57 protein-coding genes and 2 pseudogenes (1 of these 59 running past the window's edge) are annotated in these 57671 nt (G+C 37.5%); 39 read left to right on the forward strand and 20 right to left on the reverse strand.

The features are described from left to right. Nucleotides 1-100: 100 nt before the first annotated feature. From J2Z23_RS18170 to J2Z23_RS18245, 18 genes and pseudogenes are all read left to right on the forward strand, one after another. On the forward strand, nucleotides 101-1087 hold the full coding sequence (locus J2Z23_RS18170; protein ID WP_209974764.1) for a ring-cleaving dioxygenase: 987 nt from the start codon (nucleotides 101-103) through the stop codon (nucleotides 1085-1087). Between the two features lie 23 nt (nucleotides 1088-1110). After that, complete coding sequence (locus tag J2Z23_RS18175) at nucleotides 1111-1713, forward strand: alpha/beta hydrolase (protein WP_420798644.1); 603 nt, start codon at nucleotides 1111-1113, stop codon at nucleotides 1711-1713. Nucleotides 1714-2057: 344 nt separating this feature from the next. Continuing rightward, nucleotides 2058-2669, forward strand: coding sequence for an NAD(P)H:quinone oxidoreductase (gene wrbA, locus J2Z23_RS18180; protein WP_057984941.1), 612 nt, complete (start codon nucleotides 2058-2060; stop codon nucleotides 2667-2669). 263 nt (nucleotides 2670-2932) lie between these two features. Continuing rightward, nucleotides 2933-3262, forward strand: coding sequence for an ArsR/SmtB family transcription factor (locus J2Z23_RS18185; protein WP_420798645.1), 330 nt, complete (start codon nucleotides 2933-2935; stop codon nucleotides 3260-3262). Between the two features lie 16 nt (nucleotides 3263-3278). Beyond that, nucleotides 3279-4577, forward strand: a complete 1299-nt coding sequence (locus J2Z23_RS18190; RefSeq protein WP_057984837.1) for an arsenical efflux pump membrane protein ArsB — start codon at nucleotides 3279-3281, stop codon at nucleotides 4575-4577. Nucleotides 4578-4749: 172 nt separating this feature from the next. Next, nucleotides 4750-5003 (forward strand): annotated as a pseudogene (locus J2Z23_RS18195) (helix-turn-helix domain-containing protein); the annotation flags it as partial. Between the two features lie 841 nt (nucleotides 5004-5844). Beyond that, nucleotides 5845-7239, forward strand: coding sequence for an alpha/beta hydrolase (locus tag J2Z23_RS18200; protein WP_209974768.1), 1395 nt, complete (start codon nucleotides 5845-5847; stop codon nucleotides 7237-7239). A 300-nt stretch (nucleotides 7240-7539) separates the two neighbouring features. Next, nucleotides 7540-7995 carry a GNAT family N-acetyltransferase gene (locus J2Z23_RS18205; RefSeq protein ID WP_209974770.1) on the forward strand — a complete coding sequence of 152 codons (456 nt, stop codon included), beginning with the start codon at nucleotides 7540-7542 and terminating at the stop codon, nucleotides 7993-7995. A 138-nt stretch (nucleotides 7996-8133) separates the two neighbouring features. Then, nucleotides 8134-8943, forward strand: a complete 810-nt coding sequence (locus tag J2Z23_RS18210; RefSeq protein ID WP_209974772.1) for a GNAT family N-acetyltransferase — start codon at nucleotides 8134-8136, stop codon at nucleotides 8941-8943. A gap of 35 nt (nucleotides 8944-8978) precedes the next feature. Beyond that, nucleotides 8979-9209, forward strand: a complete 231-nt coding sequence (locus J2Z23_RS22440; RefSeq protein WP_238482849.1) for an NUDIX hydrolase — start codon at nucleotides 8979-8981, stop codon at nucleotides 9207-9209. A 28-nt stretch (nucleotides 9210-9237) separates the two neighbouring features. Beyond that, on the forward strand, nucleotides 9238-9396 hold the full coding sequence (locus tag J2Z23_RS22445) for a hypothetical protein (RefSeq protein ID WP_238482850.1): 159 nt from the start codon (nucleotides 9238-9240) through the stop codon (nucleotides 9394-9396). A gap of 12 nt (nucleotides 9397-9408) precedes the next feature. Continuing rightward, complete coding sequence (locus tag J2Z23_RS18220; RefSeq protein WP_064468505.1) at nucleotides 9409-9915, forward strand: GNAT family N-acetyltransferase; 507 nt, start codon at nucleotides 9409-9411, stop codon at nucleotides 9913-9915. 41 nt (nucleotides 9916-9956) lie between these two features. Continuing rightward, nucleotides 9957-10100 (forward strand): hypothetical protein, encoded by a 144-nt coding sequence (locus J2Z23_RS22835; RefSeq protein WP_238456183.1) that lies wholly within the window; start codon nucleotides 9957-9959, stop codon nucleotides 10098-10100. A gap of 54 nt (nucleotides 10101-10154) precedes the next feature. Next, complete coding sequence (locus J2Z23_RS18225) at nucleotides 10155-10820, forward strand: serine hydrolase domain-containing protein (protein ID WP_420798646.1); 666 nt, start codon at nucleotides 10155-10157, stop codon at nucleotides 10818-10820. A gap of 177 nt (nucleotides 10821-10997) precedes the next feature. Beyond that, nucleotides 10998-11576: a GNAT family N-acetyltransferase gene (locus tag J2Z23_RS18230; protein WP_064468504.1), complete on the forward strand. Its 579-nt coding sequence runs from the start codon at nucleotides 10998-11000 to the stop codon at nucleotides 11574-11576. 356 nt (nucleotides 11577-11932) lie between these two features. Next, complete coding sequence (locus tag J2Z23_RS18235) at nucleotides 11933-12388, forward strand: hypothetical protein (protein ID WP_209974774.1); 456 nt, start codon at nucleotides 11933-11935, stop codon at nucleotides 12386-12388. A 2-nt stretch (nucleotides 12389-12390) separates the two neighbouring features. Beyond that, complete coding sequence (locus J2Z23_RS18240; RefSeq protein ID WP_209974776.1) at nucleotides 12391-12789, forward strand: GNAT family N-acetyltransferase; 399 nt, start codon at nucleotides 12391-12393, stop codon at nucleotides 12787-12789. A gap of 37 nt (nucleotides 12790-12826) precedes the next feature. After that, nucleotides 12827-13603, forward strand: a complete 777-nt coding sequence (locus J2Z23_RS18245) for a class I SAM-dependent methyltransferase (protein ID WP_064468502.1) — start codon at nucleotides 12827-12829, stop codon at nucleotides 13601-13603. A gap of 169 nt (nucleotides 13604-13772) precedes the next feature. Here J2Z23_RS18245 and J2Z23_RS18250 read toward each other — a convergent pair whose 3' ends face one another. Continuing rightward, nucleotides 13773-15206 (reverse strand): L,D-transpeptidase, encoded by a 1434-nt coding sequence (locus J2Z23_RS18250; protein WP_057984829.1) that lies wholly within the window; start codon nucleotides 15204-15206, stop codon nucleotides 13773-13775. A 360-nt stretch (nucleotides 15207-15566) separates the two neighbouring features. On the opposite strand from J2Z23_RS18250, the gene rhaD reads away from it, so the two are divergent. The 4 genes and pseudogenes from rhaD to J2Z23_RS18270 all read left to right on the forward strand — a co-directional run bounded on the left by rhaD (nucleotide 15567) and on the right by J2Z23_RS18270 (nucleotide 18678). Continuing rightward, nucleotides 15567-16388 carry a rhamnulose-1-phosphate aldolase gene (rhaD, locus tag J2Z23_RS18255; protein WP_128738620.1) on the forward strand — a complete coding sequence of 274 codons (822 nt, stop codon included), beginning with the start codon at nucleotides 15567-15569 and terminating at the stop codon, nucleotides 16386-16388. Between the two features lie 238 nt (nucleotides 16389-16626). Continuing rightward, nucleotides 16627-16998, forward strand: a complete 372-nt coding sequence (locus J2Z23_RS18260; RefSeq protein ID WP_238456182.1) for a GNAT family N-acetyltransferase — start codon at nucleotides 16627-16629, stop codon at nucleotides 16996-16998. Between the two features lie 204 nt (nucleotides 16999-17202). Next, the gene (locus J2Z23_RS18265; RefSeq protein WP_209974778.1) at nucleotides 17203-17805 is read left to right on the forward strand and encodes a S26 family signal peptidase; all 603 of its coding nucleotides are present in this window, start codon (nucleotides 17203-17205) and stop codon (nucleotides 17803-17805) included. Between the two features lie 167 nt (nucleotides 17806-17972). Beyond that, nucleotides 17973-18678, forward strand: a pseudogene (locus tag J2Z23_RS18270) (cytochrome c biogenesis CcdA family protein). A 147-nt stretch (nucleotides 18679-18825) separates the two neighbouring features. Here J2Z23_RS18270 and J2Z23_RS18275 read toward each other — a convergent pair. Beyond that, entirely contained in the window at nucleotides 18826-19701 is an 876-nt protein-coding gene (locus J2Z23_RS18275; protein WP_064468500.1) for an anti sigma factor C-terminal domain-containing protein, read from the reverse strand. After that, nucleotides 19691-20197 carry an RNA polymerase sigma factor gene (locus tag J2Z23_RS18280; protein ID WP_238482851.1) on the reverse strand — a complete coding sequence of 169 codons (507 nt, stop codon included), beginning with the start codon at nucleotides 20195-20197 and terminating at the stop codon, nucleotides 19691-19693. The genes J2Z23_RS18275 and J2Z23_RS18280 overlap by 11 nt, the downstream gene beginning before the upstream one ends. 372 nt (nucleotides 20198-20569) lie before the next feature. Here J2Z23_RS18280 and J2Z23_RS18285 point away from each other — a divergent pair, with 372 nt between their 5' ends. The 6 genes from J2Z23_RS18285 to trpS all read left to right on the forward strand — a co-directional run bounded on the left by J2Z23_RS18285 (nucleotide 20570) and on the right by trpS (nucleotide 29844). Beyond that, on the forward strand, nucleotides 20570-21178 hold the full coding sequence (locus tag J2Z23_RS18285) for a transglutaminase-like domain-containing protein (protein ID WP_209974780.1): 609 nt from the start codon (nucleotides 20570-20572) through the stop codon (nucleotides 21176-21178). Nucleotides 21179-21490: 312 nt separating this feature from the next. After that, nucleotides 21491-22630, forward strand: coding sequence for a 5-methyltetrahydropteroyltriglutamate--homocysteine S-methyltransferase (locus J2Z23_RS18290; RefSeq protein WP_238482852.1), 1140 nt, complete (start codon nucleotides 21491-21493; stop codon nucleotides 22628-22630). 149 nt (nucleotides 22631-22779) lie between these two features. Further along, nucleotides 22780-23190 (forward strand): GNAT family N-acetyltransferase, encoded by a 411-nt coding sequence (locus tag J2Z23_RS18295; RefSeq protein WP_057984820.1) that lies wholly within the window; start codon nucleotides 22780-22782, stop codon nucleotides 23188-23190. Between the two features lie 504 nt (nucleotides 23191-23694). Continuing rightward, a complete protein-coding gene (gene ileS / locus J2Z23_RS18300) occupies nucleotides 23695-26796 on the forward strand; it encodes an isoleucine--tRNA ligase (protein ID WP_420795725.1) in 3102 nt (1033 codons plus the stop codon). Nucleotides 26797-27338: 542 nt separating this feature from the next. Further along, nucleotides 27339-28471 (forward strand): IS3 family transposase gene (locus tag J2Z23_RS18305; protein ID WP_209974784.1). Its coding sequence is split into 2 segments (ribosomal slippage): nucleotides 27339-27588 and nucleotides 27588-28471, totalling 1134 coding nucleotides; the frame shifts between segments, so codons are not numbered across the junction. 362 nt (nucleotides 28472-28833) lie between these two features. Next, nucleotides 28834-29844: a tryptophan--tRNA ligase gene (gene trpS, locus J2Z23_RS18310; RefSeq protein ID WP_209974786.1), complete on the forward strand. Its 1011-nt coding sequence runs from the start codon at nucleotides 28834-28836 to the stop codon at nucleotides 29842-29844. Nucleotides 29845-30555: 711 nt separating this feature from the next. Here the strand turns inward: trpS and J2Z23_RS18315 are convergent. The 11 genes from J2Z23_RS18315 to J2Z23_RS18365 form a co-directional block, all read right to left on the reverse strand. Beyond that, nucleotides 30556-31191: a response regulator gene (locus J2Z23_RS18315; protein ID WP_064468496.1), complete on the reverse strand. Its 636-nt coding sequence runs from the start codon at nucleotides 31189-31191 to the stop codon at nucleotides 30556-30558. 249 nt (nucleotides 31192-31440) lie between these two features. Next, nucleotides 31441-32487: a sensor histidine kinase gene (locus tag J2Z23_RS18320; protein WP_082881394.1), complete on the reverse strand. Its 1047-nt coding sequence runs from the start codon at nucleotides 32485-32487 to the stop codon at nucleotides 31441-31443. Beyond that, entirely contained in the window at nucleotides 32484-33206 is a 723-nt protein-coding gene (gene liaF / locus J2Z23_RS18325) for a cell wall-active antibiotics response protein LiaF (protein ID WP_057982835.1), read from the reverse strand. The genes J2Z23_RS18320 and liaF overlap by 4 nt, the downstream gene beginning before the upstream one ends. A gap of 294 nt (nucleotides 33207-33500) precedes the next feature. Beyond that, on the reverse strand, nucleotides 33501-34139 hold the full coding sequence (locus J2Z23_RS18330) for a PspA/IM30 family protein (protein ID WP_057982836.1): 639 nt from the start codon (nucleotides 34137-34139) through the stop codon (nucleotides 33501-33503). A 4-nt stretch (nucleotides 34140-34143) separates the two neighbouring features. After that, nucleotides 34144-34512, reverse strand: coding sequence for a lmo0954 family membrane protein (locus tag J2Z23_RS18335; RefSeq protein WP_057982838.1), 369 nt, complete (start codon nucleotides 34510-34512; stop codon nucleotides 34144-34146). Nucleotides 34513-34861: 349 nt separating this feature from the next. Then, nucleotides 34862-35548, reverse strand: coding sequence for a response regulator transcription factor (locus J2Z23_RS18340; protein ID WP_057982840.1), 687 nt, complete (start codon nucleotides 35546-35548; stop codon nucleotides 34862-34864). Beyond that, complete coding sequence (locus tag J2Z23_RS18345; protein ID WP_209974788.1) at nucleotides 35526-36632, reverse strand: sensor histidine kinase; 1107 nt, start codon at nucleotides 36630-36632, stop codon at nucleotides 35526-35528. The genes J2Z23_RS18340 and J2Z23_RS18345 overlap by 23 nt, the downstream gene beginning before the upstream one ends. A 98-nt stretch (nucleotides 36633-36730) precedes the next feature. Continuing rightward, a complete protein-coding gene (locus tag J2Z23_RS18350; RefSeq protein WP_057994221.1) occupies nucleotides 36731-36928 on the reverse strand; it encodes a DUF5957 family protein in 198 nt (65 codons plus the stop codon). Nucleotides 36929-36948: 20 nt separating this feature from the next. Continuing rightward, the gene (locus J2Z23_RS18355) at nucleotides 36949-37347 is read right to left on the reverse strand and encodes a DUF6220 domain-containing protein (RefSeq protein ID WP_238482853.1); all 399 of its coding nucleotides are present in this window, start codon (nucleotides 37345-37347) and stop codon (nucleotides 36949-36951) included. A 621-nt stretch (nucleotides 37348-37968) separates the two neighbouring features. Further along, nucleotides 37969-38736, reverse strand: coding sequence for an ABC transporter permease (locus J2Z23_RS18360; protein ID WP_057982846.1), 768 nt, complete (start codon nucleotides 38734-38736; stop codon nucleotides 37969-37971). Next, a complete protein-coding gene (locus tag J2Z23_RS18365; RefSeq protein ID WP_064468495.1) occupies nucleotides 38733-39464 on the reverse strand; it encodes an ABC transporter ATP-binding protein in 732 nt (243 codons plus the stop codon). The genes J2Z23_RS18360 and J2Z23_RS18365 overlap by 4 nt, the downstream gene beginning before the upstream one ends. A gap of 173 nt (nucleotides 39465-39637) precedes the next feature. Between J2Z23_RS18365 and ant(6) the strand changes: the two genes are divergently transcribed. The 3 genes from ant(6) (at nucleotide 39638) to J2Z23_RS18380 (ending at nucleotide 43114) form a co-directional block, all read left to right on the forward strand. Then, nucleotides 39638-40501 (forward strand): aminoglycoside 6-adenylyltransferase, encoded by an 864-nt coding sequence (gene ant(6), locus J2Z23_RS18370; RefSeq protein ID WP_064468494.1) that lies wholly within the window; start codon nucleotides 39638-39640, stop codon nucleotides 40499-40501. Between the two features lie 146 nt (nucleotides 40502-40647). After that, nucleotides 40648-41088 carry a MarR family winged helix-turn-helix transcriptional regulator gene (locus tag J2Z23_RS18375; protein WP_057982852.1) on the forward strand — a complete coding sequence of 147 codons (441 nt, stop codon included), beginning with the start codon at nucleotides 40648-40650 and terminating at the stop codon, nucleotides 41086-41088. A gap of 571 nt (nucleotides 41089-41659) precedes the next feature. Further along, the gene (locus J2Z23_RS18380) at nucleotides 41660-43114 is read left to right on the forward strand and encodes a DHA2 family efflux MFS transporter permease subunit (RefSeq protein WP_064468493.1); all 1455 of its coding nucleotides are present in this window, start codon (nucleotides 41660-41662) and stop codon (nucleotides 43112-43114) included. Between the two features lie 488 nt (nucleotides 43115-43602). Here J2Z23_RS18380 and J2Z23_RS18385 read toward each other — a convergent pair whose 3' ends face one another. Beyond that, a complete protein-coding gene (locus tag J2Z23_RS18385; RefSeq protein WP_057982860.1) occupies nucleotides 43603-44055 on the reverse strand; it encodes a CBS domain-containing protein in 453 nt (150 codons plus the stop codon). 258 nt (nucleotides 44056-44313) lie between these two features. On the opposite strand from J2Z23_RS18385, the gene J2Z23_RS18390 reads away from it, so the two are divergent. The 8 genes from J2Z23_RS18390 to nikR all read left to right on the forward strand — a co-directional run bounded on the left by J2Z23_RS18390 (nucleotide 44314) and on the right by nikR (nucleotide 51375). Further along, a complete protein-coding gene (locus J2Z23_RS18390; protein WP_057982862.1) occupies nucleotides 44314-45063 on the forward strand; it encodes an SDR family NAD(P)-dependent oxidoreductase in 750 nt (249 codons plus the stop codon). A 254-nt stretch (nucleotides 45064-45317) separates the two neighbouring features. After that, nucleotides 45318-45833: a GNAT family N-acetyltransferase gene (locus J2Z23_RS18395; RefSeq protein ID WP_057982864.1), complete on the forward strand. Its 516-nt coding sequence runs from the start codon at nucleotides 45318-45320 to the stop codon at nucleotides 45831-45833. Between the two features lie 87 nt (nucleotides 45834-45920). After that, nucleotides 45921-47558 carry a nickel ABC transporter substrate-binding protein gene (nikA, locus tag J2Z23_RS18400; RefSeq protein ID WP_209974791.1) on the forward strand — a complete coding sequence of 546 codons (1638 nt, stop codon included), beginning with the start codon at nucleotides 45921-45923 and terminating at the stop codon, nucleotides 47556-47558. Nucleotides 47559-47577: 19 nt separating this feature from the next. Then, the gene (gene opp1B, locus J2Z23_RS18405) at nucleotides 47578-48507 is read left to right on the forward strand and encodes a nickel/cobalt ABC transporter permease (protein WP_209974794.1); all 930 of its coding nucleotides are present in this window, start codon (nucleotides 47578-47580) and stop codon (nucleotides 48505-48507) included. 2 nt (nucleotides 48508-48509) lie between these two features. After that, the gene (opp1C, locus tag J2Z23_RS18410; protein WP_064468491.1) at nucleotides 48510-49346 is read left to right on the forward strand and encodes a nickel/cobalt ABC transporter permease; all 837 of its coding nucleotides are present in this window, start codon (nucleotides 48510-48512) and stop codon (nucleotides 49344-49346) included. 4 nt (nucleotides 49347-49350) lie between these two features. Beyond that, nucleotides 49351-50160, forward strand: a complete 810-nt coding sequence (locus tag J2Z23_RS18415; RefSeq protein WP_209974795.1) for an ABC transporter ATP-binding protein — start codon at nucleotides 49351-49353, stop codon at nucleotides 50158-50160. 32 nt (nucleotides 50161-50192) lie between these two features. Continuing rightward, on the forward strand, nucleotides 50193-50900 hold the full coding sequence (locus J2Z23_RS18420) for an ABC transporter ATP-binding protein (RefSeq protein WP_238456180.1): 708 nt from the start codon (nucleotides 50193-50195) through the stop codon (nucleotides 50898-50900). A 55-nt stretch (nucleotides 50901-50955) separates the two neighbouring features. Beyond that, entirely contained in the window at nucleotides 50956-51375 is a 420-nt protein-coding gene (gene nikR / locus J2Z23_RS18425) for a nickel-responsive transcriptional regulator NikR (RefSeq protein ID WP_057982877.1), read from the forward strand. Between the two features lie 764 nt (nucleotides 51376-52139). On the opposite strand, the gene J2Z23_RS18430 is transcribed toward nikR, so the two are convergent. The 5 genes from J2Z23_RS18430 to J2Z23_RS18450 form a co-directional block, all read right to left on the reverse strand. Continuing rightward, nucleotides 52140-54143: a beta-galactosidase gene (locus tag J2Z23_RS18430; protein ID WP_064468489.1), complete on the reverse strand. Its 2004-nt coding sequence runs from the start codon at nucleotides 54141-54143 to the stop codon at nucleotides 52140-52142. An 86-nt stretch (nucleotides 54144-54229) separates the two neighbouring features. Continuing rightward, nucleotides 54230-55054: a carbohydrate ABC transporter permease gene (locus J2Z23_RS18435; protein WP_209974798.1), complete on the reverse strand. Its 825-nt coding sequence runs from the start codon at nucleotides 55052-55054 to the stop codon at nucleotides 54230-54232. Between the two features lie 2 nt (nucleotides 55055-55056). Then, nucleotides 55057-55992: a carbohydrate ABC transporter permease gene (locus tag J2Z23_RS18440; RefSeq protein WP_082881392.1), complete on the reverse strand. Its 936-nt coding sequence runs from the start codon at nucleotides 55990-55992 to the stop codon at nucleotides 55057-55059. A gap of 219 nt (nucleotides 55993-56211) precedes the next feature. Beyond that, nucleotides 56212-57489: an ABC transporter substrate-binding protein gene (locus J2Z23_RS18445; protein ID WP_057982883.1), complete on the reverse strand. Its 1278-nt coding sequence runs from the start codon at nucleotides 57487-57489 to the stop codon at nucleotides 56212-56214. 129 nt (nucleotides 57490-57618) lie between these two features. After that, on the reverse strand, nucleotides 57619-57671 hold the end of the coding sequence (locus J2Z23_RS18450) for a response regulator (RefSeq protein ID WP_064468488.1). 1024 nt of this gene lie beyond the right edge of the window; 53 of the gene's 1077 nt are visible here — the last part of the coding sequence; the start codon falls outside the window, past its right edge — the gene reads right to left on this strand; it ends in the stop codon at nucleotides 57619-57621.

Genomic DNA, 57671 nt, shown 5'->3' on the forward strand with positions numbered 1-57671 from the left:
AAGGTGTGACAGCTATTGGGCGTAAATTAAACATCTATGAAATTTTGAGAATGAGAGAGTATTCGAGAGAAAACTTAAGTTTATTGAAGGAGGAAGAAACATGAATAGCTTAAAAGGAATTCACCATGTCACCGCAATTACGAGCAGTGCAGAAAAAATATATGAATTTTTCACAACCGTTCTAGGTGTTCGATTAGTGAAAAAAACTGTGAACCAAGATGATATTCAAACATATCATTTGTTTTTCGCCGATGATGTAGGAGGACCAGGGACAGATATGACATTCTTTGATTTCCCAGGTATTCCGAAAGGTGTTCACGGAACGAATGAAATTGCCAAAACGTCTTTTCGTGTTCCGAGTGACAAAGCATTGGAGTATTGGGTGAAACGCTTTGATCGACTTGGAATTAAACATAAGGGAATTACTGAGCAATTCGGAAAAAAGACGCTTTCCTTTGTCGACTTCGATGAGCAAGCTTATCAACTTATCTCAGATGAACAGAATCATGGTGTTCCTGCGGGGATTCCTTGGCAAAAAGGACCAATTCCATTGGAATATGCAATAACAGGATTAGGACCAATTTTTGTCCGTGTTGGTTATATTGATTATTTCAAAGAAATGCTGGAAAAGGTTCTGTTATTTAAAGAAGTTGCGCAAGAAGGATCTTACTACTTGTTTGAGGTAGGTGAAGGTGGAAATGGTGCACAAGTGATCGTCGAATATAATGCAATTTTACCGCAAGCACGTCAAGGCTTTGGCACGGTTCACCATGTTGCATTTCGTGTGGAGGATCGCGCGGAATTAGAGGAATGGCAGAAACGCTTGCAAGCATTTAATTTTCCAAACTCTGGATATGTGGAAAGATATTATTTTGGATCCTTATATACAAATGTAGCACCACAAATTTTATTCGAGTTAGCGACTGACGGTCCTGGTTTTATGGGTGATGAACCATATGAAACACTAGGAGAAAAACTCTCTTTACCACCATTCTTTGAAGAAAAACGAGAAGAAATTGAAGGTCTCGTGCGTCCGATTGATACGGTAAGAAGTACGAAGGAATTTGTAAAGGAATATGAGGACTAATGAATCCGAAAGGGGATATAAATTTGAAACATTTATTTCGAAAAGGAAATGATCCAACCAAACCTACTTTGCTTTTATTACATGGAACTGGGGGAACAGAACAAGATTTACTACCTCTAGCCGAAATCATCGACCCTAACGCCAATGTATTAAGTGTAAGAGGGAATGTGCTAGAAAACGGTATGCCACGATTCTTCAAAAGATTAGCAGAAGGAGTATTTGATGAGGAAGATCTTATATTCAGAACCAAGGAATTGAACGAATTTCTTGATGAAGCTGCTGAGAAATATAATTTTGATCGTAAGCAAGTCATCGCTGTAGGTTATTCCAATGGGGCCAATATTGCGGCGAGCTTGTTATTCCACTATCAGCAGGCATTAAAAGGAGCAATCTTGCATCATCCAATGGTGCCAAGGAGAGGAATTGAACTTCCAGATTTAAATGGTACTCCAGTATTTATCGGGGCGGGGACAAATGATCCGATTTGCCCATCAAAAGAATCGCAGGAACTGCAAGCTTTATTGGAACAGGCAGGGGCCAATGTTCACTTGCATTGGGAAAATAGAGGTCATCAACTGACATCAACAGAGGTTGATGCCGCTCGGGAATGGTATTTAACTATATAACGAATTACTTTGTGGATAGAACATTTTTTTAGACTGGGATTTCACTAACGGTGGGCAAGTTTAACTTCTAGACCAATTATGTGCAGCGCTCATCGTTACTAAAACGAATATCCCGGTCTCACCTTAGGAGAATGATCCATTTATCAATGAAAATACCTCAAGTTAGAGATTTATGAAATTGAAGTATAATAAAAATCTTTAACAATGGGCATAAGAAAGAGGTAAACAATGATAAATGATGGGGTGATTTTAAAGGATTCTAAAAATGAAAATAGAAAGAGACGGTGCTTTACATGGGTTTTTTAGATAAATTATTTGGAAGAAAACCAAAGGAGATGGAAAATATGTCAAACGTGAAATTAGCAGTTATTTTTTATAGTATGGGTGGCACAAACTACCAATTAGCAAAATGGGCAGAAGAAGAAGCAAAAGCAGCAGGCGCTGAAGTGAAAGTATTAAAAGTAGAAGAACTAGCCCCTGAATCTGTTATTGCAGGAAATGAAGGCTGGAAAGCAACTGTGGATGCAACGAAAGATGTTCCAGTTGCAACATCAGCTGATCTTGAATGGGCAGATGCGATTATTTTCAGTGTGCCTACTCGTTTTGGAAACATGCCTTCACAAATGAAACAATTTCTTGATATCCAAGGTGGACTCTGGGCAAGTGGCAAAACAGTCAATAAAGTCGTAAGTGCGATGACATCTGCGCAAAATCCACATGGGGGACAAGAAGCGACATTGTTATCCCTATACACTTCAATGATGCACTGGGGTGCGATTATCGCTACTCCTGGCTATACGGATCCTGTATTATTCGCTGCTGGAGGAAATCCATATGGAACAAGTGTAACAGTTGGCCAAGATGGAAAAATGATTGAAGATGTGGAAGCTGCCGTGAAACATCAAGCTAAACGCACTGTAACAGTGGCAGAATGGGTGAAAAAAGGGAACCAATAACTAGAAAGCAGAGCTGGCCGCGGGACTCGGCCAGCTTTTTACTGTTAAGTAGGAAAATCTGCTTTAAGCTTCTAGGAGCAAATTAAAAGAGTTCAAGTCATTCGAGCTGGTAGACGAGCTATTGTGAAGAAGGCATGTCTAAAGAAATTAATTAAGCAAACAATTTTACTAAAAAGAAGCTAAGTATTCTTATTTACATATATAAGCAAATTATTATATGATTATATCCTGGATAGGAGGTGTTTTAGATAGAAAAATTAGTTGTGGAGTTGGAGCAGGCTACTACGATTTTAAAATTATTAGGAGATAAAACTCGTTTAACAATAGTGAAAATTTTGGCTCAACATGACTGTTGTGTTTGTGAGCTTGTAGAAATTTTTAAAGTGAGTCAGCCATCGATTAGTCAGCATTTGCGGAAATTACGAGACATCCAATTGGTAAAAGAAGAGCGAAGAGGACAATGGATTTTTTATTCGATTAATAAAGGTAATGAGTATTATCCTTTTGTTAGGAATATCCTTGCTCAAGTAGCTAGTCAAGATCACTTATTACAGGAACTAGAAGCAAAAGGAACACGCACTACATGTTGTTAAGTTTGGAGGTAGTCAGTTGTCATTATCAGTTTTACTCGCTATATTTATTTTTTTGATCACATTAGTATTGGTCATATGGCAACCAAAAGGTTTATCGATCGGTTGGTCGGCATGTGGCGGAGCAATCATTGCTTTATTAGTCGGTGTCGTGGATTTTTATGATGTTATAGAAGTAACCAAAATAGTGTGGAATGCGACATTAGCTTTTGTAGCAATTATCCTTATTTCCTTGATCCTCGATAAGATTGGATTTTTTGAATGGGCATCGCTTCATATGGCAAGAGCTGCAAAGGGGCATGGTATAAAGATGTTTATCTATGTCAGTATTTTGGGAGCGATTGTTGCGGCATTCTTTGCGAATGATGGAGCGGCCCTTATTTTAACTCCGATTGTATTAGCGATGGTTCGGAACTTAAATTTTCAGGAAAAAATGGTTTTTCCGTTTATCATGGCGAGTGGATTTATTGCCGATACGACCTCATTACCATTTGTAGTCAGTAACTTAGTCAATATTGTTTCAGCTGATTTTTTTAAGATCGGATTCGTAGAATATGCGCTTCGTATGGTAATCCCGAATCTCTTTTCACTATTGGCGACAATAATTGTCTTACTGATTTACTTTCGAAAAAGCATTCCAAGAACATATGATGTTTCACATTTGAAAAAGCCGGATGAAGCGATTACGGATATAAAAATGTTCCGACTGTCCTGGTATGTTCTGGGGTTACTTGTGATCGGGTACTTTGTCAGTGAATTTATCCATCTCCCTGTATCCATTGTTGCGGGAATCATTGCGATTTTCTTTATTCTGATGGCTAAAAAAAGTGCTGTTGTGAATACAAAAGCTGTGATAAAAGGTGCACCTTGGAATATTGTGTTTTTCTCGATCGGGATGTATGTGGTGATATTTGGATTAAGAAACGCTGGCTTAACTGAATTACTAGCGCATATCATCCAAACAAGTGCAGAACAAGGATTATTTGTTGCTACGATTGTCATGGGCTTTATTGCAGCGATTTTATCTTCAATTATGAACAATATGCCGACAGTCATGATTGATGCCCTAGCCATTGCGGAGACGCAAACTTCTGGTGTCACACGTGAGGCGCTGATCTATGCTAATGTGATTGGCTCCGATTTAGGCCCGAAAATTACGCCGATCGGCTCTCTGGCAACTCTCTTATGGCTTCACGTTTTATCACAAAAAGGGGTTAAAATTTCTTGGGGAACATACTTTAAAACGGGAATTATTCTCACTATACCAATCTTGTTTATCACATTAGTAGGTCTCTATTTTACACTTACACTATTTTAACATGAAGAAAAAACGGTCTGTTTTCTATGTATTGGCTTTATCATTTCCCGACAGAAAACCCCCACCTCTAGGAATGTGAAGAGCACAGCTCAATGAGTAGGTGGGGGATGAATGGCGGTTGGCGGTAGCTAAAAGAACGAACGTATATTCCTAATTGAGTGAGGTGAATGTCATGCTTGTTCATAAAGCGTATAAATTCCGTCTTTATCCAAATAAAGGACAGAAATTATGATTGCGAAAACGATCGGATGTAGCCGTTTTGTCTTCAATTATTTCTTGGATCAATGGAATACAGCCTACAGGGAAACAGGAAAAGGATTAACTTACGGTTCTTGTTCAACTCAATTACCCCAATTAAAAAGAGGGCTTACCTGGCTAAAAGAAGTCGATAGTATCGCTCTTCAATCATCTTTGAAAAACCTCGCAGTCAAACTCGAGTTGGATCTAGGCTTTAGGAATAAGGCATTCCATATTATATCCACCTAACATCCTATTAGGATTTCGTGTCTTGTCGTAAAAGTGCATTTAAAACAATTGGGATGACAGGTATTATTTTGGCTAATCTGATTCTGTTCATTAACTTCGGATTGTATGTAACACTTAGCCTTTTTAGCTTAAATATGAGTCGAAATTAAACAAAATCTATGTTTTATTCTTATTTCCCTGACTTCATTTTCTGAATGTTATTCCAGAAGTGGATCAGGGAATAGTATTGTGAACTACTCACCACTTAATTTTCTAATGATAATTTGAAGTGGGAGCTTCTCAGTTCCATGATGAAAGCAACCTTCCATCTCCCTGAGCCTTGCTTCCCGCTGTTCCAGCGGTAGATGTCCGACAGTTTCAGAGGTTCTTTCGTTACCTTGGATATTTTACGCACAGAAGGACAACTTGGTTTTCGTGTATTTGATTCTGCGCAACCCTATATATCCAGTTATCAAAGAACACTTGAAATTATTACATCATATTTTTATGAATAGTATGTAATTATCGCTTACGCCAACCGAAATGCATCTCCACCTAATCGTTGGGCTATGCCCTGCACACGATTGAAGATGGAGACTTCTTTCGGAAATCTGTTAAAGTTTTAATTTTGACTAATGTGAGCTCTAGTGCCTAGCATCTAGCAAGCTTTCGACACCTATATGTGTAAATCAACATTAGCTTGCGTAATTTCGCTCACTGTGTCTCTTTTTAGGCTCCTAAAAGTTTGTGCGTTGCTATTCGGGGCTCTTGCGCTTTTCTTAAGTGAGAAGGAGAAATGTATATGAAAAAGAAGTTCACTTATCCTTTTTTATGGGGGATGTTAGGTTTAGGGATGTTGATACTAGGTACAGCCTCTTTAGTGCTTGTTAATTTTACGAAAATTTTACATATCTTTATTTTAATTCTGTTTGTTAGTCAATTAACACTTTCCCTTATGAAGAGAGGGAACACCAAATTTATCACTTGGTTAGCATCTAGCGGAACCATTGTGATCTTACTAGAACTTGTATTCTTGCTACACTACCATTACATCCTATTATGTGTAAATGCCTTTGCTGCGATTATCATGGGATTCTTATTACTTGTTTTTTCTATGAATAGTGCAAGGAGGGCTCAGACACAAAAGGGGCAACAGGCGAAAAGATATAAAATTTTTATGATAGGCGTGAAATCGCTAGGAGCAATCGCAGGTGTTCTTATGGTTGCCATTGTTGGATTCATAATGCTGCTAGCCGTTAGCCCGAAACTTGGGATTCACTTATTCTTTGATCAAACCAATTCCTATCACCCTGAGAAGAAGTCAACAGAGACTGTGATGAAAGATGGAACATTGTACATCAATGATATTCAGTATGGAACGAAATATCCCAATAGTTTCTTAGATATTTATATCTCTCATCATGATCGTACCACTGTAAGACCGACGTATATTTTTATTCATGGGGGTGGATTTGTGACAGGAGATAAGGTAGAGGAGGACAAAGCTGGTCGTTCTGAGTTTGATTATTACACCTCATTTACAAATGCTGGATATAATGTCGTATCGATCAATTATGCCTTTGCCCCTGAATATGCTTACCCAACACCAATGTCGCAAATCAGCGAAGCGATCACATTTTTAAAAACACATGCAAATGAATATGGTTTAGATATGGAAAAGGTTATTTTGGGTGGAAGTTCAGCAGGTGGACATATTATAGGACAATTTGCCATGATCCAGACAGATCAGGACTATGCCCAGGAGATGAAAATACCATCTGTCCTGGCGGTAGATTCGATAAAAGGCATTATATTTAACTCAGCCTTATTCGAACCTACAAAATTTGCCCAATCGAAAGACAGTTGGTTAAAAGATTATCTATGGTCCATTTACGGACGGGCTTATTGGGGCAATGACTATGAAACCAATCAATACGCCAAGCAAGCTGACTTGGTAAAAAATGTGACCAATAATTATCCACCAGTTTTCATTTCCGACGGAAACACGGCCTCCTTTTATAAACAAGCAAGCGCCTTTGATAAAAAATTAGCTGCACTCGGGATTGAGCATCAATTTAATTATTATGAGAAAAAGGTAGCAACCTTACCTCACGGTTATGAAGTAACATTCGATCAACACTATGCTCAAAAAAATATGAAAAAGATGCTGGGGTTTGTAGGGGAACAATTTGAGTGAAATTGTTCCCCTACAAAGTTATGAACAATCTCCCATTGGTCTGAGAATTAAATAATGGTCGATAGATCCGTAAGAAAAATCCCTTGGTCTTTGTTTAATGACAAAATCTATTTATGCTAAAACGTCTTAATTTTTGCGTTTTAGTTATATAGGTAGAATTTTATGTTAGTATTTTATTGTAGGAAAATTTTTACAAAGAAGAGAATGAAATTTAGTCAAACAAACGATTTTGAATTAGTTGCTAAATTAAATAAATATGTTCATGATTTATACGATAATTAAAGACTGGAGAAGGTACGTATGAACATTATTAGTCTTAGAGAACATCCGGAATATAAAGAACAAGCTATAAAATATTTTCAAAGCAAATGGGCAGACGAAAATAGTATGAAAGTTTATGAGGATTCGATTACACATAGCATCACAACAGATAGCCCCCTTCCTATTTGGTACTTAATGGAGCAATCAAATGAGATCATTGGGTGTGCAGGTCTAATTAGCAATGACTTTATTAGCCGTATGGATTTATGGCCATGGCTATGTGCCCTTTATATTGATGAAGACTATCGCGGTCGATCTTTAGGGGAAAAACTTATTTTACGTGCTAAAGCAGATTCTGAAAGAGCAGGGTTCAATCGAGTTTATCTGTGTACGGACCATACTGACTACTATGAAAAATACGGATTCAATTATATAGGGGATGGCTATCATCCGTGGGGAAGCCAATCAAGAATCTATGCAAGTGAAATTCTTTGAACATATTTGTGTGTTGTGGAATGCACTTATTTTAATAGATCGGGAGACGGGCATAAGGTTTCGTGTGGGATTAATGAACTTGCCTAATCAATTTAAAAACCTTTCTTTTCAACAAAAATGAATATAGGGGTGTGACCAATGTCGCTTATTTTGACGGAAGAGCTTGCACGTAGAATCGAGCAATCAGAAATCGAACTTTTGGAATCTAGATTGACAGGTGTTCAGAAAATAGAAGGTAACCCGATGGGGGTGGAAATAAAAAAATTTGGTGATGCTACGGCCTTTTATGTAAAGAATATTCCGGGTCCCTCATTCAATAATGTGAAGGGGATGAGTGGGAATAATCTGAATGAGATTGATGGCATTTTAGATTTTTATCATGAAAGGGGGATACCAGCCAACTTAGAAATCACTCCTGCTCATTGTTCTGCTGAGCTATTTAAGTTGCTCTCAGAGAGAGGCTATTTTCAACGTGGCTTCCGTACGGCACTTTATGGTTCATTGTCAGATGATTTCACTTTGAGCGAGGCGCAGGACATTTCGATCCGCGAATTCGAGTATGATGAATTTGCCATTTTCGGGCAGATTTATACGAAAGGATTTAACATGCCAGCTTCATTAAGCGAATTTGCGGCGCAAAATAATCAAGTATTACATCAAAATAAGCAATGGACCTTTTATCTAGCAAGTGTGAAAGGGGAGCCTGCCGGTATAGGTGTTTTGTTTGAAAAGGACGGTATAGCGACACTTGCTGCATCTGCAACCATTCCGGAATATAGAAATAAAGGCGTGCACAGTGCACTGATAGAAAAACGGTTACAATATGCCCTACAAAACCACTGTCATATGATTGTCGGGCAAACAGCCTATGGTAGCGGTAGTCTCAGAAATATGGAAAGAGCCGGAATGAAAATTGCCTATACGAAGGCGATTTGGACGAAACTCTGATACATAAAAAGAATGCTTCTTATATGGAGGTTACAATGCAAGGATATAATGTTCTAATGATTTATAGAAACGATATGAAATCTTTATTAATGTGCAAGCGATTACGGGAGCCGTACAAAGGCTTGTGTAATTTTGTCGGTGGGAAAATCGAGGACGGAGAAACTGGTATGGAAGCTGCGTATCGGGAATTGTTTGAAGAAACGAGCATTTCAAAAGCAGATGTGACACTGCATCATGTTCATGGATTTTACCTACTATTTTCATGATTGCTATGTGGAAGTTTATGTTGGCAGATTGAAGGAGGAACTCCAGGTTTCTGGGGATGAAAATGAATTATATTGGTCTGATTTGAATCAAGATTTTTTTGATATGAGCAAATATGCAGGTGAAGGCAATATTGGCCATGTGGTAGAGCAAGTAAATATGATAAAGGATGAAATTTTATCGGATTGAATGGGGTGCGACATGAAGATTAGACAGGCGAAGCAAACGGATGCGAAAGGCATCGCAAAAGTACAGGTTGATAGTTGGGAAACGACCTATAAGGATATTGTGCCGGATGAGTATTTAAGCAATATGACGTATGAGGCCAGAGAAGAAAAATGGAAAGATATCATTCCCCAAACGACTGTATTCATTGCCGAAACAAATGATGGCGAAGTTGTTGGTTTTGCAGGTGGCGGGAAAGAACGGACAGGCAAGTACCCTGATTTTGAAGGAGAGTTATATGCCATTTATATCCTGGAAGAATACCAGGGAAAAGGAATAGGGAGATTGCTAGTGGAGGCTGTTGTCGAAGATTTAAAACAGAAGAAAATCTTTTCTATGACTGTGCAAGTGTTAGCAGAAAATAATTCCCGACTCTTCTACGAGTCTCTCGGGGCGGAAAAGATTGGCACAGATGAGTTGGAAATTTCCGGGAAACAGCTGGATTCACTCATTTATGGTTGGAAAAATATAAACACAATTTAATCTTTGTATGTTGAAAGTATGGACGATGGAGGGAATTTCAAGTGAATCTCGATATTATAAAGCGCTTAAATGCAATTCAAGATGAAAGTCATTTTTCTGGGACGGTGCTTGTTCAACAAAACAATGAAGCTTTGGCGCAGACAAGTTATGGATTCGCAAACCGTTCCGAACAAATTGAAAATTAGGCAAGTACACGTTTTGGCATCGCTTCTGGATGTAAACTTTTTACGGCTATTGCCATTTGTCAACTTGTTGAAGCTGACAAACTATCTTTTGATACAAGATTAAAAGAGTGTCTAAGCTTTTCCTTTCCTCATTTTTCTGAAGAGGTCACTGTCCATCATCTTTTAACACACACATCGGGCATCCCAGACTACTTCGATGAGGAAGTGATGGATGATTTTGAAGAGTTGTGGATTCAAACTCCAATGTATCAAATAAGGAGTTTACAAGACTTTCTTCCGCTGTTTCAAAATCAGCCTATGAAATTAAAGGTAGGGGAAAGATTTAATTACAACAATGCCGGATATATTTTGTTAGGGTTGATTGTCGAACAGGTCAGTGAGCAAAAATTTGCCGATTATATCGAGCATAATATTTTTAAGAAAGCTGGTATGGTTGATTCGGGTTATTTTGAATTTGATTCTCTCCCTCCGAGGACAGCACTTGGATATCTAGATTTTTCTGACGGTAGTTGGAAAACAAATATTTACTCAATGCCGGTAAAGGGTGGGTCTGATGGGGGAGCAGTTGTGACTGTTAAGGATATGGCAAATTTATGGAAGGCACTTTTCAATCATCAACTGTTAAGTGAAGACTATACGTGTAAATTGCTTACTCCCCATATCTACAGTGACGATGAGAATAGCTTTTATGGCTATGGAGTCTGGATAGAGAAAAATTGAGATTCCATATTGAAATATCATATAATGGGCTATGATCCAGGTGTTAGTTTTCATTCTGCTTATTATCCTGAAAACGATATTCAATCGGTTATATGCTCGAACAAGTCGGAGGGAGCTATGATATGTTTAAGGGGATTGAGGAAGAGGTCTTAAAAATTCCCTATAAAGAGAAAACTGATGGAAGAAAAAAGAACTGAAACCATATTTAGAATCGATTGTGGAGATCTTTATCTCCAAGAGTTTCGAATGGAGGACGCGGAAAATATATACAGAATATCCAATCAGCCTGAAATATCTCAATTCTTGCCAGACTGGAAATCAACAAAAGAACAGAGAGTTGAGTGGATGACCCAATATGAAATACCAGCGAATCAAGCATTTCTTCAGGCGGCAAAAACAGCAAACATAGAAGGACATTTTTTAAAACTCGGCGTGTTTATAAAGGAAACAGATGAATGTATTGGCTGCTGTACGGGGATGAAAGATGAGCTACCTCCACCGAATCGAGAAATTATGTATGCTGTTTCAAGTCAACATCAAAAGAAAGGATATGCTACGAAAGCGGCAAAAGGATTAATTGATTATTTGTTTGCACATACAAATGTAGAAAGCCTTAATGCAATTGCATTGATTCACAATCGATCATCCAATAAAGTGATTCAAAAATGTGCTTTTACTTATCTGTCTCAATGGACGATTGATAAGGAACGATACAATCACTACATGCTATGTAAATCAGATTGGAAGCAAAAATGAAAGGAAGGCTTGTGCTCATTCTTGATCAAATCCGGGTCAGATTATGGAGTGCAATAAATATACGTTGAAGAAGAGAGGTTTTTTGATGCGTGAATATTATAAAGGAAAGTTATTAATTCTTCGAATAATGGCTACAATATTCGTCCTTTTGTTTTTAACTTTACCTTATTATAGCTTACTCTCTAATGATGTTAGCATACTTTATTTGTTATAACTCTGATAATCTTTTTTGTGCTGGAGGATTTGTTTGGGAAAAGCAAAAAAACGGAAATAGTTCTATACAGTTTATCCGTGTTGGTAAAAAGAGATGTTAAGGAACGATATGTTAAATTTCCTTTCAGAATAGGAGCTTGTATATGTCAAATTATAAATTAGAACAGGCTGAAAAAGACTTGTTTGCTGTGTATCAAGTCATTTACGCCGATGCGGATATGGAAATGTGGTATGACTGGAATACTCGACTAAACGATACTACGTTTACGGATCAATGTTTTTGGCTCATGTATAATAATGAAAAAATAGGCGGTGCGATTATTAATAATCAGACGGTTATGTTTCCATTTTTGGTCGCACCTTTTTCGGACAGAACGGTGTTTTGGAAGGCGCTATCTAGCTGTTGTGATGAGATTCGTCATGTTAATGGGGTATTGCAGAAAGATATCGATATTTTGCTAACATTAGGATATAGCATAGATGTCACTCGACAGGTAATGTGCTGTCCAGCCGATGCAAGCATCACAGCGAAGTTGCCTGCTGGCTTCTCTTTGCAAAATCTAAATGAAGAGCTAGATCGTAAAAAATTGCCAAGGTGATGATGGAAGGATACAAGGGAGGCATTGACTATAAAGTCTACGGCACCCCAGATGAGGATGAAGTCCTAAAGGATGTGGAATATCTGCTAAAAGTCTATAAATATAGGAATCTTTCCATTGTTCTACTTGATGAAGAGAAGGAAATTGCTGGGCTTTGTATTGCTGGCATCAGTAAAAATATGCCATTGGGATTTGCCGAGATCGGTGATATGTGTGTCGTCCCTAAGCACCGCAACAAGCGACTTGCTGAATATATGCTCAAGTATATAAGAGCAAGTGCTAGTGAGCACACACAGGTCGTGAAACTTTGCGTTACGGTTGGTAATCATGCCGAAGCCCTTTATAGAAAAGTAGGCTTTTATCCAGGTCCTAGATTTGCCAATATGAGCAAAGAAATATAGGCTTTGAACCAGAATAGAATGAGAGGAGGAATGTAAAATGGGGATTGATTTTCATAGCGAGAAAAATAGTAGAACTTATACAACCCGAAAAGCTGATCATTCATGGGTTGAAGCAATAAACAACCTTGTACCGATCGAAAATATATCTAGCGCTTTAGATATTGGCTGTGGTGGAGGCATTTATTCGAAGGCGTTATCAGATATGGGAGTGACTTCAGTTACTGGAGTTGATTTTTCCAAGACCATTCTTGCAGGGGCAAAAGAAAACTGTAAAGAATATAAGAACATCTCGTTCCAGCTTGGGAGTGCTTTTGATACTGGATTAGATAGTAGTAGTTTTCACTTATTACTCGAAAGAGCTTTGATCCATCATTTTGAGGATTTAGAAGCTTGTTATAAAGAAGCATATAGAGTGTTGGAAGATGGAGGTTTTTATATTGTTCAAGATCGTACCCCTGAGGATTGTTTATTAGCAGGCGACGAAAGCCATATCAGAGGATATTTCTTTGATCTTTTCCCAAGATTAGTTGAAAAAGAGACAAATCGCAGACATCATAGTCAAATTGTCATTGAAACGCTGAAAGAAACTGGATTTAAAGACATCGAAGAAGTTAAGTTATGGGAAATCAGAAAAGTGTATGATACGAAAAAACAATTACTAAATGATCTAAGGGAACGAACAGGAAGAAGTATTTTACATGAATTAGATGATAAAGAATTGCAGGTATTAATCAACCATATAGATGCCTCACTGGCAACAACCGATAACATCATAGAAAAAGATCGATGGACGATTTGGAAGGCAGTGAAATAATCAGCTTGAGAAATGGGATGTAGGGTTTACAATGGCCATTCATGATGATTAATAAAGCTGCTGATTACAGAAGAACTAGCCATGACTAAATATTAAACAAATCCGATAGCTCCAATTATAAAAAGACGGCTTTGAACTTCCTTGTTAGGAAATCCAAAAACCGTCCTTTTTAATAAACAATAACAGGGTCGTACGTGTTGAGATTATCATACACTTTTTTCATTATGCTTGGAGGTGTATTGACACAACCGCCTGAACCATCTTTGAGATAGGCTGTTTTCTCCCAGTTTTTCCGCCAACTAGCATCGTGAAAACCTTGCCCGCTGTTTGTAAATGGGGCCCAGTACTTCACATCAATTTCGTAATCGGGCTTACCTACAGCACTGCCTTTTAGTGTGTATGGGGTTCGTTTGTAGAGAATATACCAAACTCCAGGAGATGTATCTTCGCCGGTACTATGTTTGCCTGTCACTACATCTGTTGTGACGACTAATTTTCCATTTCTGTAAATCCAAATACGCTGTTCTGCAATGGAAATTTCAGCATACGTATCCCCAATACCGTTATTCTTGGTAGTTTCATAGCCAATCCCTTCATTTGTCCACCCATGTCCGTAAATATTAGCGGCCGAAACGGATTTTTCTCCTTTTTCAAAAGCCTTTTGAACGATTGCTACTTCTTTTTCAACATCTAATGCCCATCCATAGCCTTGTGCTTTTACGGAAATAACCTTGCCTGAATGCGTCTTAAAATCTATATTTTTATTTAAAGTGGATTGAGCCTGATTAATTTCAGCGATCTTGTCCTTAATACTACTTGCGGTGATTGTTACTTCATCATCATGCGAAATAGTAGCATCTTTAATTAATTCACTTGCGTTTAAGGTATACACTTTATCCTGTACCGTATAATCGACGGTTCGCTCTAGGAAAGCCTGATACTTTCCCTCCAATTCCTTAATCATTGGATTATCTGATTCTACAGGCTTTAAGAATGCCGGCTTCAGGTAAAGCTCGCTCGTATATTTCTGTTTCTCATAATCTTGTAATATAGCTGGAATATCATATTGTTCTCCAGCGATACTGTTGGAGATGACAACTTTTCCATTTTCCAATTTAACTCCTGCGTCTTGGGGAGCCTTTAAGTTCTCATTTATGGATTGTAGTTCCTCTTCTAATTGTTTGCTCAATGTTTTGCTACGAAACTCGTCCGTTTTTTTCGGCATCAACGAATAATTTTGTTCCTCTGAGGAAGGAAAAAAAGTCCACTGTTTTTTTAATAATTTCTTTACTTCAGACATGTCTTGATCCGAGAATGCCATTTTAGTAGGATTCTCATCTAAAATAAGTTTGCCATCTATATAAACTTTGTTGGTTAATGTGGATTCTTTTAATTTATTTATAGCCTTTTCAACCGTTAGCCCACCTACATTTACATCATTAATAGCAATATTCGAGTTGAAACGAGTTGCCTGATAATAGCTTAGCCCTGCAAGTATGATGGCAGCCACAATGGTAATAGTTCCTATTATGATTAAAAAACGATTTATACTTGGTGTGAATCGGCTCTGTCGAGTATTTTTTAAAGTTGGTATCATTATCATTCCCTCCGCTACTTGGTTTTCACCGAAGAATTAAGTCCATTTTACCATAAAATTACAAATGTTACAATCACATTACATAACATAGGAAAATTAGTTAGAAAAGAGAATATACAGGCTGTATTCCAATCACTAAACAAAAACAAACAAAAGTAACGTCTTTATTTTTTATGGAAAAACAAATAAATTCAAAGTGATTTATGACTAAAATATAAATAATCAAAAATAAACAGACTATATTACCTTTGTTTTTGTTGAATTGTGTGGTTGGTCGAGTTAAGATAAGGGTGTAAGGAAGATATTGTAACTAATTGCCATATAAATAACTTTTTAAAGGAGGAATTTATCATGGGTATGACCATGATGAAAGACACGATTTATTCAGCACCATTTTTGCAAGAGATGTTGGATACTACTTCTAATTTATATCGTTTAGGTTGGGATGAACGTAATGGCGGTAATATCAGTTATTTATTAAATGAATATGAGGTGCTTCCATATCTAAATGTTGATAATGTGAAAAGAACTGTACCGATGAACTTTGATGCATCAGCCCTTGCTGGACGATATTTCATCGTTACGGGTTCCGGAAAATATTTTAAGAATGTTAAGAAGAATCCTTCTGAAAACCTAGGCCTAATTCGCATCCATGAAAATGGCAGAAGTTATGAGATTCTTTGGGGCTTTGAAGACGGTGGGGAAGCGACAAGCGAATTACCAACACATCTCATGAACCATATGAAGCGGTTAGAAGTTGACAAAAACCACCGAGTTATTATGCACTGCCATACAACAAATCTAATTGCAATGTCTTTTACACATAGTTTAAAAGAAGAGGAATTAACAAAAACTCTTTGGGAAATGTGTACTGAATGTTTGGTTGTTTTCCCTGAAGGTCTAGGGGTCATTCCGTGGATTGTTCCTGGAACGAATGCAATTGGAGAAGCTACAGCTAAAAAAATGGAGGAGGTCCGCCTTGTACTTTGGCCGCATCATGGAATATTCGGGGCCGGCACTACATTAGACGAAACTTTTGGTCTGATTGAAACAGCTGAAAAAGCGGCTGAAGTATACACAATGGTTTGTGCACAAGGTGGTAAGCAGCAAACCATTACCGATACTCAGTTACAAGAACTTGCAGATGCATTCGATGTTACTCCTCGTCAAGGGATATTAGGGTTGTAAATATCTTTTAGATGTGTTTTTTGAACATGTCTTTTTAGCGTGCTCAGCATGGGTCGGAGGGAATCAACCTTACATTCCCTTTAGAAATGAAGGAGTTAATATCAGCTTTTTAGATAATCGATTTTAAAAAGAGGATTGTAAGGCATTGTAGCGAACTATATAACAAAATCATTCAAAGAGGAAGAAGGGAAGCAGACTGAATAATTTTGTTATAAGTAAAGATAAATCCTTACTAGAATTGGACACCATTTATAGTTGGTTACAACATAGTTATTGGGCAAGCAAAAGATCTAAGAACAAGATTAAGAAATCTATCGAAAACTCTGTTTGTTATGGAGTTTATGACGGCGATAAACAAATTGGTTTTGCCCGTGTTATTACGGATTGGACTGTCATGTATTGGCTTTGTGATGTAATTATTGATGAGAAGTATAGAGGACAAGGCATCGGCAAGAAATTGATTGAAGAAGTTATTCATGATGATGATTTTAAGGATTTATTTGGTTACTTGGGCACCAAAGATGCCCATACATTTTATGAAGCCTTTGGCTTTGTACAAGAACAGGAAAAGGTCATGATAAGGACGCCAGATTACTTAAGAAATGAGTAATACCTGTTTCAGGAAGAGCTCTATACAAAGATCTAAGTAGAGGAATATTTTAGGTTCCAATCAAATAAGATTGGAACTTTTTTTGTGATAATTTCTAACAAGTTTATTTTGAACTCAAGATAACCAAATGTTCGAAATACCGACAAGGAGACAAGCAATCTTTTACAGTTATTCAGGTAAAATAAATTCAAAGGGGAGGGTTTGATGAAGCACATTGGATTGTCCTTTGGTGTATTATTGATTTTGGTCGGGTGCTCTTTCAAAACGTCTTTGGAGCCGATCACAGATCAATATACAACACCCAATAATATAGCCACGATTGAAACCATAAGCCCAGAAATGTTTATCTATCAGCATCATTACGATAATATGGACAGAGGAAATCACGATTACATTGAAAAGCCACTAGTCATTGAACCTCTAGTTGATGGATATAAAATTTCTAGAGGGGATGTTATTTTCTTTCATACTACCAATGAAGAAAAAGACATCTCCAGAATTGTTGCCTTGCCAAGTGAAGAGATTAAAATTATTGAAGGTCAAGTGTATATTAATGATAAAAAGTTGGATACTTTTTACGGATTTGCTCATCGATTAGGCCTAGAGAAGGATCGTTATTTTGAGATGATGGATGATAGGAATCAATACAATAACAATGGGATGAGAGAGTATTTTGACACGAATATGGATCAAATAAAATTAGCCAGTGATGAGTATTATTTTATTGACGATGATTGGATGAGAGGAAAAATGGGAGTTATCAAAGAACAAGATATCGCTGGATTTGTTTTAGGTTATATAGAATAACTCTCTTGGTTGATTATTTGTTTTGTCATAAAATATAATATGGATTTTAAAATCGAGTTGGGCTTTGCAATGGCCATTTTGCATGCGCTGCCAATTTTACAAGGTCAAACATAGGAAGGCTTTCCTCATACAAGTTACTAGCATGAACAAGGAGTTGGTTTATCCAGATGAATGATATTAATATATTTCTTACATTGGGAGCGGGATTTCTTAGTTTTATTTCACCTTGTACTCTCCCTCTATATCCTGCTTTCCTTTCTTATATCACAGGAGTATCGGTAAAAGAAATCACGAATGAAAATGCTATGCTTCAAAGAAGAAGCATGTTGCATACCTTATTTTTCCTTTTGGGTTTGCGGTCGTTTTTATTGCTTTAGGATTTACCGCTTCCGCTATTGGGCAATTCTTCAAAGAATATAATAGCCTTATAAGACAAATAGGTGCGATTTTAATTATTGTGTTCGGATTGATGGTTGCTGGAATTATAAAACCGGCTTGGGTTATGTCCAACCATAAAATGGAATTTAAAAATCGCCCTTCTGGTTTTTTGGGCTCTTTTCTCATTGGAATAGTGTTTGCTGCTGGATGGACACCGTGTACAGGACCGATTCTTGGTCAGTGATTCTTCTAGCGGGAGCCAATCCAGGTTCTGGTTTAGTTTATATGGCGGCCTATACTCTAGGTTTTTCCATACCCTTCTTCGCTCTTTCATTTTTTGTTGGGAAACTAAAGTGGATCAGAAATAACAACGGAATTATTTTAAAAATTGCGGGCTATTTAATGATCGTAATGGGGATTATTTTATATTTCGATTGGATGACTAAAATCATATCTTATCTCACGCCTCTCTTTGGAGGATTCACTGGTTTTTAAATTTCGAAAGGTCAACACAAATAAAGTTGAACTTATCGATAAAGTGATAGGCAAGAAAATTGTGAAAAAGAATAAACGATTATTTAGAAATGAAGAGAAGCACTCTAAAAATTAGAATGCTCCCTTTTATAAGCCTTATTAGACTTACTAATATTTGTCGATAGTGACCCCAATCACGGAGGCTCTAATAATATCCAGATTCTGAAACCTTTCTAAATCTTGAGGAGTTCCGCTAATGATAGCTCCACTAATCGTCGTGTCGCCGGTCAGGTTCTCTTCATATGGGTACTTCTCTGTCACCGAAAAACCAGAGGCGTTATCCCCATTTTTCACTTTCAACGAATCGCCATCCAATTTATTTATTTCCTTCATTTGCTTTTCTGTATATTGCTCTGTCCACAACCAATCCACATTTTTATATCCTAATATTTCAGCTAGTTCATTTGATGACATTGATTTGTTAAAAGATAAAGCGACTTCAATTAATTTGTTTTTATCCAATCCTACCGCAATATCTAGTTCATTTGGCAAGTAATCATATTCTACTCTAGGATAATAAAAATCGACGATCCGCTCATTATTAAGTTGATTATAGCGAACAACCCTCTGCGCCTCTATATCCATTTCGTTTATTTCGGTCATGCCACTTCCCCGGCTTAATACTTCCACACGTCCGATAGCTGGGTATTTCTTTCTCTCTGTATTCCATACAAAATTTCTGTTCCCGATTTTTTTGTAGTAAGTTGTTTCGCCAATCGCATTCAAAGTATTATAATAATACCTTGTCGTTTGATTAGAAATGCCTGCACCTTTGGTCTGTCCTAAGCTTTGTCTTGTATTGTGGTCTATCTTTTTATTAATTAAATATTGAGTTCCAGAGTAAAAACAAAAAATAAAAACAATTAAGGTAATGATGGAAATAAAGGTATATAAAATCAGTTGTTTCCATTTTGTTTTCCTGATAGATTTTTGAAAAGAGGAACTGCTCACAAAATCAATTTCTGAATCCTTTTTATTCTTCATGCTGGCCCTCCTCGTAGAGTTTGAGAAATTTCCTCCTCGCTCGGAATAAATTTGTTTTCACGGAGCTTGTACTAATACCAAGCAATTGCGCGATTTCGATATAAGATAAGTCCAGTTCATACTTTAAAAAAATTAATTCTGAAAAAAGCGGTCTGAGCTTCGAAAGCAAGGTGTTCAATTCCATTGTGCGTTCTTTCTGAATCATCAGAAGTTCAGGAAGTTCCTCTATTCTTTGTTGGTCAACTATTTTTTCTTCAAAATGGAGTACATGTTTCTTATTCTTCCGATATTGATCATAGTAATAATTCAATGATACACGGATTAACCAACTGCGAACTTTGGAGGCATGGATGGAATCGGAGAATCTCAAATATTTATATGCTGCTTCCTGTACCGCATCTTCAGCATCTGTATGAGGAATCCCTTTTTTTAGTAAATATCGATACACGACATTCAGCTCACTGTTCAGCTCTTCATTTTCTTGTTGCCCCGACAACATTCCACCCCCTTGTGTATAAGACGTATGAACGTACAAAAAGTTTACAAAACAAAGCAAGAAATTTTCTTTTTAACAATCGAATCAATTTCATAATAGAGAGTTTAGCATTCAAATCCGAACAACGTTGATTTACGCTTCAGGTAGGAGTCGCCACCTTCCGCACCAATCAACTAAGTTAAGGAAGTGCATTGACTAACAATTCAATCTCCTTTAACAATAACGTTCGTGTATTGATCATTATTAAGCAATTATGAAATTGACTCAATCTAGTAAAATGTAATATTTATAACACTAGAAAGACCATATGATTTTAGGTATAATAATACAAATATATTTATATTTATACAATCAATCTAAGGAGTGCAGTTCATGAAGTTAATCTGCCAATCTGAACAATTAGATGATTATTTATTGGAGACAGCTGGAGTTGATTTTTCTCATCAGCTTATTCGTACAAAAGTGAATGAGCTTTTTCACTTATCTCAAACGGATATAGAAAAAGCTAAAACCGCGTTTGAATTTGTTCGAGATGAAATTTCTCATTCTTGGGATGTCCAGGGGGAAAAAGTGACATGCAAAGCCTCAGAGGTTTTGGCTGAAAAAGAAGGGATTTGTTATGCGAAATCACATTTATTAGCTGCTTTATTGCGCTCCCAAGGAATTCCTGCTGGTTTCTGTTATCAACGGTTGACGTTACTAGATACACCTGAGAATGGATTTTGTCTTCATGCCCTGAATGCGATTTATTTACGATCACTGAAAAAATGGGTGAGATTAGATGCACGTGGAAATAAAAAAGGAGTTGATGCTCAATTTTCAATTACGGGGGAAAAGGTAGCTTTTCCCATCCGAAAAGAATTGGGAGAAAGAGATTATCCGTTTATTTATGCAACTCCTCATCCCAAAACCATTGCTGTATTAAAAAAATGCACGAATCCAATCGAAATATGTAAATATCATTTACCGGAGAGATTATAGAGCTGAAAGTGAAGGTAGTAGGAGTGACTAGAAAGTGAGTCTAGAATGCACTCAGTAGTCTAAACAAGTTCTTTTATCAAGGAATCCAGCTTCAATTTATACCATGAATTTTATATCAGTGTAAACATACTCACAAAAGCTTTATAGTTTTTAGTTATAGCAAAGTATAGAGTTTAGGTGTTGAATGATATTGACTGACCAATGTTATACTTAATCTATAGCAAATTGGGAGAATGGCATGTACGGAAATTCCTATTCTTTTTAAATAATTAATTTTAAGTTTTGCTTTAGAGGAAGGGAGAATGGATGTTGATGGCAAACAAATTACCTTTGAAAGGTGACCATGTAGGGAGTTTATTAAGAACGGAACCTATTAAACAAGCAAGAGCGGCTTTTGCAAAAGAGGAAATCGATAAAGCTACTTTAAAGGAAGTAGAAGATCGTGAAATTGAAAAACTTGTACAAAAACAAATTGAGGTAGGCTTAAAAACGATCACTGATGGTGAGTTCAGGCGCATTATTTGGCATCATGATTTCTTTTCCGGCTTTGAAGGGATTGAAATGATCAAAAATGAGAGAAAAGCAACATTTGGTGGTGGGAATAAACCAAAACCAATTACGATTGTCATTACAGGAAAAATTAAAAATCATGATCATTATATGATTGAACACTTTAAATTCTTGAAGAAAGCTGTAGATAAGTATGGTGATGGAACACAAGTTGCGAAGTTTGCCATTCCAGCACCAAGTGTGATTATGTACCGTTCTTTTAATGAGAGAGAGAAAGAAATCTATCCAAATCCAGTCGATATGTTTCATGATTTAGGCGTTGCTTATCGAGAGGTAGTGAAAGCTTTATATGAAGCTGGTTGTCGTTATATACAATTTGATGACACAACTTTTACGGCATTTAATGATCAGACCTTTACTAAACGTATGATGGAATCAACAGGACTAAGTAAGGAGGAGATTTTAGATCTAATGATTAAAACGACAAATGACGTTTTACAAGATAAACCGGAAGATCTAATCATAACTGTTCATATGTGCCGTGGAAACTTCCGTTCAAAACATCTGCATGCGAATGGTGGTTACGATTATGTCGCCCCCATCTTTGATCAATTACATTATGATGCATTCTTTTTAGAATATGATGATGAACGTAGTGGCGATTTCGAGCCATTAAAACATATCAATCGTCGTGATGTTGAAATTGTCCTTGGCTTAATTACTTCCAAATTTCCGGAATTGGAAGAATCTTTCGCCATAAAAGAAAGAATGATAGAAGCGAGTCAATTCATTCCTTTAGAAAACTTAGCCATAAGTCCACAATGTGGATTTGCTAGTTCAGAGGAGGGAAATGTTTTAACAGAAGAAGAACAATGGAATAAAATTAAACATATGCTCCAAATTGCTGAAAGTGTATTTGGAAAAGTAGCTGCCAATAAATGAAGTCAAGATTAACGTCTTCTTGTCTTAAAGGAACTAGCTTTAGGAAATAACAACGATCCCCGAATTTAAACGCCAAAAGGAGGCATAAGACCGTGGATAAATTGTGGACTAACTCTTCAAATTAAGACACATTTGAGGAGGAAGCATATATGAACGTACATTTTAAATATGAGAAAAACATTCAGATTGAACATTTAGAGACATTGTATAATGATGTGCAATGGTACGCGTATACACAAGATTTAGCTGTTTTACAGACTGCCATAACTCAATCATTAGATGTGTTAACAGCTTGGGATGGAGAGGAATTAGTGGGACTTGTTCGTGTAGTAGGGGATGGGTTAACCATTCTCTATATTCAAGACATCCTAATATTGAATGCCTATCAAAATCAAGGAATTGCGACCCAGCTTATGCAACAGATTTTAGAAAAATATCACCATATTCGGCAAAAAGTGTTATTAACGGAAGAAGCGGCAGATGTCAGGCATTTTTATGAAAAGAATGGTTTTACATCTTGTGATCAAGGTTCATTAGTCGCCTTTGCTCAGGTGAGGTAATGGTATCAAAAAGTTGTATCTAAAATGTAGATGCAACTTTTTGCATGAATCTAAAGAAACCAATTCAAGAACTGTTTGACTTTTATTATTTGCTTCGTTATTATTGACAATAATTTAATATACAATTTGATGACGAGAAAGAGTAGTTATGTTTATCTTATCTACAGAGAGTTGACGAAGTGCTGAAAGTCAACGGTAAGACCATAATGAAAATCCTCTCCGAGAAGCAAAGTTGAAAGCTCACTTAAACTTTGACGGCATTCTACCGATACCCAGGACGCGTATGATGGTACGTAGTGTATAGCAGTAAAAAACCACTACTATGGTTTTTTATTTTGTTTATGGAAGCTTATATAATTGTATATAAACTCGATCTCTACGTATAGGGATCGAGTTTTTTGTTTAAATAGAAATTTTATCAATTAGGCCTAAAGATTTAGTTTTTGAAGATGGCTGTTAGAAACTGATAAGTAGTTTTATTAGATAATGAATAAAATTGAGGTGATTACATTGAAAGAAGCTAATGTCGAGATGGAGTTACGCATTCGCAAACAATGGGAAAAAGAAAAAGTATTCGAACGCTCCATTGCTAATCGAGAAGGAAGAGAGTCATTTGTTTTCTATGAAGGTCCCCCAACAGCTAATGGCTTACCCCATGCAGGTCATGCACTTGGTCGTACGATTAAGGATTTTGTGGCAAGATACAAAACGATGTCAGGTTACCAAGTGTTGAGGAAAGCGGGTTGGGATACACATGGTTTACCTGTGGAATTAGAGGTGGAAAAACAGCTTAATATTCGTGGAAAAGATCAAATCGAAAAATTTGGTGTAGAAAATTTCATTCAAAAGTGTAAGGAAAGTGTTTTTGCCTATGAAAATGAATGGAAGCAATTTACGCATGCACTTGGATATTGGGTTGATATGGAGGATCCGTATATCACTTTAGAGAATGACTATATTGAATCTGTTTGGAATATTTTAGCCACTATCCATGATAAAGGCTATTTGTATAAGGGACATCGGGTTGTGCCTTATTGTCCTCAATGTGAGACATCCCTCAGCTCCCATGAAGTCGCTCAAGGATATAAAGATGTTTCAGATTTATCCGTTACTGCTAAATTTCGTTTAAAAGAAAAAGAAAATGAATACTTTTTAGGCTGGACGACCACACCATGGACTTTGCCGGGAAATATCGCCTTAGCTGTCAATTCGCAAATGAAATATGTGCGAGTGAAACAAGGGGAGGAAATATATATTTTGGCAGAAATTCTGGCCTCGACAGTGCTGAAAGAGAAGTTTGAAGTACTTGAAGTGATAAAAGGCGAAGATTTAATCGGTCTCTCCTACGAGCCACCATTTCATTATATGACTGTAGTGAATGGACATAAAGTGCTTGGCGCTGATTTTGTGACAGATACAAGTGGAACAGGGATTGTGCATATCGCCCCTGCCCATGGTGAAGATGATTACAAGGCTATCCAAGAGAACCAGTTTGATTATGTAAATGTCGTTGATCCGAAAGGGCGTTATAAGGAATATGTAACACCGCTGGCGGGGCGATTTGTAAAAGATTGTGATGTAGACATCATTAAGATGCTAGCTCAGAAAAATCTTTTATTTGATAAACAAAAATATGAACATAGTTATCCTCATTGTTGGCGTTGCGATAGTCCACTTCTTTATTATGCAATGGAAGGATGGTTTATCAAGACCACAGCCGTAAAGGAAAAAATGCAGGCCAATAATCAAAAAGTCGAGTGGTTTCCAGGACATATAAAGGATGGCAGGTTTGGGAACTTCTTAGAAAACATGGTGGATTGGAATATCGGTAGAAACAGATATTGGGGTACACCATTAAATGTTTGGATTTGCCAAGAATGTGGATTAGAAAAAGCCCCCCACTCTGTTCAGGAATTAAGAGAGCTTGCAACAGTGGAAGTTCCTGAAGAAATTGAGTTGCACAAACCTTATGTAGATCAAGTAGAATTATCTTGTTCCTGCGGTGGGAGAATGAAAAGAACAAGTGAAGTGATTGATGTTTGGTTTGATAGTGGCTCAATGCCATTTGCTCAATATCATTATCCATTTGAAAATAAAGCTCTATTTAAGAACCAATTCCCCGCTGATGTTGTGATCGAAGGGATTGATCAAACTAGAGGCTGGTTTTACAGCTTATTAGCTGTTTCTACTCTATTTACGGGCCAGTTACCATATAAACGTGTGCTTTCATTAGGTCATATTTTAGATGAAAACGGACAAAAGATGTCCAAAAGTAAAGGAAATGCTTTGAATCCAGTAGAGCTGATCAATGAGTTTGGGGCTGATTCATTAAGATGGGCACTGTTAGCAGACAGCTCACCATGGAATAATAAACGCTTTTCTAAAAAAACAGTCAGTCACGCAAAGTCGAAGGTTATCGATACGCTTCAGAATGTGTATTCTTTTTACTCGCTGTATGCAGAAATTGATCAATTTAATCCAAACAGGGACTTAGGTGGGACACGGACGACTTTGGATGAATGGATTTTATCCCGATTAAATTCGGTGATGAAGGAAGTAAGACAAAGTTTAGAAGGTTATGATATGACAAAAGGGGCTCGCGTTCTTTCACTATTTCTTGATGAACTGAGTAATTGGTATGTACGCCGCTCGAGACAACGTTTTTGGAGCAGTGGAATGACAGAGGATAAGAGAGCAGCATTCAGCACTTTATTTGCCGTTTTACAAAAGCTCTGCCAGCTGATGGCTCCTTATACACCGTTTGTGACAGATGACATCTATTTCAACTTAATGGGGGAAAGTGTACATCTAGCGGATTATCCACAGCCAGATGAAAGCCTCATAAACGAACGATTAGAACAGGAGATGGCTGCTGTTTTACAAATAGTGGAGCAGACAAGATCGCTTCGAAATGATGTGGGAATGAAAACAAAACAACCATTAGCAAAGTTAATCGTGATTCCAAAAGAAGAGGAGTTTCCTTTGGCTCACCTTCAACAATACTCATCCATTATTAGAGAAGAAGTGAATATAAAAGAAGTCGAGTTTCGGGAGAATGCAGAAGATCTATTTCAGCTTGATCTCAAATTAAATTTTGCTGTGGCTGGGCCAAAGTTTGGCAAAGCCGTTAGTGAAATAAAAAATAAGCTAGTGGCTTTAAAGGGTCAGGATAAAGATCAATTCCTCAAATCTCAAGAAATCCAGTTATCTTTACAATCTGGGGAAACTGTGACGCTAACACTAGACGATGTAAAGATAGAGAAAAAAGGAAAAGATGGTTATCAATTAGCGGAGGGAAACAACTTTTTAACCTTATTAGATATAAACTTAACTCAAGAATTAAAAGAAGAAGGGTTGGTCAGGGAATTCATCCGTGCGGTACAGACTTATCGCAAGGAATTGAATCTTCCAGTTGATTTACGAGTAGACCTGTTTATCCAAGTTGATCCAAAAATTCAACAAATATTAATGAGGTTTCATGAATTTCTCCATAAGAATCTTATTTTACAGGGCGTTTATTTCGAAGATAAGCAAGAGATGAGAACCTTTGAAGTCGAGGGGAATGAAATGAAGTTATTCATCCATTCTAGTTCTATTGAGGATTAATATGGATGCCTAGGCCTTAAAAATAGCAATAATGGTTTCACGCCTGCGAGGATAGGATAACTCGCAGGTTTTGATTAAGGATCAAAAGCAAGGCTCTGGCATCTATTCTAGTCTGCGTATGGGGTAAACAACCTTCTCATAATAAGGTTACAGAGCAAGCTTATGCGGCTTAAAATAAAGTTCGATAATTTATACAAAAGTTTGCTACCATTACATTGACAGAATGGATTGTTATAATGCAAATAGTTTGACTATTAAATATATAAGTTTATATAATAAATACAATAAAATAATAGCTATGTCCTATGATGAGGAGAAGTAATTAAATTTAGCTACATTACAGAGAGTTAGGGTAGTTGAGAGCCTAGCAAGAAGGAGTTTAACGAATGGACCTCTAAGGAACAAGGTGAAATCTATAAAGAGAGTATCTTAGTGGTGGGCTGCACCTTACAGCAGACAGAGTATGAATCGGTTACACTTAATTGGACAGATTCGTTAAGGTCATATAGACTTGATTCAACAAAATTCGGAGGGAATCAATCATGGCCAAAAGAGAAAGAAGAACTTTTACAAACGAATTTAAAGAACAAATTGTCCAGTTACATGCCTCAGGTAAACCGCGGGCCGAGATAATCAAAGAATACGAGCTGACGCCTTCTGCCTTTGATAAATGGGTTCGCCAACATAAAACAAGTGGATCGTTTGAAGAAAAGGATAACCGAACTCCAGAACAAGAAGAACTAATTAAGCTACGCAAAGAAAATCAAAGGCTTGCGATGGAAAATGATATTTTAAAGCAAGCCGCGCTGATCATGGGACGAAAGTAGATGTGATTCGGAATAACACTCACAAATACTCGGTATCAGCAATGTGTGACGTCCTACAAATTCCTAGAAGTACGTATTATTATGAAGCAAAAATTATAGATGACCAGGAAGAAGAGAAACTGACGAAACTTATCAAAGACATATTCAAGTCCAGTAGAAATAACTACGGTCAAAGGAAAATAAAGATTGAGCTTCAAAAGATGGGTTGGCAGGTATCACGCCGCCGCATTGGGCGGATTATGAAAGAACAGGGACTTGTCTCCAAGTATACCGTGGCCCAGTTTAACCCCCGTAAAACTTCTGTTAATGAATCGGAGACCGGAAATGTCCTTAATCGGGAGTTTGATCAGAATCAGGAGTTGAAAGTCGTTGTCAGTGATCTGACTTACGTCCGCGTCGGACAGAAATGGCATTACATCTGTGTTTTGGTAGACTTATATAACCGTGAAATCATTGGCTACAGTGCCGGACCTGAGAAAACTGCAGCCTTAGTTCAGCGTGCCTTCGCATCGGTTTCCTACAATCTTAATCGCCTCGAATTATTCCATACGGATCGGGGCAGTGAGTTTAAAAACAAGCTTATCGATGAGGCTCTTAAAGTCTTTGGCATTGAGCGTTCCCTTAGCGAAAAAGGAACACCTTATGACAATGCCGTCGCAGAAGCTATGTTTAAGACTATCAAAACAGAGTTCGTCAATGGCACCGTTTTTTCAAGCCAGCAAGAATTGGATCTAGCGCTATTTGATTATGTGAATTGGTTTAATCATATACGAATCCATGGATCGCTTGACTATTTGACCCCCATCGAATATAAGCGCAAGCATCAGGATAGGATATGTGTTATTTAGCGGGAAAGCACATGCTTTACTTGGAGAGGCGGGCATGATAGCCTTGGCGACTGAGCCAGATCTTCTTTATAATCTGGCTTCTCGGCTCGTCATCTTGCCCGCAGAGGCTCCTAGTCAAGCGACGAACTGTACGCACTGCTTTTCGCTAAGGCATCTACCATAAACAAGTTTATGTTCCTTAAAATATTTGTTTAGTTTAGTGTTGACATTCCAGTATGTTAGTACTTGATAATGAGTGGTGTGATGATATATCCATTAAATAATTACACAATTTAGGTGGCAACACGGAAATAATCTCCGTCCTATTAATTTAGGCGGAGTTTTTTTATTTTTAAAAATATAAATATATAAGGAGAGAGCTTATGAGAAAGGAAAATTTATTAACGGGAGATCGACCTACAGGTAAACTTCATATTGGGCATTATATAGGTTCGTTGAAAAATCGAGTCCAATTACAAGACCAATATAACAATTTTATAATGATTGCAGATCAACAAGCATTAACAGATAATGCAAGAAACCCCGAGAAAATTAAAAAGAACCTTACTGAAGTAGCATTGGATTACCTATCAGTAGGAATAGATCCTTCTAAAGTAAATATCTTTGTTCAGTCTCAAATACCTGAACTTAATGAGTTAACAATGCATTATCTGAATATCGTTACGGTCTCCAGGCTTAAAAGGAATCCTACTGTTAAAAAAGAAATAAAGGAAAAGAATTTTAGTGAGAGCCTACCTACTGGATTTCTTATTTATCCAGTTAGCCAAGCAGCAGATATTACAGCTTTTAAGGCAACTGTGGTTCCAGTTGGAGAAGATCAAATCCCCATGATTGAACAAACCAATGAAATTGTAAGAAGTTTTAATTCTATCTATAAAAGAGATGTACTAATAGAAACCAATGCATTACTACCTGAAAAGGGATTAGGGAGATTACCTGGGATCGATGGAAAGGCAAAAATGAGTAAATCGTTAAATAATGCCATTTACTTATCGGATTCTCCAGACACGATCCAAAGAAAAGTTATGTCAATGTATACAGATCCAAATCATATTAGGGTAGAGGATCCTGGAAATGTGGAAAACAATACTGTCTTCACATACTTAGAAGCCTTTTGTTTAGATAAAGTGAAATTAAAGGAAATGAAAGAGCATTATAGAAGAGGAGGCTTAGGAGACGTAAAAGTAAAAAAATATTTGAATGATGTACTTCAAGCAGAATTAGAACCAATTAGAAATAAACGAAACTATTATGAGAAAAATCTAGACTATGTGTTTGAAGTATTGAAAAAAGGTAGTTTGAATGCACGTTCAGTAGCAACAGAAACACTTTTTGGAGTAAGAGAAGCAATAGGAATAAATTATTTTAATTAATGGATAGATGGACAGAAGATGAATTCCCGTAATGATTAGGATGATTTTTATACACAAAATCCACTAGGTATGTGAGACGAACACTAAAACAATCGGGAGTGTTTTTGGGTAGAACATAGTTAGAAAATGATCAATCTTTTTTGAAAAATTGCATAGTGTTTCACAAAAGAATTAACCCGCTTTGATCTACTTTCAAACTGGGTTAATTTTATTTAACGTAAACTATCGGTTTGTGAGGTATCTTTAATTTTCCAAAGCAATACCTCACTCCTCTGAACTCCTTTTCAGTGAATGGAAAGGATAAAGTGTACATAGAGATCGGCTAACCACACCTTTTCGGCGAATGGATGGAATTTCATGTACATAGAGTTTGGCTATGCACATCTTTTCAGCGAAAGGAGCGTATTTCGTGTATATAGAGATCGGCTAAGCACACCATTTCAGTGAAAGGATGGTATTTCGTGTCCATAGGGCATAGCTAAGCACACCATTTCAGCGACTGGATAGGCTTTCGTGTCCATAGAGCATAGCTATGCACACCTTTTCAATGACTGGACTAGATTTCGCGTAAATTGAGCTTTCAGTGAGGCAAGAGTGACATTCAAATCCATAGCTCATTCCTATGCGCTCTTTTTTCGAGATGAGATTTGGATTTCAAAATATCTACATGGCCTCCATCTTGTAGAGAAACGACAGGTAGGTTCTCGCGGGTTACTTTTTGATGACTCCATTTTTAAAAGCATAAATGACAGCCTGTGTGCGATCTTGAACCTCCAGCTTGCTTAGAATATTGCTGACATGGGTTTTAACTGTTTTTAAGGCAATGAAAAGTTCATCCGCCATTTCTTTGTTTGTTTTACCCTGGGTCATAAGTGTGAGAATTTCTAATTCGCGACTTGTTAAATCTTCATGAAGTGAACGCTGCCCTTGATGTTGTAACTTTTTCATCATTTTATCCGTCACTTCTGGTTCAAGCACTTTTTGTCCTTCATAGGCAGACCGAACAGCATCCGCTATATCACTTGCTTTCGAGGTTTTAAGCATATAGCCGGTTGCGCCTGCTTCGAGGGCAGGATATACTTTTTCATCATCCAAAAAGCTTGTAACGACCAAGATTTTTGCTTCCGGCCATTGAGAAATGATTGCAGATGTCGCCTCAATCCCATTCATCTGTTCCATGACTAAATCCATTAAAATAATATCGGGACGAAGGGATAAGGCAAGTTCCACCCCTTGCTCACCATTCTCCGCTTCACCAATTACTTCAATATCAGGTTGGATGGATAAATAAGCTGATACGCCAATTCGGACCATTTCGTGATCATCTACTAATAAAACTTTAATCATCTAACTTCTCCTCCTGATAGATAATGCGTGTTCAAAAAGGAGGATAAAAAGGACCCGTCGGCTAAAAGCGCTGACGTCCTGTCAGCAACGCCGACACTAGCACATCCTGTGCGTCAAAAGTTCGAGGCGGCGTAGTTTCGAGCAGCGCAGAAACAAGCCAACGAACTTCCACAGGATGTGGTGACTTCGATGTTCGACACAGAACGTGTCGGCATTTAGTCGAAGATCTTCAATCTCGAAGTGTCATTTTTACCGGACTTTTTGAACATCCTCTAGTAGAGGAATTTTCACTTCAATGCTTGTTCCTCTTCCTGGAAGACTGACCAACTTAATATTTCCGCCAATTTCAGCTGCTCTTTCCTTCATATTCGTCAATCCATATGAACCAGCTTTCGGATCATCGACATTGAAGCCTTTTCCATCATCCATTACTTTTAAAAATAAATATTGATCTACTTCCATCATATTCACTTCTAATGTACTTGCTTTTGCATGTCTTAATGTGTTGGAGACAGCTTCTTGCATAATTCGGAATATATGATCTTCCACACCTTTTTGTAAGTGAACATCCTGAAGATTCCATGATACGTTCATCGGCAGTTTTGCTGTTAATTCAGATAAAACTTCCTGCATTCCGATTTTTAGGCTTTTGCCTTCCAATTGAATGGGCCGTAGATGGAGAAGCAAAGCTCTCATTTCTGATTGTGCCTCATTGATAATTTCTTCGACCATTAATCGTTGTTTTGCGGTCGTTTCACTCGCTGGATCTGGGCTTTGATTTATGGCAGATAATAGCATCGTCGCAGCGAAAAGCTGCTGACTAACGGAATCATGAAGTTCTCTTGCAAGTCGATTTCTCTCTTGTGTTAGAACTTCTTCCTTCATTTGATTATTCCACTTCATTCGTTCGTTGGAAAATTTCTGATATAATATTGCTTGCTCCTTAAGACGAACACGCATGCTTTCGATTCCTTGCCAAATAGCGGGGAAATCGCCTTTTTCTAGCAATGGGCCATAATCATCTTCATAGTTCCCTCTTTGTAATTCCAAAAGACTTAACTCGATCTTTTCAGCTTTTTTGTCAAGTGAAATACCAAACATATAACCAGTAATAAAACCGATCAATGGGAAAACGACTAAGATGAACAGTAAATTGGAGATTAAAAAAGTCTTTTTGCGTATAAGTAGCTCATCCCAGTTTATATCAACTGTTAGTAATAACATCAATAGAACTAAAAGAAAAATGCAGAGGGCTAGTAACGCAAAGTAAATAGAAAATGTTCTGGCCATTCTCATATGCGTCTCACCTCTAAATCGCCAAAAGCAATATTCGTGATGATTTTTATTCTTCTCGTTGAGCCTTCATTATTCTCATCTGTATAATATATAACATTGGAATTCAAAAGATCTTCTTCATGGTTGAATACTTTTAGCTTTCCACTAAGCGCAGAATGATTCACCGTAATGGCGGCATCAAAAGGAACATTAAGGCGGATATTTCCAATAAAGCCACGTATTACAACGACACTGTCTCCAGGAGGCAACATTGTCATCCCTAAATCAATAATCGTATTTCCGAACCCACATTGTATATTAATATCATCCCATTCAAAAATTTGATTGACGACTTTATAGTTTCCAGTGAGTCTATTTTTAATATACGGTATCTTCCTATTCACTTTTGCCTTTGTACCAGGTGGGACTGTCTCGATGACCAGTTTTTGCTCCTGTTTTTTTACTTTGGAATATAGGATAAGGCCGTAAATCACCGCAGCGATAATAAGTAATTTAAAAAAGCCTGTAGACATGATAGGGATGATAGTGAGTAAGGCTCCAATAATAAAATAAACCTTACCTGATTCACGACGTGCTTTCGTTAGGCCATAATAAATAAGAAAACAACCAATAAGAAGAGGGACGAATAGCCTCCAATTTAGGAAAAGCTCTAAAGCAATTCCGGTTGCGGCAATGAGCATGAACCAGCCTATTTGGCTTTTTTGGCTAAATTTTTTCAAGAATGTCCCTCCAATCGGTTGTTGTTTAGTTTACACGGGTTACCAGTTCAAGGATTCCAGGGGAGCCCCCAATTTGTTTATTCTGCAGAAAGTAGGTCACAAAGATGAACCGCAAGGAAGCGTCAGGACATTCATATCTGAGTTACCAAGAGGATGTCGCAAGCTTATGGGTGTTCAATCTTCAATAGAGAAATAGAGGCACGCAGACTAGATCGTTATGTCCGTATATCTTCGTCTGCATTCCTGCATTCAGCAGGATTAACCTCCACTGCTTTATTTTATCATAAGAACGCTTTATTTCGCTAAATCTTCTTTGTTCATATCTTTTGCAAGCTGTTGGATGCGGGCATCGAATATACTTATTTGATATTCATCATTTGCATTCTTTTCCTCCCGTTCAAATGACATTCCGATCGTTTCGATATTTTCAGCAGCAGCTCCAAATTCCGCTTCTTTAAGTACTTTGTTCATTTTGTTTTTCATCATGACCATATTTTCCTGCCCCATCAGTTCCAGTCTTTTCACATGCATGTCTTTCAGTTTTAACTGCATCTCCTCATATTTATGCTCAAGTTCTGCCAATTGGTCGACAGAATGTTCATAAGACTGTTTCAAACGCTCTGCTCTTTCCTCGTATTGCGCCTGTTCGCGTAAAGCAATTTCGGCCAAATCCTCAGCCCCTGCTTCAAGGGCTATTGCACCTTGTTGTTTACGTTTCTCAGCCATTTCTTCGCTCTGTTTCCACTCTTTGTGAAATTCAACCTTTAATAGCTTTTGTCGTTCAATCAGTTTTGCAGCTTTTTTTACTTCACCCTCACATTCACGTAAATATTTATTAAGCAGAGAGACCGGACTTGATTGTTTCTCTTTGTCAGTCATTTCCTGCAAATCATCAGTGATCGCCTGTTTAATTCGTGTAAATAAATCATGCATTTTTTTAAACTCCTTTATTCTTTAGATTTTTTTCAAGCTCATTCCATTGCTTTTCAAAGTTTGTAAATGGATCGTCGTCTTTCTGATTTATGTCTTCGGTCTTTTCCTTTTTCCATTGTTTATATCCCACATAAAGAATGCAGACGGCCGCTATTCCTACTAGGGCTGGTAAATTCCCAACTAAGCCTGACAGACCAATTAGACCAATGATCCCCCACAGTATTTTGTATCCGGTTGACTCCGTTTTTAAAAATTGTTTGACTGAGTAATAAACAATCAGCAAGCAAATGGCAAAACCAATCATACTCCCTATATTGGCTACGGCAATGCAGGCTAAAATAATCGCCAATATGATCAGGCAAAACTTTTTCATTGCATTTCCTCCTTTCAATTGAACTATCTTAATCATAAAGAATTCTTTTTCATCCTTTAACGATCTACAGCCTTGTTTTTATCTAAGTCTAGAGACCGATATTGCCGTTCATGAAATTTTAATATTTAAAAGTATAGTGAACCGTTGGAACACATGCATAGGAATAGCCTACATATAGCTTCTAAATCAAAAAATGAAATAGAGCATTGATTAATAATGAAGGAATGGAAAGATTTGTTTGGATAGAGGACCCGATAGGAAATAGGGAGGATAAAATATAAAGTATGGATAAGCCTAGAAATTCTATTAGATGAGCTAGGAGAAGAAATGGAGAGTACAATCTCTTCTCCTATTTATTGAAACGATAGCCTACCCCCCAAATTGTTTCGATAAATTGTGGATTGGAAGGATCGGTCTCGATTTTCTCCCGAATCTTTCGGATATGAACGGTAACTGTAGTGAGATCTCCAATAGCATCATATCCCCAAATTCGCTCCATTAATTGTTCTTTAGTAAAAACGATGTTTGGATGGGTTGCTAAAAATTTGAGTAAATCGAATTCTTTTGCCGTCAAAATTTTCTCTTCATCATGGAAGAATACTTGTCTTGAGTCGCTTTGGATCGTTAAACCGTTCACTTGGATATCAAGCTGTTTAGTTTCACGATTAATCAAACGTTCATAGCGAGAAATATGGGCTTTTACTCTAGCTACCAATTCGTTAGGATTAAATGGTTTGATAATATAATCATCGGCTCCCCGATCAAATCCGCGGATCTTATCTATATCTTCTTTTCTTGCCGTAACCATTAGGATCGGGATATCTAAGATTTGGCGCAACCTTTTACACAAATCAAAACCATCAATCCCAGGAAGCATTAAATCCAAGAGAATCAGATCATAAGTATAGTTCCTAGCAAGATTTAATCCCTGTTCACCTGTTGTCGCGATATCACTTTCAAAACCACTGACTTCTAAATAATCCCGTTCTAATTCGGCAATATTTAATTCATCCTCAATGATCAATATTTTTGGCATGTATATCACCTTTTCTTAATGTGAAATAAATACTAGTACCCTTTCCAAGTTCACTATCTGCCCAAATTTCTCCACCATGGGCCGCTATTATTTTCTTGGCAATCGATAATCCTAATCCACTGCCACCTGTGGAGGAATTCCTAGAAGAATCGGTACGATAAAAGCTTTCGAAAATAAAAGGGATATCAACATTACTAATCCCAATACCATTATCTTTTATTTCGACAAGCACATCCGCGTTTTTAAAGTGAAGGGAGACGGTAATTTCTTTTTGCTTGTCCATATATTTCAAACTGTTTTGGATAAGATTCGTTACGACCCGTTTTAATTTTTCTCGATCAGCTTCCACGATATAGGAGTCATCGGGATTGGCTAAAAGGATAGCGGTACCTTGTTCTTTTTCCAAATGGAAGGATAACTCTTCTATAAAATCCTTGAAAAAGAAATATAAATCTACCTTCTCGAAATAGAAAGGTAACTGCTTTAAATCCAACTTTGAATATAAAAATAGTTCATCAATTAATCCATCCATCTCATTCGCTGTTTTATAAATGGTGTCCATATAACGTTCTAGTTTTACTGGAGTATTGGCGACACCATCTTGAATGCCTTTTACATAACCTTTAATGGAAGTTAACGGTGTTTTTAGATCATGCGAAATACTGGCAATTAATTCTTGACGGTTTTCTTCATATTTTATTTGGGCTTCTTTTGCCGCTTTAAGTTTTTGACGCATGATTTCAAATGTTCTCGTAAGCTCACCAAGTTCATCTTTTTGTTTGGATTGTAGGCGAAAATCCAAATCATCCTCACTGATTTTCTTGGCAGCAAAAGATAGTTTTTGAATAGGTTTAATGATACTCCTTGACACATAATATGTTAATAATCCATTAGTGATAGTTAAGACAAAGATCATAGCGACCAAGCGAAAGCTTAGAAAACGGGATAAATCTGCACCATCTGGTTCACCATGAAAAACGACAAATATGAGATAACCCAAAATAATTTCAACCAAAAAGAAACCGATAATCGGGATGATAATCATCCCGATATTGGATAGAACTAAGCGTTTCTTGATTGACAATACCATCACCTACTTTTATATCATTATTATGTGCTAGGTTACTGAATATCAGCCTTTCATTATAATACAATACTATTCAAAAAACAGGCATCCTCGTATTAGTGTCGAATTTGACTTTTAAGTTCAATCATTGGGACGATAATGGCACATATGAATGAAGTGAAATAAGGGAGGAATTTGATTCCCATCGGTTCATTCCATAAGACCACCCCCCAAATGCCAATAAAACTAGATAAAGCGATGCCTAAGATAAACCCTCCAATTATCCCTACGATCACGGCTAAAAATAATCTCATTTTTCAATCCTTCCTTTCTGTTACTTTTTACGAAAAATTAATGTCCATGTTTTGCCTACAACTAAACAGGAAAGTCCCAATAGTAAAATTGCGATTATCACATGTAAAGGGCCAATCCAAGGAAAGTTGGTTCTCATATTGGCTGAAAAGTACATGAGAAAGATGGAAGTGAATATTCCAAAAAGTTGCCAGTACGCCCAGCGAGGCAGTGCCCCGATAAAAGCAAAGATCAGCATAAAAATGGGTACATTAAATCCAAACAAATGTACAAACATCATGTGCTTTAGCCATACTGCTGGGTTCATAAAGATCGCCATTCCAGCCAGATAAATTTGGGTAAAGATACATAATGTAAAAAGGATAGCTAAAATTAAATAAATTATTCTTCCAATCCGAATTCTTGATTTGTTTCCATTCAAGCGAAATCCCTCCAAAATTTGATCTGTGTTCATCATACGAGGCAATTCTAAAGTGCTTCTTAGGAAATTCTTAAATAATTATTAAATGATCAGGGAGGGGAGAATTAATAAGCTTTAATTGGGGATAAGAGAATGTTTAATAGACCGTGGAGGTACGACAATAAAAAAAGCAGATCAATGATCTCACTTTTTTGTTTTTCAGATTATCGGGTGAAGAGTTAGAAGAGGCTTCGACATTTTAGCGAAGGATAATTCCGAAGCTAGTTATTGCATCAAGTAGTTCGGCTTTTTCTGTTGGAAAGGGGGGAGTCCGGATTTCTATTCATCACTTAATAAGTATGCCGGTGGGAAGTACACTTTCTTCATGAAACTAAAGGGATTTCGCTCACACAACCCTATACAAGGGAATCTGCATGATCAATTCCCATGTTAAGGTAGTACGAATTCTCTCGTCATTGTTTTTTGTGAAAGCACTTTTGTCCCAGTCTCATTGATTTTCTATACTATATACAAATGATTTGAAAAAATAGGCTCCTCTTAATCAAGTCTAGTAAGTTTTCATCAAACTAGCTGATTAAAGGAGCATTTAAGATTCATTAGGCGTCTTAGATTTTATTCAAGCTAATCTGATTCTTCAAGCTCACCATCCAAAAACTGCATCCGTTTATTAAAGAGGGGTGGGTAAGATAGATAGCCTAGTAAAATGCTTGTCATCACTGCTGTCGTTAATAGCAAAAATAGAATCAGTAATTGGAACATCACCGCTTGAACAGGATCAGCCCCAGCAATGATTTGCCCACTCATCATGCCAGGCAGTTGCACAAGTCCAATCGTTTTCTGACTTTCAATGGTTGGGATGGTGCTTGCATGTATAGATGTAATCAGCTGGCGATGAATCGCTTGTTTCGGTGTACCACCTAGCGATAAGATAAGTTCCGTTTCATCCCTACGCGCGGCAATTTCCGCTGTAAATCTGTTCAAGAAGAGAATGCCCAATACCATGGAATTCCCAACCACCATTCCACTAATAGGAATGATATATTGGGCTGTCGCGGGCGTAATTTTCAACCCTAATAAAATTCCCTGGGTTAATAATTCAACAAAACTAAAGGTGACAACCAATTTCCAAGTGATTCCACGGATTGAGGCGCCTTTTTTTCGGGCATTTAATGTAGCTGCCCCGATCATCAGGAAAATCATCAATAAAATATAGATGATGTTTTCTGAATCAAAGACAAACTGGAGAAGATACCCGACCACAAGTAATTGGATAATAGAACGGATAGTTGCAATTAGAGTATCTTTTTCCAATCCTAGTTTTAATGTTTTTGATAAAATAAGCGGAATGATTACAAACACAAGTGTCAGCGCTAAAGTAAGGAAGTTCATTCTACTTCCCCCTTTACAAAGTGTTTGACCTTATCATTTTTGGGGTTATTTAGTAAGCTGCTTTTCCCTGATTCAATCAATTTACCCTCCATCATCACCCATGTATAATCTCCAATCGTCATAGCTTGTCTTAGATTATGGGTAATCCAAATAATCGTTGTCCCATATTTCTGATTGATTTGTTTGATGAGTGCCTCAATCTCCTCTTGGGATACCCGGTCGAGGGAAGCTGTGATTTCATCCAACAACAATATATTTGGTCGATTGACAAGGGTGCGAGCAATCGAAAGCTTTTGTCGCTGACCACCTGATAAATCTTTGCTGTTTCTGTCTAAAAGACTTTCTTTCAGTCCGACAATATGCATGAATCGCTTTGCTTCCTCTTCAGCCAAAACCTCCCCTTTTAGTGTCGCGGGCAGTGCTAGGTTTTTGCGGACATTTCCAGGGAGCATTGGCGCATTTTGCAAGGCAATGCCGACATTGCGGCGCAGTTCCACTTGGTCATAAGCATCAATCGGTTTATCATGAATATATAATTTGCCTGAACTTGGAGATTTCATCGCATTACATAAACGAAATAAAGTCGTTTTTCCAGCCCCTGATGGGCCTACCAAGGTAGTGATTTTGCCTTTGTGAAAAGATCCAGTAATATTTTTGAGGATCTGTATATCATCTATTACATAATTCACTGATTCAAACCGAATGGCTGCTTGATCGTTTGTATTCAAATCGTTCACTTTCCTTCTTAGTTCTATAGTTTAATTTAAACTGACCATAGAGTTTTATTCAATGATTTCGCTATTCCATTATAATATAGTTATGGTAGAGTAAAGGCGAGTTTAGACCTCTAAAGTCCTATAATTTAAAGTTTTGTTGCGGTGCACATAGGAGGGAATCATTAATGAGAAGTGAAGCTGAAATGATGGAGATGCTAATGGGATTTGCCAAGAATGATAAGCGGATTCGCCTAGTAATGTTAGAAGGTTCACGTACAAATCCAAGTATAACCCGAGATGCATTTCAAGATTTCGATCTTTCCTTTTTTGTGACAGAGCTAGAGTCCTTTAAAAGAAGTGATGATTGGTTAGACATATTTGGAAAGCGGTTGATTATGCAGAAACCGGAAGATATGGAACTTTTCCCCCCGGAATTAGGGAATTGGTTTTCCTACCTTATGTTATTTGAAGATGGTAATAAAGTGGACCTGACACTGATCCCCCTGCAGGAAGTGGAAGAGTATTTTTTTAAGAGTGATGGTTTAGTAGAGGTGCTATTGGATAAAGATTCACTCGTCAAAAAAGAGCTGCAGGCGAACGATCGGCAATATTGGCTTAAAAGGCCAACGGCAAGGGAGTTTGATGATTGTTGTAATGAATTTTGGATGGTGGCGACCTATGTAGTAAAAGGATTAGCGAGAAAGGAAATTCTATTCGCGATTGACCATTTACATGAAATTGCGCGACCGAATTTATTAAGGATGATGTCATGGCAAATCGGGCTGGAGCATGGATATACCTTTAGTGTGGGGAAAAACTATAAATTTATTCAGCAATATCTTCCTAAGGAGGATTGGGAGGCATTTCTATCAACCTATTCACAAGCAAGTGAGAGCAAAATGTGGCAGTCCTTATTTACTTGTTATCGATTGTTTAGACAATATGCTAAGCTTGTGGCAAGTGAACTCGGATTTCTCTATCCAGATTATGATGTAGCAATTACTGCGTATACAGAAAGGGTTTACCATCAAGTAAAAATAGAAGATTGAATAAATCATATCTGATTGTGTTCATCTACCGGTAAATTTATTGAGACTGTTGTTTCTCCATGGAAGTGTTAATGGGTGAACCAAGTTGACAGTGAATAATAGATTTTGTATAGTAGGTGGCGATTATAAGGAGTGGAGTGAATCGGTTGATTTCAAATTCCGAATTACAACATTTAGATCTTATCGATTTATTGAGTGAGCGTCATGGTCTGGTGCGGAAAATTGCAGAGAAGGCATGGAACGATCAAAGTGAAATTTATATTTCAAATTCTGAATGGTATATTATGGCGAGGATTTATAAAAAGCGACCATCCATTTCATATGTAACAAAAAATGTGGATATCTCCCGCCAAGCGATCCATAAATTTATCAAAAGCCTTTCCGCAAAAGGATTGGTAGAAATTCATAATGTAAAAAACAACAAGAAAGAGAAGTGTATTCAGTTAACGACCTTAGGGGAAGAGTGCTTCCATAAAAATGAGGAGCTTAAAGCTGAACTTGAAAACAAAATCGCAGAAAAAATAGGTAGTGAGCATGTAAAAACTCTAAAAACACTCTTAAAGTTGGAATGGGGAATCGAACCATAACAACTAATTTAAACAATCAAAAACCCTTGTTTTGTCAATTTCGTTGATAAAACAAGGGTTTTTATTACTTCTCCAATGTATTCCCTCTAATGAATAAAATATCATTAATTTTGCAAATGGTATGGTCCGATTAGATGATTAATTCTGCAATAGTAGACAATCCTTCTAGTCAATTAAGCTTATAAAAACTTGATGGGAGGAATATTGTCAACTTGGTTGACAATAAGAAAAGCATTTTGATATAGTAAGCAAGTTGGTATGTGGAGGTGGACAACAGCAATGGATAAAAAGTCGCTGATAAACAAGATCGCGACAACGTTTCTCAAAAAAATTATTTACTCAGGGATTACTGAGACTAGTTAATTTATCTCGGATCAACTGACGGTAAGCCCCCTATATCTAAAATTCGAGGAACAACAAAAAATTGTAAGTGGGGGATCAACTACCAGTAAATCCTTTATTGGTTCAGGCCTGCAGGACACAGGCAATTTAGCCTTTGATCCTTACTGTTCAGTGAGGAATGGAAAAAACTCACTGAATGAAGTTTCACTTTATAGAAAAGGAGATTTTCATGAGTACAGAAATTCAAGTAAAAAATCCAAAGACAATGGCATTTATTTTAATGTTGGGTGCTTTTATAGGCTTATTTGGTGAAACGGCTTTAAATATGGCATTATCAAATGTGATGGAGGAGTTTTCCGTAAAAGCTCCGACCGCACAATGGCTGACAACAGGGTATTTATTAGTACTAGCCATTTTAGTTCCGATTACAGCTCTACTAATGAAGTGGTTTAGCACAAGACAATTAGTAATTGGGGGACTTGTGATCTCTTTGTTAGGGACGATATTAGCAGGTTTGTCACCCAATTTCGTTCTCTTACTAATGGGTCGTCTCGTACAAGCGCTCGGCACGGGGCTTATACTGCCGGTCATGATGACGGTTGTTTTACTTATTTTCCCGGTCACAAAACGGGGTGTTGTAATGGGACTGATGGGGCTTGTGATTACATTGGCTCCAGCTTTAGGACCTACACTTTCAGGAGTAATTATCAGTTCACTTGGTTGGCATTTTATTTTCTGGTTTAGCGCTATATTCTATGTGCTATTGACAGTATTTGCTGTAGTGAAAATAACGAATGTTTCGGAAATTACAAAACCTAAGATCGATATCTTATCGATTTTGCTATCAACAATAGGATTTGGTGGGCTAATATTTGCTTTGGCTACTATGGCCGAAGAAACTTTTACAGCGCCTATCGTATGGCTGCCTTTACTTGCAGGGATTATTGCACTTATTCTATTTGGCATTCGGCAAATGAATATGGCTCAGCCAATGGTTAATTTGCGTGTCTTTAAGTATCCAATGTTCACTTTAGGAACATTTATGATGTTTCTAGGCATTTTAATCATTTTATCATCAGCTATTTTATTACCACTCTATTTAAAGGGTGCTTTGCTATTTAGTGCAGCTGTGGCAGGATTGTTATTACTTCCTGGTAATGCCGTTAATGTGATTATGTCGCCGATTATTGGTTCTCTATTTGATAAAAAGGGGCCACGTACATTCGTGATTCTTGGATCGATTACTATTTTGATTGGAAATATCATATTCGTGTCAGTTATTTCTGCGACCACGCCTGCCTGGGCAATTATTGGAGCATTTATCGTTTTATTCTTTGGCTTATCAATGGTAATGATGCCTTCCCAAACAAATGGACTGAACCAATTACCACGCGAATTATACGCAGATGGGTCAGCGGCGATGAATACATTGAATCAAGTTGCGGGGGCAGCAGGAACTGCAATTGCGATTTCCATATTTACAGCAGGTCAAACTGGTTATTTACTCGATTTTCCTGATGCATCCCAACGAGAAGTATTAGCGGCAGGAGTCAAAACTGCGTTCTACTTTACGACAGGGATTTCCATGCTTGCTGTAATCTGTTCTTTCTTTATAAAAAAGCCAAATGAAGTAAAGGAAAAATCGCTTACTATGGTGAAAGCGACAGAACCCGTGCATAGATAATCTGACAAAATCATTTCACAAAGAAGTTGGGACATAATTAACATGTTAGGCGTTAAAGACGAATGGTGCATTACCATAGCGAAGGAAATATAGGAAGACTTCTGCGGGAGGTCGGTGTTGGTCACGTCTTGTGACCAACGCCGACACTAGAATATCGTGTTCATCGAAAGGCATCCATGAGATCCTGGAGTGCAAATGAGGAGCAAAGGCTAAGTACGCGCCGTCCTGGCAGCAGGCTCAAAGCGCAACTCCCTGTTACTTCACCTACACTAGTACGTCCTTGTACGTCGCAACACCTTCGTGATCTACATCCTGTAGGCCCGAGGAATCACCTACCGCCCGTGGAAAGTGAAGTATATTTCCGGAGTGGGTTATATGCGCATAATAGTTCGGTTTTTCTTTGTCCCGGTCTCTTTTGCAATATTTTAAGTTACTAGGAATTTTAGGGAGAAGGAAAATGAAAGGTCAAGGAACTAGAGCGATTCATATTATGATGGAATAATCTTTTTTGAAATATTATCAATAATATCGCCTCTACTAATAACGCCGATCACGCGGCCAGCTCGGTTAAGTACAGGAAGCTTTTTCAAACGATGCTGAGACAATAAACGCAATACTGTTTCAAAGTCTTCATTGGGTGAGACAAAAAGGAGGTTCCTTTTGGTCATAATCTCCTTTACTGGAGTATTCAATTTTTCTTTTATGACATCTTCTATTTCGCCATCATCAATCATATAAACAAGTCCAGCAACTCCCATAAGCTTTGGTGCCAAATAACGCAGCACATCACCATCGGAAACCATACCAGCCAAATTTCCCTTTTCGTCTACAACAGGAACACCGCCAATTCGATTGGAATTAAGTACAGATAGTAAATCCCTGACAGTAGTCAATGGTGTTACAGTAAAGACGTTTGTAATCATGAAGTCTCTTACTTTCATGTAAAATCCCCCCTTCAAATTGCGACCGAACACAATAATATTTATTAATATTTTATCATAGATCCAATTCTACTTGTCAGTGTGAATTCTTGTAACAAAACGCCAACTGAAGTTTTTGGGTAATAGCATAAATCTAACAGTGTAAAAAAACTATATGAAAGCGGATCCCTGAGCTGATTATTTTCCATTATAAAGATTAAACCAATATAATTATCTTTGACAGTTTTAAACTTATCTATTATTGGGGGTATATTTTATATGGGAAAAGTAGCAATTGTTACGGGCGCTGGTAGCGGTTTGGGACAAGCAACAGCTGTCCGTTTAGCGAAAGATGGAGTCAACATTGCCGTTGTTGATGTGAATGAAAAAGGCGGGAATGAAACAGTAGAGATGGTTAAGGAATTAGGGGCAGAAGCTATTTTCATAAAAACCGATGTTTCTAAGGCTGAAGAAGTGAAAAATTATGTGGATCAGACAGTTGAACATTTTGGTACTATTGACTATTTCTTTAATAATGCAGGGATCTCAGGCAGTGGTGCATTCTATTTAGATACAACGATTGAAGAAATCGATCAAATTGTCGGTATTAATTTATTAGGTGCATTGTATGGTGTACGTTATGTTGCGGAAGTGATGTTGAAAAATGGTGGTGGTTCCATCGTCAATACAGCCTCAAGTGCTGGTGTGATTGGACAAGACTCAGTTGTAACATACTCCGCTACGAAGCATGGAATTGTAGGTTTAACAAAGAGCATGGTCGCAGAATATGCTAAAGACGGTTTACGTGTCAATGCAATCGCACCTGGTCCTACTGAAACTCCGATGGTGAAGGCATTCTATGAGGCTAATCCAGAAATGAAAGCAAATGCCACAGGTGGAATACCACAAAAAAGACTAGGTACTCCTGAGGAAGTAGCAGAACTTGTTACATTCCTATTGACATCAAAAGCACAATACATCAATGGAGAAGTGATTCGGATTGATGGTGGGTTCACAAACACTAAATAAGTTTGCAAAAGTTTAATAATGGAAAAGCGATGTTGATTGTAGGTCATCATCGCTTTTTACTATTCATACAAAAAGAAATTGAGCTTTAAGGTGATCGATCAAACTAAATTCAATAGGAAATTGTAATTTTAGAGTAAGGATTGAAATATTCATAGAGAGACTGTTATACTATTGTAATCAGTTTATTCAAATGAGTGTGTATATTTGTAACACGTTATTGAAAAAATGTGTTACGTGGTAAAAGGAGTGTGTACATGAAAAAGAAACAAGATTATACAATTCAAATTGTGAAAAAAACCGACATTTCTCAAGTGGTCGACTTTATTATGCGTATTCGAAGTGAAATTTTCCCCATGTTGTCAAAAGATCAACTACCTTCAGACTTACTTCATTTTCAATCATTTTATCTTCAACGAAAAACCGCTATTATGTATGCTGCTTATACTCAAACAGGACAAGTTATAGGAACGATTGCGATCTGTCCATACGATGGAAGATTTGAACATTTGCAGCCATTCTATCAAGACTCGAAAACGGCAGAAATCGTTAAATGCTATGTGGATCCACATCTGAGGAGAGCTGGGGTTGGCTCGAGACTTTTTCGTGAAGTCTTGCAATTTAGTCGCAATGTCGGTTATCAAAAGTTATATTTGCATACCCATCCGTTTTTACCAGGTGCGATTCCATTTTGGCAAGCACTGGGCTTTGAAAAAAGATGGAAAGAGGACGATCCGCTTTGGCAAACAATCCATATGGACCAAAAGTTGTAAGCGTGGACAAAAATGAAAATATAAAATTTTACACCAATATATCTAGAAGGAAAATGAAGATTTCTATGAAGAAGGTGGAAAGGGAATATGAATAAATTGAGACGACCGATGCTCATTATCCTCTGTTTGTTACTTTTTATTTTAGCTGCTTGTCAAGGGGAAGGAGAAACGGAAAATAAACAGGAAAATCTTAATGAGATTGTTTACGCAAGTACAAAAGATATACGTGATATTAATCCCCACCTCTATAGCGGTGAAATGGCCGCACAAAATATGGTCTTTGAATCATTGGTTGTGAATACAGCAGATGGTATACAACCTGGATTGGCAGAAAGCTGGGATATTTCAGCAGATGGGTTGGAGTACACATTTCATCTAAGGAAAGGCGTAACATTTACGGATGGCGAACCATTTAATGCTGAAGCTGTAAAGCTCAATATGGATGCAATATTAGAGAATATTGAGCGGCATGCTTGGTTAGATATGGTCAATGAAATGAAGGAAAATGTCGTTGTAGATGAATACACGTATAAGCTTGTATTAAAACATCCTTATTACCCTACCTTAACGGAATTGGGGCTAACACGCCCATTCCGCTTTATTTCTCCGAAAGCTTTTAAAGATGGACAGACAAAAAATGGTGTAACTAGTTATGCTGGAACAGGACCTTGGGTATTGACGGAACATAAGGAAAATCAATATGCCTTGTTTACAGCCAATGAAGATTATTGGGGAGAAAGACCAAAGGTAAAAGAAGTTAGATGGAAGGTTATGCCTGATCACCAAACGATTTTATTGGCACTCGAGAAAGGGGAAATTGACCTGATCTTTGGAGCAGATGGCGATATGATCGATATTGATTCTTTCAAAGCTTTAGAAGAACAAGGGAAATATCAAACTGAAATTAGCAATCCGATTGCCTCCCGTGCCATTTTATTAAATACAAATCAAACTATTACAGGAGATTCTAAAGTAAGGGAAGCCATTCAGTATGCAATTGATAAACAATCAATTGCCGATGATGTATTAAATGGATCTGAATCGATTGCAAACACATTAATGGCTTCGACTGTTCCATACAGTGATCTGGATTTAAGTGTGAGTTCATTCGATCCTGCGCATGCAGCACAACTTTTGGATGAAGCGGGTTGGACATTAGGGGATGGGAAGGTCCGGTCGAAGGATGGGCAAAAATTAGAGCTTTCGATTTATTATAATTCAGATAATGCCCAAGAAAAGACCATAAGTGAATTTATGCAACAAGACTTGAAGAACATTGGCATCAATCTTAAAATCATTGGCGAGGAAACGCAAGCCTTTGCTGACCGCCAAAAAACAGGGGAATTTGATATGATGTATTCTTTATCTTGGGGGCCCCCGTATGATCCCCAATCTTATTTATCATCATGGAGAATCCCAGCACATGGGGATTATCAAGCCCAATTAGGACTGGAAAAGAAAGAATGGTTAGATCAAATGATTACATCAGTAATGATTGAAGCGGATGAAGAAAAAAGGCAAGACATGTATGCGCAGATTTTAACGTATATCCATGACGAGAATGTTTACATTCCACTTACGTATTCGCGAACAAAAGCAGTTCATGTGCCGGAATTACAAGGGATAATCTTTAATGTCTCGCAATACGAGGTGCCATTTGAACATATGTTTTTTGAAAAAAATAGAGGATGGGAAAGCAGAGGTGGATCTGCCTTTTCGGTCTAGAAAGAGTAGAAGGAAGCAAATGAGACAGTATGTAATCAAGAGATGTATTGGAATTATTCCCTTATTGCTAGGAATTTCTTTTCTTTCCTTTATATTAATCAATCTTAGTGATAGTGATCCAGCTGAAGTGGCATTACGAGTCAATGCGATCACTCCGACGGAAGAAGCAGTCGAACAGATACGGAAGGAATTAGGTTTAGATAAGCCTTTCTTTAAGAGGTATGTCACATGGTTAGGGAAAAGTGTCCAAGGTGATTTCGGCATTAGTTATGTGACAAATAAGCCTGTTTTATTAGAAATGAAGCAGGCAATTCCAGCAACTTTGCTTTTAGCCTTTACTTCCTTAATAATTATTTTTTCAGTTAGCCTTTTCATCGCTGTCTTATGCACGGTTTATGAAGGAAGTTTTTTCGATCGCCTTGTCCGTGGTCTTGTTTTTATGAGTGAAGCCATTCCAAGTTTTTGGTTAGGACTTCTCCTCATGTGGTTGTTAGCTGTAAAATGGAATCTATTTCCTACAAGTGGAATGGAAAGTCCAAGTTCTGTCATTCTTCCAGCTATCACCTTAGCATTTGCCTATATCTCAACTTATGTACGCCTTTTGCGTAATCAAATGGTTGAAGCGAAAGGTGAAAATTATGTGGTTTATTTACAGGCTTGTGGCTTGAAAAAACTAACGATCTTACGGCATATTTTAAAAAATTCATTGCAAACTTCTATGACGGCAATGGGAATGTCAATACCTAGGTTAATTGCAGGAACTGTGATCATTGAAAATATTTTTGCATGGCCAGGTGTCGGTAGACTTTGCGTGACAGCCATTTTTAATCGAGATTATCCCGTTATACAAGCTTATGTTTTATTAATGGCAGTGTTATTTGTCGTCTGTAATTTGTTAGTTGATTTATTTGTTACATTTGTTGATCCGAGAATGAGAAAAGAGGGATGATGATGCGGGGGATTAAAAGACTAATGGATGACCGCTTTGCACTCGTTTGTATTGGCTTTCTTTTTCTAGTCCTAATAGCCGGCATCTTCGCCCCACTCTTCGCGCCTCATAGTCCATATGAAATGAATGTAAAAGAAAAATTTTCAGGGATCAGTTGGGACTACCCGTTAGGAACAGATCAATTGGGACGTTGTATTTTTTCAAGATTGCTTTATGGTATTCGAACAACGGTTTTTCTTTCTTTGTTGACAATGGTCATCACCATTTTAATCGGTACTATGTTAGGGATGCTTGCAGGCGTATTTCGCGGGAAAATGGATGAAATCATTATGCGAATTTGTGATGTGTTTTTATCATTTCCAAGCGAGGTAATGATACTCGCAATAATCGGGATGATGGGACCGGGTTTACTGAATGTGGTGCTTGCTACCATTATTGCAAAATGGGCATGGTATACCAGGATGATTCGTTCAGTTGTTTTACAATATACGGACCAGCATTATATTCAAGTTGCTAAAGTGGCGGGATGTGGAACCACTCATATTGTGAGAAGACATATTTTACCAGCAGCAACTGGTGAGCTTTCTGTGCTTGCAACATTAGATGCTGGTGCAGTGATTTTGATGATATCAGCACTATCTTTCTTAGGGCTGGGTGTACAAGCGCCAATGCCTGAATGGGGAATGATGTTAAATGAAGCGAAAAATGTGATGGTTGTGCATCCTTATCAAATGCTGGCTCCAGGTTTAGCGATTCTTTTTGTTGTTGCGGCTTTTCAATTTGTTGGTGATAGTTTACAAGATGCATGGAATGTGAAACGTGTGAGCCGAAGGAGGTGAGGGAGTGGCACTATTAACCGTACAAGATCTAACTATTAGAACGCAAGAGCAAAAATTACTTGTCGAGAAGTTGAGTTTTATTGTAGCGGCCAATAGCTGTCTTGGAATTGTCGGCGAAAGTGGTAGTGGAAAGTCATTATCAGCAAAAGCAATAATGGGGTTGTTGCATCCAAATTTGTGCGTCTCCGGTGCTGTTAATTTTCAAGGGAAGGAGCTTCTGCAATTGCCAGAAGAAGAGATGAGGAAATTAAGAGGTCGACGGATCTGCTTGATCTTACAAGATGCAATGTCTGCTTTTGACCCCCTTTATACGATTGGCCAGCAAATGACAGAAACTTTATGTGAGAAGCTTGCGGTTTCTAAAAAGGAAGCAATTCAGATTTCTTTACAGGAACTTGATAAAATGAATATTCGTGAACCAACACAAGTAGTGAAAAAATATCCTCATCAACTCTCGGGGGGAATGTTGCAACGGATTATGATTGCGCTCACCATTGCGGTTAAACCTGACTTGATTATTGCGGATGAACCGACGACTGCTTTGGACCCGCTTAACCAAAGTGAAGTAATAAAGGAGCTTCAGAGATTAAGGAAGGAATTAAAGGTTGCGATCCTTTTTATTTCACATGATCTTGATATTATTCGGAGGATAGCGGAAAAAGTAGTTGTGATGAGACAAGGAAAGCAAGTAGAGTTTGGTGATGTTGACGCTATTTTTTCAACACCGAAACATGAATATACAAAGTATTTAGTCGAGACAAGGGAGAAGATCACGCAATCTTTTAGAAAGGCGTTGGGAAGGGATCCGGTATAATGCTTGAAGTGAAGGAAGTATCTAAAAGCTACATGAAAAAGTGGAGAGGGAAAAGCGGAAAGGATGTACTATCTGGGATTACCTTTACTCTGGAACGTGGAGACTGTGTAGGCTTGGTCGGTGAAAGTGGCAGCGGAAAAAGCACATTAAGTCGTTTGCTTGTTGGGCTTGAGAAAGTTGAGAAAGGATCCATTCAGATAGAAGGGGAAAAGGTGGCAAATTGGATTCGGAAAAATAAAGGGAAAATAGGCATAGTTTTCCAAGACTATACATCTTCCGCTAATCCAAGATTCAGAGTAAAGGAGATTATTGGAGAATTTCTCCAAGCTTTTGGAGGAAATAAAGCTCTTGATGAAAAGATAGCGCAATTATTAGAAACCGTTGAGTTGCCACTATCCGTTGCGGAGCGTTATCCACATGAATTAAGTGGTGGGCAGCTGCAAAGGGTTTGCATCGCAAGGGCAATTAGCACTAAACCGCAAATTCTAGTCTTAGATGAAGCAGTCAGTTCACTCGATGTCTCCATTCAGGCGCAAATCCTTGAGCTCCTAAACAACCTAAAGAAAACAATGAACATGACCATCCTCTTCATCTCTCATGACATCCAAGTCGTCACCCACCTATGTGACAAAATCATGTTTCTCCACAAAGGCAAAATCGTAGAAAACATTGCCACAACCAAACTAAAAAATGTACAGCACCCATACGCTAAAACCTTGCTGGGGACAGTCCCCCAATAAGGTAATACGTTAAAGCGCCGGGGGACAGTCCCCGAATTTTGAGGAGGGATTGAAGATGGAACAGGCAGGCTTGAAGAGGTTTGGGATTTCGATGGAGGGGAGGTTGCTTCAACGCTTTGATCATTTGGTGACACGTAAGGGATATACGAATCGGTCAGAGGCGATCCGTGATCTAGTGCGAGATGCGATTATCCAACATTCATGGGAGGAAGAGGAGGAGTTGGTTGCAGGGAGCATCCTTTTGTTTTATAACCATCATCAGAGGAATCTAATGGAGGAATTAACAAGAATCCAACATCGAATGCATGATGTGGTGTTAGCAACTACCCATTTTCATTTAGATCATGATAATTGTTTAGAAACGATTATTGTGAAAGGAAAGGTAAAAGACATTCAAACACTTAGCAATCAATTAACAAGTTTAAAAGGTGTTGAGTATGGGAAATTTACGGTGGCACCGGTAGAAAAAATTTAAATGAAAAGTCCATGCTAGCGTATTTTTCAATGTTCAAAGATGATTAGGTTTTGAGAAAATGAATCTAAGCCCAAATCATTTACGATAGAGACTCCTACCGGATAAGAGTGACTCAGGCCCATCACTAGGGACAGATTAACTTCCGCTGGAGTCTACGCATATTCCCTGCTCTAAACCAGTTTATTTTCTATCTTTATTACAGAATATTCAGATATCTACCGATCATATATTAGTTATACAGTTAAAATTGAAATATGTCCTTCAACAGATAAGAGTTAGTTGCGAACTAGGAAAGTAGAATTGTTGCGCCAGTCATTTGTGGTCATTCTAGCATGTGAGGTGCTTTTGAAGCCTTATTTAGTGACGGTTCTTTCATCCCCAAAATGGCACTATCTATTACAAAGTCTTGACCTGGATGAGCAGGGCCGAAGCAATCGGGCCGTTACTGGCTGCTTCATCATATTTGCCTCCTTGACTAACATTCCCATTCTAAGAAAATCGCTTGCTTTTTATCATACTATCCCTTAATGTTCACTACAAATATCTATATCTTATAACATGATATACTAATTAAGCATTTCAATATTTTGATACTAAAAGTTAGAGGTGGAAAAATAGAGTAGCATTCCTTATCAATCATGGATATTTACCTCTGATGAAGTCATGGGTAATTCAAGACTGTCCCCCAGTAAGGTAATACGTTAAAGCGCTGGGGGACAGTCCCCGATCGTTGTCCCCGATCATTAACCGTTTTTGTTTCGGTTTTAATTCTCTTCAATAATAATAAAATCCCATGGTTCCAGTACTAATTTTTCTCCATGCTGGATTTGCACTGCTGTTAATAATTCTTGCCCTGATTGATGTGGATATTGGAAGGAAGCCTTATCACCGGAATAGTTAAAGTAGTAGCGAATAGATTTACCGTCAGCATTCACACCATTTTTTGTAATGAGCGGAAAGGTAATCTCTTGATCTAGCTGCCAGAGACCGGCTTCTTTAATAGCGGCTTGCAATACTTCCTTCATAATTTCCTTACTTGGAATACAACCAATGTAAGTCGCAATACCCTTTCCAAAATGGTTTTTCGTGATAGCTGCATATTTCCCCCACTGAGGATGATCATAGTAAGCGAGCACACTTCCCGTTGTCGGGGTAAGTAATTCCATCCATGTATCAATATAATTATGTTCCTCCCCAACACTAAATGGATCGTTTTTCAAGGAAACATTTTTAGGTTCCACAAACATATTATAAGAAACCCCACAAGCTTCTTGAATGATAGCCGGCTGTTTAGTCGTTCTAACCTTAATATATTCATCCGTAAATCCACTTTTAAATGTATAGACAATGTGACCACCATTTTTAACAAAATCATTCAAGCGTTCTAGTAAGCTATCAGGTGCGGAATATAGTGCAGGAACAAATAAAATTGAATATTTTCCCAAGTCATCTGAAGTAGGACTAACAATATCACAACTCACATTCATTCTATAAAGTTCATCATACATGAGTCTAACGATGTCATTGTAATTTTTGCTACTGTTCAAATTAAATTTAAACCAGTCAATCGATGTTAAAGCTTCATTGCTAACTAGAATAGCTGCTTGATTTTCCTTCTTTAAATTAACTAGCTTAGGTGAGAGACGTTTAAAATCTCTTCCAACTGTAATGGCTTCGTTATAAACTGGATTAGGTTCAAAATCATGACTTAGTAGCCCTTTCCAATATGTTTCAAAAGAATTATGAATGGAATGCCAATGCCAGTATGAGACCATATTTGCTCCAGAAGCTAGATGACTAAAAGCCTGCAATCTAAGTTGACCGGGATATGGTGTCCAATTTGTAAATGCTTGGGCTTCTGTTTCAAGAACTAAATAATTGCTCTGTTTGGTAGACCGGGCTACATCTCCGCCAAAGGAAATTTCTATTCCGGTCAAATCATCTTGCGAAGGATGGTAAATATCAACTCCTGTTATATCAAATGGTTTGGATGCTTGAAAATGATCAACATTCGGCTGAATGCCATAGGAGTAGCCACGCCATTCGAAATCAAAATTCTGTGTAACAAATTGACCAGGAAGTTTGTATTCATTAACTATGGATACTTGCCAACTAAGAAACTTTGTTACTAAATGACGTTGGAACTTTGAAAATTCAGCACCTAGACTGCCATTAATGGTGCCGATTACAGAAGGAAAATCCTCCCAACTATTAATACGATTACTCCAATAATTGAGTCCGAATTTTTCATTTAGTTCGTCCAAGTTAAATCTTTCCTTTAGATATTTAATAAATAGATGTTGAACATTTGGTCCTGCGGTATTGTAATGTTTTGTTTCATTGTCTGTTTGATACCCGATTACGGCTGGGTGTTTATGTGTTCTTTCAAGTAATTTGCGAATGATCCTTTCGGCATAAAATAAATAAGTTGGATTGGTAATATCCATAATTTGCCGAGCACCATATTTTCCTGGCCCATCGGAAGTGACCGCCAGTACATCGGGATGCTCTTTTACCATCCAAGTTGGTACAGCATAAGTGGGGGTACCGATAATGACCTTAATTCCAGCAGCATGCATAGCTTCCAAAACACGATCCACTGATGAAAAGTCGAATACACCATTCTGTGGTTCATGTGTGCTCCAAGTGGATTCAGCTATTCGAACGACATTAATATTGGCGGCTTTCATCAACTCAATATCTTTATCTAGTCGTTCATAAGGCATGTATTCATCATAATAAGCAACACCATATAATAATTCATTCATGATTTCCAAATTCCTTTCTGGCTGGGATTTTTCTTACTACAGCTAATCGGGCTACGTAATGGACATAGCCCGATTTGTTAAAACCACTATTTAATCGCCCCTTCTGAAATTCCTGCTAGAATATGTTTTTGGAAAAATGCATAGAAAATAAGAACAGGAAGAGCAGTTGCGACTAATCCGGCTAAAATCATCGGCCAATCACTGTTATATTGCCCAAACAACATATTGACCGAGAGCATTAACGTATAATTATTTACATCTGTTAGCATGATAAGGGGCAAGAGAAAGTCATTCCAAAGCCATAAAACATTTAAAATTAAAATGGTTGCTGTAATTGGTTTGAGAAGAGGGAAAATAATTCTATAATAGATTTGAAAATCACTACAACCATCAATTTTTGCGGCCTCTTCTAGTTCAAGTGGGATTGATTTAACGAATCCATGGTAAAGAAAAACAGCCATATTGGAACCTAGCCCAATATAGATAAGCCCCAATCCAACAAGTGAACCTTGTAATCCCAATCCCTTTGCCATTTGACTAAGTGTAATCATAATGGAATGGAAGGGGACTAACATAGAGGCGACGAACAAAGCAAAGATTATTCCACTTAATTTTCCGGGTGTCCTTGCAAGTTTATATCCTGCTAAAGAACCGCAAATTACGATCCCTGCAAGTCCGATTACAGTAACGATCAATGTGTTAAAACCACTTCCAAACAAGTTTAATTGTTCAAAGACATTGATATAATTTTCAAAGTTAAATGACTTAGGCAGAGCTAAAACAGAATCAAAAATTTCACCATGGGTTTTAAAGGAATTAAGGACAGCCATATAAATAGGAAAAAAGGCAATGGTAGCAAATAGAGTTAATACTATATTAATAGAAATAGATGATAGACGATTAGGTTTCATGATCAGGCTTCTACCTCCTTACCTTTTGTCACTCTAATTTGAATAAGTGTGATGACCATTACAACGAGAAATAGAATCATCGCTTTTGCATTTGCATAACCAAAGCGGAAATTATTGGAAAAGGCTTCTTCATAAATATTTAATGTGACAACCTGTGTAGAAGTACCAGGTCCTCCTTGAGTTAAAGCATAGACGACATCAAATACTTTAAAGGCATTATTGAGAGTTAAGAAAGAACAAATAGTGATGGCATGCATGATCATCGGCAAAGTAACATTTTTCAATCTTTGAAAAACATTCGCACCATCTATCATAGCGGCTTCATTCAATTGTTTTGGCACCCCTTGTAATGCCGCCATATAAATGACCATCATATACCCAATTCCTTGCCATAAGGCGACAATGATAATCGAATAGAAGGAAACCTTGGGATCTCCAATCCATGATTGATCAAGAAAGGATAAGAGAGCCTTTTGCGACAATTCAGGCAAAACATTTGTGAAAATAAACGAGAACATAAAGGCACTAATAATTAAACTAAGCATATTCGGCATAAAGAAGATGGTCCGGAAAAAACCTTTTGATCGTGTTCTTGATTCAATTAATAATGCTAAAAAAAGTGCAATAATATTTTGCACGAAGAACACAACGACTGTGTACTTTAAAGTAAAGAAAAAGGCATGTCTAAAGGCAGCATCATCTCGAAAAGCTTCAATATAATTGCTAAATCCGACAAAATCATAATTGGGATTTAGTCCATTCCAGTTTGTAAAACTATAGATTCCGGCACCAATGGTAGGGATAAATAGAAATAAAAAGTAAAACAGGAGAGCTGGTAAAACAAATAGAATGAGACTTAAATGCTTATTCTTTTTCTTGGCTTTTGTCGTGGTTAAAGATCTGTTAGGTGTTACCAATGTAGATTCCTTCGCAGACATAATACTCGCTCCTTTCAAACTTCAATTCCCGTGAGAAAGCAGCTATAAGGCTGTTTTCTCACAAGAAATATGAATTTTATCCTATAATAAAAGGGCAGTAATCCTTACCTTTAGAGAATACGGAAAGCATAAGGAGGATAACTGCTGATCAGTGGGGGAAGCAGGCTTAAGCAATGATATACTGTACGTTTAAACCATCCCACTGACTGAAATGTCACTTTATTTATTTACTTCTAGAAATTGTTGCCATGCACGGTCAAGTCCTTTTAATACATCTTCCTGGGATTTATCACCGGCAAGATAACTTTGTAACAGTTTTTCTGATTCAGACTTAACAGCGGATGGAATGGAAGGGTCTTGGTAGACTTTTCCTTCCTCAATATAGGATTGTGACTCCTCTAACCATGGATAGAGCGGGAAAGTATGCAATTCTGAAATAGGGTTAAACGCCAAACTTTCATATAAACCACTGGAATCCTGTTCATCCATAATATAGTTAATAAAGTCGAGAGCTACGTCCTTGACTTTGCTATCTTTATAAACCGCTAAAGAAGTGGAAGTCCCTAAATTAATTAAGGTTTGACTCGGATCATCACTAATTGGTAACGGAGCTACTCCAAAATTAATATCACCATTTGACTTTTCAATTGACTCAGCCATCCAAGGTCCTTGTACCCACATCGCTGCTTTTCCATTAGCAAAATCTGCTGCCCCTTGGTCTTGTCCAATTTCTAAAGGTCGATCAGTTCCATGATCATTGACTAGATCAATAACAGGGAACATTAAATCTTTCAGCTCATCGAAGCTGCCTTTTCCCTCATTCATATTGTCAATAAAGCCTTTATTTGACGTTTCATTTGCCGATCCAACAACTAATGGTAAAAATAATTGTGGGATATAGGTGTCTTTATAAGCACGAATAAAGGGGGTGATATCATTTTCTTCCAATGTTTTAATCACATTTTCCAATTCTGTTAAAGTTGTTGGTACTTCAAGATTATATTCAGCAAAAATGTCCTTGTTATATAGAAAACCCCATTGCAATGTTTCTAATGGAACGGCTAGAACGCGATCATCTTTTGTAACAGCTGGAATAACAGTTTCATAAATAGTATCAACGAATGGTTGATCGCTTAAATCTTCAAGATAACCGGCCTTATCATAAGTAGGAATATCATTAATTGCATGAAGATTAAATACATCCGGGCTGTCTCCTGAAGCAAGACGAGTTTTTAATAATTGATCAGCCTGGTTCACAGAAGGCATTTCAAGCTTGATATTCACATCTCGTCCTTTTTCTTCCTTTTGTTTCTCCACAAATTGATCTAAATATGTTTCATATTGTTCTTTAAAACGCGGTTGACTTATAAATACCTTTAAATCTACCTTTTCAAGTTTTTCACCACTTGAATTTGTGGAGCTACTACTTGAACCGCAAGCTGCTAATAATCCCCCTGTTAAAATAAGAATTAATAATACAACAAATGATTTCTTCATTTATATCTCCTCCTTTTCTAAAATGATAACGCTTTCTGTAGGGTAAAGTAATGGATTTTGTTAACGCTTCCAGTTGGACTATTTTAAGAAACAAAGTACCCCGGAAATTAGAGATGAGGGATTGGACATTTACTTTCTCATCTCTCCTGGGGACATATGATAAAATTTTTTAAATACTCGAT

Origin of the sequence: Lederbergia galactosidilytica (genome assembly GCF_017873565.1) — a bacterium.
GTDB lineage: Bacteria > Bacillota > Bacilli > Bacillales > Bacillaceae_C > Lederbergia > Lederbergia galactosidilytica.

Coding starts and splice junctions, on each gene's coding strand:
- J2Z23_RS18170 (WP_209974764.1), top strand. CDS start 101: ATGAATAGCTTAAAAGGAATTCACCATGTCACCGCAATTACGAGCAGT.
- wrbA (WP_057984941.1), top strand. CDS start 2,058: ATGTCAAACGTGAAATTAGCAGTTATTTTTTATAGTATGGGTGGCACA.
- J2Z23_RS18200 (WP_209974768.1), top strand. CDS start 5,845: ATGAAAAAGAAGTTCACTTATCCTTTTTTATGGGGGATGTTAGGTTTA.
- J2Z23_RS18205 (WP_209974770.1), top strand. CDS start 7,540: ATGAACATTATTAGTCTTAGAGAACATCCGGAATATAAAGAACAAGCT.
- J2Z23_RS18210 (WP_209974772.1), top strand. CDS start 8,134: ATGTCGCTTATTTTGACGGAAGAGCTTGCACGTAGAATCGAGCAATCA.
- J2Z23_RS22440 (WP_238482849.1), top strand. CDS start 8,979: ATGCAAGGATATAATGTTCTAATGATTTATAGAAACGATATGAAATCT.
- J2Z23_RS18220 (WP_064468505.1), top strand. CDS start 9,409: ATGAAGATTAGACAGGCGAAGCAAACGGATGCGAAAGGCATCGCAAAA.
- J2Z23_RS18230 (WP_064468504.1), top strand. CDS start 10,998: ATGGAAGAAAAAAGAACTGAAACCATATTTAGAATCGATTGTGGAGAT.
- J2Z23_RS18235 (WP_209974774.1), top strand. CDS start 11,933: ATGTCAAATTATAAATTAGAACAGGCTGAAAAAGACTTGTTTGCTGTG.
- J2Z23_RS18240 (WP_209974776.1), top strand. CDS start 12,391: ATGGAAGGATACAAGGGAGGCATTGACTATAAAGTCTACGGCACCCCA.
- J2Z23_RS18245 (WP_064468502.1), top strand. CDS start 12,827: ATGGGGATTGATTTTCATAGCGAGAAAAATAGTAGAACTTATACAACC.
- J2Z23_RS18250 (WP_057984829.1), bottom strand. CDS start 15,206: ATGATAATGATACCAACTTTAAAAAATACTCGACAGAGCCGATTCACA.
- rhaD (WP_128738620.1), top strand. CDS start 15,567: ATGAAAGACACGATTTATTCAGCACCATTTTTGCAAGAGATGTTGGAT.
- J2Z23_RS18265 (WP_209974778.1), top strand. CDS start 17,203: ATGAAGCACATTGGATTGTCCTTTGGTGTATTATTGATTTTGGTCGGG.
- J2Z23_RS18275 (WP_064468500.1), bottom strand. CDS start 19,701: ATGAAGAATAAAAAGGATTCAGAAATTGATTTTGTGAGCAGTTCCTCT.
- J2Z23_RS18285 (WP_209974780.1), top strand. CDS start 20,570: ATGAAGTTAATCTGCCAATCTGAACAATTAGATGATTATTTATTGGAG.
- J2Z23_RS18290 (WP_238482852.1), top strand. CDS start 21,491: ATGGCAAACAAATTACCTTTGAAAGGTGACCATGTAGGGAGTTTATTA.
- J2Z23_RS18295 (WP_057984820.1), top strand. CDS start 22,780: ATGAACGTACATTTTAAATATGAGAAAAACATTCAGATTGAACATTTA.
- trpS (WP_209974786.1), top strand. CDS start 28,834: ATGAGAAAGGAAAATTTATTAACGGGAGATCGACCTACAGGTAAACTT.
- J2Z23_RS18315 (WP_064468496.1), bottom strand. CDS start 31,191: ATGATTAAAGTTTTATTAGTAGATGATCACGAAATGGTCCGAATTGGC.
- J2Z23_RS18320 (WP_082881394.1), bottom strand. CDS start 32,487: ATGAGAATGGCCAGAACATTTTCTATTTACTTTGCGTTACTAGCCCTC.
- J2Z23_RS18330 (WP_057982836.1), bottom strand. CDS start 34,139: ATGCATGATTTATTTACACGAATTAAACAGGCGATCACTGATGATTTG.
- J2Z23_RS18335 (WP_057982838.1), bottom strand. CDS start 34,512: ATGAAAAAGTTTTGCCTGATCATATTGGCGATTATTTTAGCCTGCATT.
- J2Z23_RS18340 (WP_057982840.1), bottom strand. CDS start 35,548: ATGCCAAAAATATTGATCATTGAGGATGAATTAAATATTGCCGAATTA.
- J2Z23_RS18350 (WP_057994221.1), bottom strand. CDS start 36,928: ATGAGATTATTTTTAGCCGTGATCGTAGGGATAATTGGAGGGTTTATC.
- J2Z23_RS18360 (WP_057982846.1), bottom strand. CDS start 38,736: ATGAACTTCCTTACTTTAGCGCTGACACTTGTGTTTGTAATCATTCCG.
- J2Z23_RS18380 (WP_064468493.1), top strand. CDS start 41,660: ATGAGTACAGAAATTCAAGTAAAAAATCCAAAGACAATGGCATTTATT.
- J2Z23_RS18385 (WP_057982860.1), bottom strand. CDS start 44,055: ATGAAAGTAAGAGACTTCATGATTACAAACGTCTTTACTGTAACACCA.
- J2Z23_RS18390 (WP_057982862.1), top strand. CDS start 44,314: ATGGGAAAAGTAGCAATTGTTACGGGCGCTGGTAGCGGTTTGGGACAA.
- J2Z23_RS18395 (WP_057982864.1), top strand. CDS start 45,318: ATGAAAAAGAAACAAGATTATACAATTCAAATTGTGAAAAAAACCGAC.
- nikA (WP_209974791.1), top strand. CDS start 45,921: ATGAATAAATTGAGACGACCGATGCTCATTATCCTCTGTTTGTTACTT.
- opp1B (WP_209974794.1), top strand. CDS start 47,578: ATGAGACAGTATGTAATCAAGAGATGTATTGGAATTATTCCCTTATTG.
- opp1C (WP_064468491.1), top strand. CDS start 48,510: ATGCGGGGGATTAAAAGACTAATGGATGACCGCTTTGCACTCGTTTGT.
- J2Z23_RS18420 (WP_238456180.1), top strand. CDS start 50,193: ATGAAAAAGTGGAGAGGGAAAAGCGGAAAGGATGTACTATCTGGGATT.
- nikR (WP_057982877.1), top strand. CDS start 50,956: ATGGAACAGGCAGGCTTGAAGAGGTTTGGGATTTCGATGGAGGGGAGG.
- J2Z23_RS18430 (WP_064468489.1), bottom strand. CDS start 54,143: ATGAATGAATTATTATATGGTGTTGCTTATTATGATGAATACATGCCT.
- J2Z23_RS18435 (WP_209974798.1), bottom strand. CDS start 55,054: ATGAAACCTAATCGTCTATCATCTATTTCTATTAATATAGTATTAACT.
- J2Z23_RS18440 (WP_082881392.1), bottom strand. CDS start 55,992: ATGTCTGCGAAGGAATCTACATTGGTAACACCTAACAGATCTTTAACC.
- J2Z23_RS18445 (WP_057982883.1), bottom strand. CDS start 57,489: ATGAAGAAATCATTTGTTGTATTATTAATTCTTATTTTAACAGGGGGA.